This is a genomic window from Streptomyces capoamus, from assembly GCF_014654935.1.
Taxonomy (GTDB): Bacteria; Actinomycetota; Actinomycetes; order Streptomycetales; family Streptomycetaceae; genus Streptomyces; species Streptomyces capoamus.
This window is the reverse complement of record NZ_BNBF01000013.1, coordinates 115,058-172,554: the sequence shown is the minus strand read 5'-3', so window position 1 is coordinate 172,554 and position 57,497 is coordinate 115,058. Positions and strand designations below refer to the sequence as shown.

48 protein-coding genes, 1 pseudogene and 1 riboswitch (1 of these 50 cut by a window edge) are annotated in these 57,497 nt (G+C 71.8%); of the genes and pseudogenes, 19 read left to right on the top strand and 30 right to left on the bottom strand.

Features of this window, described 5'->3' with window-relative positions; translation table 11 throughout:
• The 4 genes in view from IE312_RS21450 to IE312_RS21435 are tightly spaced (at most 30 nt apart) and all read left to right on the top strand, a layout consistent with a single transcriptional unit that may run on beyond the window.
• A protein-coding gene (locus tag IE312_RS21450) for a DNA methyltransferase family protein (protein ID WP_189983973.1) crosses the window boundary here: on the top strand, positions 1-1,023 show its final stretch. The gene continues 1,125 nt to the left of window position 1, outside the view; the window shows 1,023 of its 2,148 coding nt (coding positions 1,126-2,148); its start codon lies off the left edge, out of view; the stop codon is at positions 1,021-1,023.
• A gap of 30 nt (positions 1,024-1,053) precedes the next feature.
• On the top strand, positions 1,054-2,649 hold the full coding sequence (locus IE312_RS21445; RefSeq protein ID WP_189983972.1) for a type I restriction-modification system subunit M: 1,596 nt from the start codon (positions 1,054-1,056) through the stop codon (positions 2,647-2,649).
• Positions 2,642-3,874, top strand: coding sequence for a restriction endonuclease subunit S (locus IE312_RS21440; protein WP_189983971.1), 1,233 nt, complete (start codon positions 2,642-2,644; stop codon positions 3,872-3,874). Before IE312_RS21445 ends, IE312_RS21440 begins: the two co-directional genes overlap by 8 nt.
• The gene (locus IE312_RS21435; protein WP_189983970.1) at positions 3,871-6,984 is read left to right on the top strand and encodes a type I restriction endonuclease subunit R; all 3,114 of its coding nucleotides are present in this window, start codon (positions 3,871-3,873) and stop codon (positions 6,982-6,984) included. The genes IE312_RS21440 and IE312_RS21435 overlap by 4 nt, the downstream gene beginning before the upstream one ends.
• Positions 6,985-7,528: 544 nt before the next feature.
• On the opposite strand, the gene IE312_RS21430 is transcribed toward IE312_RS21435, so the two are convergent.
• Together IE312_RS21430 and IE312_RS21425 are read right to left on the bottom strand one after the other, a co-directional pair.
• Positions 7,529-8,857, bottom strand: coding sequence for a class I SAM-dependent RNA methyltransferase (locus IE312_RS21430; RefSeq protein ID WP_189983969.1), 1,329 nt, complete (start codon positions 8,855-8,857; stop codon positions 7,529-7,531).
• Between the two features lie 87 nt (positions 8,858-8,944).
• On the bottom strand, positions 8,945-10,993 hold the full coding sequence (locus IE312_RS21425; protein WP_189983968.1) for an APC family permease: 2,049 nt from the start codon (positions 10,991-10,993) through the stop codon (positions 8,945-8,947).
• Positions 10,994-11,364: 371 nt separating this feature from the next.
• On the opposite strand from IE312_RS21425, the gene IE312_RS21420 reads away from it, so the two are divergent.
• Both IE312_RS21420 and IE312_RS21415 read left to right on the top strand, forming a co-directional pair.
• Positions 11,365-12,036 (top strand): potassium channel family protein, encoded by a 672-nt coding sequence (locus IE312_RS21420; protein ID WP_189983967.1) that lies wholly within the window; start codon positions 11,365-11,367, stop codon positions 12,034-12,036.
• Complete coding sequence (locus tag IE312_RS21415) at positions 12,036-12,704, top strand: potassium channel family protein (RefSeq protein ID WP_030342996.1); 669 nt, start codon at positions 12,036-12,038, stop codon at positions 12,702-12,704. Before IE312_RS21420 ends, IE312_RS21415 begins: the two co-directional genes overlap by 1 nt.
• Before the next feature lie 274 nt (positions 12,705-12,978).
• Here the strand turns inward: IE312_RS21415 and IE312_RS21410 are convergent, their stop codons facing one another.
• The 7 genes from IE312_RS21410 to IE312_RS21380 all read right to left on the bottom strand — a co-directional run bounded on the left by IE312_RS21410 (position 12,979) and on the right by IE312_RS21380 (position 19,870).
• Positions 12,979-13,746 carry a DUF3159 domain-containing protein gene (locus tag IE312_RS21410; RefSeq protein ID WP_189983966.1) on the bottom strand — a complete coding sequence of 256 codons (768 nt, stop codon included), beginning with the start codon at positions 13,744-13,746 and terminating at the stop codon, positions 12,979-12,981.
• 3 nt (positions 13,747-13,749) lie between these two features.
• Positions 13,750-14,148, bottom strand: coding sequence for an OB-fold nucleic acid binding domain-containing protein (locus IE312_RS21405; RefSeq protein ID WP_189983965.1), 399 nt, complete (start codon positions 14,146-14,148; stop codon positions 13,750-13,752).
• A 62-nt stretch (positions 14,149-14,210) separates the two neighbouring features.
• Positions 14,211-14,930, bottom strand: a complete 720-nt coding sequence (locus tag IE312_RS21400) for a response regulator (protein WP_189983964.1) — start codon at positions 14,928-14,930, stop codon at positions 14,211-14,213.
• Positions 14,924-17,482 carry an ATP-binding protein gene (locus IE312_RS21395; RefSeq protein WP_189983963.1) on the bottom strand — a complete coding sequence of 853 codons (2,559 nt, stop codon included), beginning with the start codon at positions 17,480-17,482 and terminating at the stop codon, positions 14,924-14,926. The genes IE312_RS21400 and IE312_RS21395 overlap by 7 nt, the downstream gene beginning before the upstream one ends.
• Positions 17,483-17,971: 489 nt before the next feature.
• Positions 17,972-18,736 (bottom strand): DUF3710 domain-containing protein, encoded by a 765-nt coding sequence (locus tag IE312_RS21390; protein WP_189983962.1) that lies wholly within the window; start codon positions 18,734-18,736, stop codon positions 17,972-17,974.
• Between the two features lies 1 nt (position 18,737).
• Positions 18,738-19,289, bottom strand: a complete 552-nt coding sequence (gene dut / locus IE312_RS21385; RefSeq protein WP_189983961.1) for a dUTP diphosphatase — start codon at positions 19,287-19,289, stop codon at positions 18,738-18,740.
• Complete coding sequence (locus IE312_RS21380) at positions 19,286-19,870, bottom strand: PaaI family thioesterase (RefSeq protein ID WP_189983960.1); 585 nt, start codon at positions 19,868-19,870, stop codon at positions 19,286-19,288. Before IE312_RS21380 ends, dut begins: the two co-directional genes overlap by 4 nt.
• Before the next feature lie 112 nt (positions 19,871-19,982).
• Between IE312_RS21380 and IE312_RS21375 the strand changes: the two genes are divergently transcribed.
• Positions 19,983-20,447: a DUF3093 domain-containing protein gene (locus tag IE312_RS21375; protein WP_189983959.1), complete on the top strand. Its 465-nt coding sequence runs from the start codon at positions 19,983-19,985 to the stop codon at positions 20,445-20,447.
• Between the two features lie 66 nt (positions 20,448-20,513).
• On the opposite strand, the gene IE312_RS21370 is transcribed toward IE312_RS21375, so the two are convergent.
• The 4 genes from IE312_RS21370 to IE312_RS21355 all read right to left on the bottom strand — a co-directional run bounded on the left by IE312_RS21370 (position 20,514) and on the right by IE312_RS21355 (position 24,036).
• Positions 20,514-21,416, bottom strand: coding sequence for a hypothetical protein (locus tag IE312_RS21370; RefSeq protein ID WP_189983958.1), 903 nt, complete (start codon positions 21,414-21,416; stop codon positions 20,514-20,516).
• Positions 21,417-21,429: 13 nt separating this feature from the next.
• Positions 21,430-21,726: a DUF4193 domain-containing protein gene (locus tag IE312_RS21365; protein ID WP_003997302.1), complete on the bottom strand. Its 297-nt coding sequence runs from the start codon at positions 21,724-21,726 to the stop codon at positions 21,430-21,432.
• A 393-nt stretch (positions 21,727-22,119) separates the two neighbouring features.
• Positions 22,120-23,376 carry a sensor histidine kinase gene (locus tag IE312_RS21360; protein WP_189983957.1) on the bottom strand — a complete coding sequence of 419 codons (1,257 nt, stop codon included), beginning with the start codon at positions 23,374-23,376 and terminating at the stop codon, positions 22,120-22,122.
• A 6-nt stretch (positions 23,377-23,382) separates the two neighbouring features.
• The gene (locus IE312_RS21355; protein WP_007387794.1) at positions 23,383-24,036 is read right to left on the bottom strand and encodes a response regulator transcription factor; all 654 of its coding nucleotides are present in this window, start codon (positions 24,034-24,036) and stop codon (positions 23,383-23,385) included.
• Between the two features lie 412 nt (positions 24,037-24,448).
• On the opposite strand from IE312_RS21355, the gene IE312_RS21350 reads away from it, so the two are divergent.
• A complete protein-coding gene (locus tag IE312_RS21350) occupies positions 24,449-24,622 on the top strand; it encodes a hypothetical protein (RefSeq protein ID WP_189983956.1) in 174 nt (57 codons plus the stop codon).
• Between the two features lie 109 nt (positions 24,623-24,731).
• Here the strand turns inward: IE312_RS21350 and IE312_RS21345 are convergent, their stop codons facing one another.
• A complete protein-coding gene (locus IE312_RS21345) occupies positions 24,732-25,547 on the bottom strand; it encodes an inositol monophosphatase family protein (protein WP_189983955.1) in 816 nt (271 codons plus the stop codon).
• An 8-nt stretch (positions 25,548-25,555) separates the two neighbouring features.
• Positions 25,556-26,683: a ferrochelatase gene (locus IE312_RS21340; RefSeq protein WP_189983954.1), complete on the bottom strand. Its 1,128-nt coding sequence runs from the start codon at positions 26,681-26,683 to the stop codon at positions 25,556-25,558.
• 171 nt (positions 26,684-26,854) lie between these two features.
• On the opposite strand from IE312_RS21340, the gene IE312_RS21335 reads away from it, so the two are divergent.
• The 3 genes from IE312_RS21335 to sepH all read left to right on the top strand — a co-directional run bounded on the left by IE312_RS21335 (position 26,855) and on the right by sepH (position 30,829).
• Positions 26,855-28,093 carry an MFS transporter gene (locus IE312_RS21335; RefSeq protein ID WP_189983953.1) on the top strand — a complete coding sequence of 413 codons (1,239 nt, stop codon included), beginning with the start codon at positions 26,855-26,857 and terminating at the stop codon, positions 28,091-28,093.
• Entirely contained in the window at positions 28,053-29,372 is a 1,320-nt protein-coding gene (locus IE312_RS21330) for a D-arabinono-1,4-lactone oxidase (protein WP_189983952.1), read from the top strand. Before IE312_RS21335 ends, IE312_RS21330 begins: the two co-directional genes overlap by 41 nt.
• Positions 29,373-29,788: 416 nt before the next feature.
• A complete protein-coding gene (gene sepH, locus IE312_RS21325) occupies positions 29,789-30,829 on the top strand; it encodes a septation protein SepH (RefSeq protein ID WP_189983951.1) in 1,041 nt (346 codons plus the stop codon).
• Positions 30,830-30,895: 66 nt separating this feature from the next.
• Here the strand turns inward: sepH and IE312_RS21320 are convergent, their stop codons facing one another.
• Positions 30,896-31,747, bottom strand: a complete 852-nt coding sequence (locus IE312_RS21320) for a sulfurtransferase (protein ID WP_189983950.1) — start codon at positions 31,745-31,747, stop codon at positions 30,896-30,898.
• A gap of 309 nt (positions 31,748-32,056) precedes the next feature.
• On the opposite strand from IE312_RS21320, the gene IE312_RS21315 reads away from it, so the two are divergent.
• A complete protein-coding gene (locus IE312_RS21315) occupies positions 32,057-32,848 on the top strand; it encodes a VOC family protein (protein WP_189983949.1) in 792 nt (263 codons plus the stop codon).
• Positions 32,849-32,984: 136 nt separating this feature from the next.
• Here the strand turns inward: IE312_RS21315 and IE312_RS21310 are convergent, their stop codons facing one another.
• The 5 genes from IE312_RS21310 to IE312_RS21290 are packed head-to-tail and all read right to left on the bottom strand — an operon-like array spanning position 32,985 to position 38,745.
• Positions 32,985-33,635 (bottom strand): thymidine kinase, encoded by a 651-nt coding sequence (locus tag IE312_RS21310; protein ID WP_030342964.1) that lies wholly within the window; start codon positions 33,633-33,635, stop codon positions 32,985-32,987.
• Between the two features lie 59 nt (positions 33,636-33,694).
• The gene (locus IE312_RS21305) at positions 33,695-34,891 is read right to left on the bottom strand and encodes an alkaline phosphatase family protein (protein WP_189983948.1); all 1,197 of its coding nucleotides are present in this window, start codon (positions 34,889-34,891) and stop codon (positions 33,695-33,697) included.
• On the bottom strand, positions 34,891-35,487 hold the full coding sequence (locus IE312_RS21300) for a DUF5998 family protein (protein WP_189983947.1): 597 nt from the start codon (positions 35,485-35,487) through the stop codon (positions 34,891-34,893). Before IE312_RS21300 ends, IE312_RS21305 begins: the two co-directional genes overlap by 1 nt.
• A 1-nt stretch (position 35,488) precedes the next feature.
• Positions 35,489-35,902 (bottom strand): hypothetical protein, encoded by a 414-nt coding sequence (locus IE312_RS21295; protein ID WP_189983946.1) that lies wholly within the window; start codon positions 35,900-35,902, stop codon positions 35,489-35,491.
• Between the two features lie 23 nt (positions 35,903-35,925).
• A complete protein-coding gene (locus IE312_RS21290; protein ID WP_189983945.1) occupies positions 35,926-38,745 on the bottom strand; it encodes a bifunctional acetate--CoA ligase family protein/GNAT family N-acetyltransferase in 2,820 nt (939 codons plus the stop codon).
• A gap of 179 nt (positions 38,746-38,924) precedes the next feature.
• On the opposite strand from IE312_RS21290, the gene IE312_RS21285 reads away from it, so the two are divergent.
• Positions 38,925-39,206: an HPr family phosphocarrier protein gene (locus IE312_RS21285; RefSeq protein WP_030342958.1), complete on the top strand. Its 282-nt coding sequence runs from the start codon at positions 38,925-38,927 to the stop codon at positions 39,204-39,206.
• 269 nt (positions 39,207-39,475) lie between these two features.
• Here IE312_RS21285 and IE312_RS21280 read toward each other — a convergent pair whose 3' ends face one another.
• The 4 genes from IE312_RS21280 to IE312_RS21265 all read right to left on the bottom strand — a co-directional run bounded on the left by IE312_RS21280 (position 39,476) and on the right by IE312_RS21265 (position 44,283).
• A complete protein-coding gene (locus IE312_RS21280; RefSeq protein WP_189983944.1) occupies positions 39,476-40,162 on the bottom strand; it encodes a GntR family transcriptional regulator in 687 nt (228 codons plus the stop codon).
• A gap of 196 nt (positions 40,163-40,358) precedes the next feature.
• Positions 40,359-41,114: a M23 family metallopeptidase gene (locus IE312_RS21275; RefSeq protein WP_189983943.1), complete on the bottom strand. Its 756-nt coding sequence runs from the start codon at positions 41,112-41,114 to the stop codon at positions 40,359-40,361.
• Between the two features lie 12 nt (positions 41,115-41,126).
• Positions 41,127-41,286: riboswitch (cyclic di-AMP (ydaO/yuaA leader) on the bottom strand.
• Between the two features lie 208 nt (positions 41,287-41,494).
• Positions 41,495-42,883: a M16 family metallopeptidase gene (locus IE312_RS21270; protein ID WP_189983942.1), complete on the bottom strand. Its 1,389-nt coding sequence runs from the start codon at positions 42,881-42,883 to the stop codon at positions 41,495-41,497.
• Positions 42,880-44,283 (bottom strand): M16 family metallopeptidase, encoded by a 1,404-nt coding sequence (locus IE312_RS21265; protein WP_189983941.1) that lies wholly within the window; start codon positions 44,281-44,283, stop codon positions 42,880-42,882. Before IE312_RS21265 ends, IE312_RS21270 begins: the two co-directional genes overlap by 4 nt.
• Positions 44,284-44,580: 297 nt before the next feature.
• Here IE312_RS21265 and IE312_RS21260 point away from each other — a divergent pair, with 297 nt between their 5' ends.
• Positions 44,581-47,040, top strand: a complete 2,460-nt coding sequence (locus IE312_RS21260; protein ID WP_189983940.1) for a DNA gyrase/topoisomerase IV subunit A — start codon at positions 44,581-44,583, stop codon at positions 47,038-47,040.
• A gap of 100 nt (positions 47,041-47,140) precedes the next feature.
• On the opposite strand, the gene IE312_RS21255 is transcribed toward IE312_RS21260, so the two are convergent.
• Positions 47,141-48,295 (bottom strand): CobW family GTP-binding protein, encoded by a 1,155-nt coding sequence (locus IE312_RS21255; RefSeq protein WP_189983939.1) that lies wholly within the window; start codon positions 48,293-48,295, stop codon positions 47,141-47,143.
• Between the two features lie 146 nt (positions 48,296-48,441).
• Positions 48,442-49,608, bottom strand: a complete 1,167-nt coding sequence (locus IE312_RS21250; protein ID WP_189983938.1) for a citrate synthase/methylcitrate synthase — start codon at positions 49,606-49,608, stop codon at positions 48,442-48,444.
• 112 nt (positions 49,609-49,720) lie between these two features.
• On the opposite strand from IE312_RS21250, the gene IE312_RS21245 reads away from it, so the two are divergent.
• From IE312_RS21245 to IE312_RS21230, 4 genes are all read left to right on the top strand, one after another.
• Positions 49,721-50,977: a citrate synthase gene (locus IE312_RS21245; protein ID WP_189983937.1), complete on the top strand. Its 1,257-nt coding sequence runs from the start codon at positions 49,721-49,723 to the stop codon at positions 50,975-50,977.
• Between the two features lie 53 nt (positions 50,978-51,030).
• On the top strand, positions 51,031-51,972 hold the full coding sequence (locus tag IE312_RS21240) for a ferredoxin family protein (RefSeq protein ID WP_189983936.1): 942 nt from the start codon (positions 51,031-51,033) through the stop codon (positions 51,970-51,972).
• Positions 51,973-52,084: 112 nt separating this feature from the next.
• Positions 52,085-53,764 carry an ATP-binding protein gene (locus IE312_RS21235; RefSeq protein ID WP_189983935.1) on the top strand — a complete coding sequence of 560 codons (1,680 nt, stop codon included), beginning with the start codon at positions 52,085-52,087 and terminating at the stop codon, positions 53,762-53,764.
• Complete coding sequence (locus IE312_RS21230; RefSeq protein WP_189983934.1) at positions 53,761-54,441, top strand: response regulator; 681 nt, start codon at positions 53,761-53,763, stop codon at positions 54,439-54,441. The genes IE312_RS21235 and IE312_RS21230 overlap by 4 nt, the downstream gene beginning before the upstream one ends.
• Positions 54,442-54,459: 18 nt before the next feature.
• Here the strand turns inward: IE312_RS21230 and IE312_RS21225 are convergent, their stop codons facing one another.
• The 3 genes from IE312_RS21225 to IE312_RS21215 form a co-directional block, all read right to left on the bottom strand.
• Positions 54,460-55,512: an ABC transporter substrate-binding protein gene (locus IE312_RS21225; RefSeq protein WP_189983933.1), complete on the bottom strand. Its 1,053-nt coding sequence runs from the start codon at positions 55,510-55,512 to the stop codon at positions 54,460-54,462.
• 64 nt (positions 55,513-55,576) lie between these two features.
• Positions 55,577-56,440, bottom strand: coding sequence for an ABC transporter permease (locus IE312_RS21220; protein ID WP_189983932.1), 864 nt, complete (start codon positions 56,438-56,440; stop codon positions 55,577-55,579).
• Positions 56,430-57,245, bottom strand: a complete 816-nt coding sequence (locus IE312_RS21215; RefSeq protein WP_189983931.1) for an ABC transporter ATP-binding protein — start codon at positions 57,243-57,245, stop codon at positions 56,430-56,432. The genes IE312_RS21220 and IE312_RS21215 overlap by 11 nt, the downstream gene beginning before the upstream one ends.
• Before the next feature lie 157 nt (positions 57,246-57,402).
• On the opposite strand from IE312_RS21215, the pseudogene IE312_RS41175 reads away from it, so the two are divergent.
• Positions 57,403-57,497 (top strand): annotated as a pseudogene (locus IE312_RS41175) (two-component system response regulator); the annotation flags it as partial.

Genomic DNA, 57,497 nt, shown 5'->3' with positions numbered 1-57,497 from the left:
GCTCTGCCTGGTGGGATGATGCCGTACCGGCCGGGGTACCGCACCGCGCTCTGGGTGCTGGCTCGTACACCGGAGCAGGAGAAGCGGGGCCGAGTCCTCCTCGCCGACTTGTCGGGCCAAGAGATGACCGAGCGGACTCTCACCGGGATCACCGAGGACATCCGACGGTGGCGAGCCGGTGGCTGGGGCAAGGACGGTCTCCCCGCGCTCCACCACGGCGTGATCGTGTCCGTCGAGAGGCTCAACAGCCGTGCCGGTGCCGCGCTCACGGCCCGGACGCGCGCTACTACGGGGGCTCGGGACAGGGTCCTTCGCATGGCCGATCTGGAACTTGGGCTGAAGGAGCTCGGCGAGCGGGCCCATCGCGAGTCCGGTGCGGGTGGCCAACTGACGGCCCATGCCTCACTCCGCCCGGAGAGCAGCACCCCACCGTCCACCACCATCGCGCAGCTGCGCAAGGAGCGTCGCGTGCGTATGCTCCCGGGGCACAGGATCGCCACCGAGTACCTGCTGGACCGCGGTGACCACAACGTCCTGACCCCCGCCGAGGTCCTTGGCAGGAAACCGGTCGGCACCCACCGCATCGACCGGGCCCTGCTGATGACGGCATACCGGCACGTCGCCTTTACCGAACCCGGTGATCTTGTGATCACGGCTCAGCCAGAATTCGGCGCGTACATCGACGCGGGCGGCTTCTCCGTCGTCGCCTATCCCGCCCGCGTGCTGAGGGTCCGGTCGGAGGCCGCGCGCCCTGTGCGGCCCCGGGTTCTGGCCGCGTTCCTGTCCATGGCAGCCGCGGAGTACCGGCGCACCCGGGGCTCCGTACACTCCGCGCTGACGCTCGAAGAGCTGGAATTTCCCGATGTCGGTCCGGTGGAAGCCGATCGTCTCGATGCCCTGCTCGAGGACATCGAACGGCGGTCATCGGTACTGCGGCAGCAGATCGGGGCTCTCGACGAGCTGGGGAGCCTCGCCACCGCCGGGATGGCCGACGGCACCCTTACCCTGCATGCCGACCAGTGATCCGCCGCTCAAGGAAGAGGAAGCGCTGCCATGCCGTCGCGGATGAACCGAGCCGACGTCCGAACCGAGCTGTCCGGCGTACCGGGCTCCGGTGAGATCCAGCACGTCTTGTGGACAGCCGCGGACAAGCTGCGTGGCTCGATGGACATTGCCCGGTACAAGGAGTTCCTCCTCGGCCTGGTCTTTCTGAAGTACCTATCCGACGCCTTCGACGAGCGCCGCGCCAAGCTCGACGAGGAGCTCGCCGAGGAAGGCATGAACGCGGCACAACGGGCCGTCTTCCTGGAGGACAAGGACGAGTACATCGGCTACGGCGCCTGCTGGGTGCCGGAGTCCGCCCGCTGGAACGCCATCGCTGCCCGCACGGGGAGCGAGGACATCGGCCGGTACCTCGATGACGCGATCGACGCCGTCATGCGAGAGAACCCACCGCTCGCCGATGTCCTGCCAAAAATTTACGGTCAGGAAGACATCAGCTGGCGTCGTCTCGCCGAGCTGGTCGCCCTCATGGACGACGCGCGGTTCACGGGCCCCGGAGGCAGGCCGGCACGGGACGTCCTGAGCGCGGTGTACGCGGACTTCCTCGACAGGTTCTCCCGGGCGGAAGGGAAACGAGGCGGTGACTTCCACCCCCCGGGGAGCGTGGCCCGGCTGCTGGTGGAGATGTTGGAGCCGTACGCGGGCCGGATCTACGACCCGGTCTGCGGCACGGCCGGGCTGCTCGTCCGGGCAGGAAATTTCGCTGCCGGACGCGAGACCACGGCACACACATACGGCTTGGCGGTGCACGGTCAAGAGCGGGATGAACGCACGTGGCGGCTGGCGAGGATGAACCTCGCGCTGCACGGTGTCGAAGGCGACCTGGCGTGGGGGGATTCCCTCGGCGAGGACCGGTACCCCGGTCTGGAAGCCGACTTCGTCCTGTCCATTCCCCCCTTCAACCTCAAGGAATGGCCACGAAACCCGGAGGACCCGCGTTGGCGGTTCGGTGTGCCGCCGCAAGCCAACGCGAACTTCGCATGGTTGCAGCACATCATCGCCAAGCTCGGAGACAAGGGCACCGCCGGCGTCGTTCTGGCCGGTGCCTCGGTCACTCGCGGCCGGGGCCGCGAAGACGAGATCCGCCGAGCGTTGGTCGAGGAAGATCTGGTGGCCTGCATGGTCGCACTACCGCCGCTCCTTTTCCGCGGCACCGGCGTTCCCGTATATCTGTGGCTCCTGGACAAGGACAAGTCCTCCCGGGGAACCAAGAACCTGGAAGACCGGCGTGGCCGCATACTGTTCATCGACGCCGGGGCCATGGGCGAGACAGCGGGCCGAGGAGAGCGCACCCTCTCCGACGGGGACCTCGCGAAGATCGTCAGCACGTATCGCGCATGGCGGGGCACGGCCTCGGCCGGGGGCAAGCGGTACAAGAACGTTGCCGGATTCTGTTTCTCTGCGGATGTGGCGGACGTCCGGCGCGAAGGCCATGTGCTGTCGCCGAACCGGTACATCGCCGAGGTCGGTGTCGAGTCGGCTGCCGAACGCATCGGGCGCCTGACGAAGGAGCTCGATGGGCTCTTCGGCTTGGCGGACGACCTGACGGAGGCGGTGCGGGCGCAGTTGCGGAGGGTCGATGGCTGACTGGAAGTTCGTCGAGTACCAGTCGCTGGCCGCGCCCGAAGACCGTTCGGCCTTCGCCATGGGCCCGTTCGGATCACGGATCACGAAGGAAGATTACGTTCGGGACGGAGTACCCGTCATCCGCGGGACGAATTTGGCACGGGGAATTCTCGACGGTGAATTCGTCTACATCACGGAGGAGAAGGCGGACGAGGTGCTGTCGGCGAACGTCTTCCCGGGAGACGTCGTGTTCACCCACCGGGGTGCCATCGGCCAGGTGTCCGTGGTACCTCGCAGGCTGGGATACAGCCGGTACGTCATCGATTCGTCCCAGCTGCGGTCCCGGCTGGATCCGGCGAGAGCACTGCCCGAGTTCTACCACTACTGGTTCCGGTCGGAGGCGGGACGGCGTTCGCTTCTGACCCACACGTCGGCTGTGGGCGGGTCGGGCATGGCCGCTCCCCTGACGTCGATCCGCACCCTTCCGGTCCCGCACCCTCCGATGGCCGAGCAGGAGGGGGTGGTCGCCGTTCTCGGCGCGTTGGACGACAAGATCGCCGCAAACAGCCGCATCCTGGCCGCCACCCGCGAGCTGGCACTGGCACATTACGACCGGGCCGTCGAGTCGGCAGACGCTGTCCGGGTCGCCGTGGGGTCCGTCACGAGTGCGCTGCACCGGGGCGTCACACACCGGTACACGGACGCCCCTGATGGGGTGATCTTGCTCGACCAGGAGTGCGTCCGAGAAGGCCGGGTGATCACCGAGTCCGCGCGCCGGGCGCTCAGGGAGGAGGTGGACGCCGCCAGAATACTGCAGCGCCACGACGTGCTGGTCACCTCGTACGGCGCCGGCACACTCGGCCGTGTCGCCCGCTGGACCGCGGACGCGAATGCGGTGCCGGGCGCCCGTCTGCTGACGGTCCGCTTCGCGCCTGAACTGACCGACCCGCTTTGCGCGGGGTTCGCGATGCTGCGTGCACAGCCCCGCATCGAGGCCATGGCCGAGGGGACGCCCCGGCAGACCTTACTTCGGGAGACCCACCTGGCAGCCCTGGAGCTCCTCCTGCCCGCCGACGCCCACCGACCCGCGCTACGGGCTACGCTCGATGCGCTGGAGAACCGGGCCGACCACGGACAGGCTGAGTCGGCCACCCTGGCCGAGCTCCGCGACAGCCTTCTTCCCCAGCTGATGACGGGCCGCCTGCGGGTAAGAGACGCCGAAGCAGTCGTGGAGGACGCTACGTGACCAGCCTGCCCATCGAGGCCGAGTTGGCGCAGCTCACGGTGACCGAGCTGACGCGGCTCGGCTGGGAGGCGTGTCCCGGAAACCGGCTCGCGCCCGGGTCCGGCCACCGCCGCGACTGGGACGGTCTGATCCTCCACGACCAGCTCCGCGAGGCGATCACCCGCCTCAACCCTGGCCTGCCTCCGGAGGCGGTGAGCCAAGCCGTGTCCGTCGCGGCCGGTCCTGTATCCCAGGACGCGTACACCGAAAACAGGCAGACGCACGCGTATATGACCCATGGGATTCGATCCGTCGTCTACACGGACGAGTTCGGCGCACGGCACAACCCCCCGATCCGACTGATCGATCTGAGGAACGCGGACGCCAACAGGTACATCGTGTCGACCGACACCGCACTCGCCGGCGGGGACGGGCAGCGTCGCCGCTTGGATCTCGTCCTCTACGTCAACGGGCTGCCGGTGGCCGTGATCGAGACGAAGCGGGCCCAGGACGGGGACGGGGCGCTGCGAGGGGCGCACCGCACGATTCAGCGGTGTGCGGAGGACTTCCCCGCCGCTTTCCGCTACAACGCCGTCACTCTGCTCTCATCTGGGACAGAAGCCGTATACGGGACGCCCTTCACTCCGTACGAGCAATATGCTGCCTGGAACGTAGACGAGTCGGGCCGGCCTGTGCGACCGGACCAAGCCGGTGAGGGAGACGCGACAGCGGAACAGCTGGCCCTGCGTGGCCTGTTCGACCGGACCCGACTGCTGCGCTTCGTCGATGGGTTCATCGACTTCACGTCCACCGGGAAGCGCATCGCCAGACCGCACCAGTATTACGCAGCAACCAAGGCCACACGAAGCGTGGTCGACGCCTACCGCACCGACGGGCGGGCAGGTGTCGTGGCGCACGCCGCCGGAAGCGGCAAGTCCTGGACCATGGTGTTGACTTCCGGCGCCATCGCTCGCGACCCGGCACTGAACTGGCCTACGCTCGTCGTTGTCACGGACAATACCGAGCGCGACCACCAACTGTTCGCGACTTTCCAGGAGCACGGGCCTCCGCTGGAGCCCCTGTACCACGCGGACTCCCGTGAGGAATTGCGTGGGCTGCTGTCCGACATGCGTGCCGGCGGCACCGTCTTCACCACCTTGCAGAAATTCGGCCTCACCTCACGTGAGCACACGTCAGGGTCCGGACACCCCACGCTGTCCGAACGGCGGAACATCGTCGTCATCGTCGACGAAGCCCACCGATCGCACCGTTCCCTGCACGCCCGCCATCTCCGCGGGGCCCTGCCGAATGCAACCCTGCTCGCCTTCACCTCCGTACCGCTCTCGTCAGCCGACCGGACGATCCGCCAGGTGTTCGGACGCTCCATCGACACCTATGACCTCGAGCGGGCCACCTGCGATGGGGTAACGGTCCCCGTCCACTACGAGGACCGGACCCTCGAACTCGCCGGGGAATCCTGGCCGGATCTTCCAGAGTTCGACGAGGAGTCCGGACTGACTGCAGGATCCGGACGCCGTCGCACCGAGCGGACCGTCGCCGATCTGAACACCACACACGGCAGCCCGGCTCGGGTCCACGCCCTAGCCTCCGACCTGGTGGAGCACTGGGAGCAGCGTCGCGCGCACATGACGCCGTTCATCGGCACACCCGGCAAGGCCATGGTCGTCTGTGCCACACGTGAGATGTGCGTGCGGATGTTCGAGGCCATCCGGGAACTACGGCCCGGGTGGGCCCATCAGGCGGTTGACCACGGCACGATGAAGATTGTCTTCTCGGGCTTGGGCATGGATCCGGATCGGCTGCGTTCCCATGCTCTGACTCCAGCGGAGCGCTCGACGGTAGTCAGACGGGCCCAGGATCCTGACGACGAGCTCGAACTGCTCATCGTGCACAGCATGCTGCTCACCGGCTTCGACGCGCCGCCGGTCCACACCATGTATCTGGACCGCTCCCTCAAGGGCAACCTGCTGATGCAGGCCATGGTTCGGGTCAACCGTCGCTTCCGCGGCAAGCCGGACGGTCTCCTCGTCGGCTACGTGCCTCTTGCCGACAACCTCCGGCAGATGCTTGCCGAACGCTCCGACACCGGCCAGGCCGTCCGATACGCGGCCGCGGACATCGACACGGCACTGGATGAGCTGCGCAAGGAGTACGACGCCTTGTGCGGCATCCTCGCGGACATCGACTGGCGCGCGCTGCTCGCAAGACCAGGTCCCCGGTCACACCTGGAAGCCGTACTAAAGACCTTGAATCATCTGCGCGACCCCCGCACTCCCGGAAACGACACTGCCGACCCGGCCCGCAATCTCGGGCAGCGCTATCGCGAGCACGCCTATCGCCTGGAGCGCTTCCATGCACTGACCTTCGCCAGCACCAAGATCGCGGAACGGTTTCCAGATGCTCCGGACTGGCGATCCGACCTGAAGTTCATGACGCAGGTCCGTACCTGGATGGCCAGATTCGACGCCGCAGACCGCGAGGCAATCGGCCCGGATGAATCCCAAAATATGGCGCACATGGTGCACCAGCTGGCGCAGACCACCGGACCGGAGGCGCCCGCCACAGGACTCCAGGCGTCCGAAACCCCGCACTTGGCCACCGAGGCCATGCGGCGGCTGGTCGAGCGGTCCGTACACGAAGTCACCCAGCACAATGTCGTACGGCGCGGCGTCCTGTCGGCACGATTGCGGGACCTGACGAGCGAATACGAACGGCAGCGGCTCACCAGCGGGGAGATCATCGCCGAGCTGACCGAGATGGTGCACGAGATAGCCTCGGACACCCACCGCGGTGAGCGGTTCGACCCGCCGCTGAGCCAGGACGAACTCGCCTTCTACGACGCGATCGCCAGCCACGGCAAGGCCCGCGACCTCATCGGTGACGCAGCGCTTGCCGACATCGCCCGCGGGCTGGTGACGGCTGTGCGTCGGCAACTGACACCCGACTGGGTCTCCCACGAACCGGTCCGCGCCAGACTGCGCAGCACCATCAAACGGCTACTCGCCCGGCACGGATACCCACCCGCCGAGGTCTTGGACGCGGTCGAGCTCATCACCAAGCAGCTGGAGTATTTCGCCCGAGAGTGGACGCGAGAGGAATTCAAGGACTGACGGCTTTGACAAGCAACAGTCCACACTACGCGGCGATGACAACCTTGACACCGGACGGCGAACACGGTGGACCTCGTGCCGCAGGCAAGTGTGGTTCGAAAACCGGGTGCAGCGCATGCAGCCGATATCCTCAGACTCGACGGCGAAGACGGTTCGCTCCTCGTCTCCGTGCCGGAGCAGGAACCAGTCCATGAGTCAGGTCAGTCGGTACCGGTGACGCCCGCCCTCGGTACGGCAGACGCGTCACCGTCATCGAGGCACCGCAGGTTGGTGAAAACGGAAGGTTCCGCAAAAGCCCAACACATCGATTGACCCGCGCTATCTGATCCAGGACGACCACCTCACGCCCCGTCAGAAGCAGCGTCAAGAACATTTCCCGAACCCGTCCCTTACGGAGTTGAGGCCGAGCGTTCTCGACTCACGCCTGCTGCGAAACCGCAGGTGAGACGCATGGCGGGAACCTACAGCATGCTCCACGCGGTGAACCTACGGAAACATGTCGGCACAATCCGCCCGCAACCTGGGGAATCAGAGGATCAGCAGGTCAGCGGCCCTTTACTGCGGGCTCAAGAATTGCCACACACTCCACGTGCGAGGTCATCGGGAACAGGTCGAACGCCCTCAGCGTCCGCACGCGGTAGCCGCCCTCGCGGAAGTAGCCCAGGTCGCGGGCCAGCGCGGCGGGGTCGCAGGCGACGTAGGCGATGCGGCGGGCGCCCAGGGACGCGAGGTGCGCGACCGTCTTGCGGCCGGCGCCCGCGCGGGGCGGGTCGAGGACGATGAGGTCGACCTCGGTGATGCCGGTGCGCGGCAGGACCGACTCGACCTTGCCCTGCTCGATGCGGACCCGCGGGAAGTCGGCCAGGTTGTGCCGGGCGTCCTCGACGGCCCGCTTGCCGGACTCGATGCCGAGGACCGCGCCCTGCTCGCCGAGGCGGTCGGCGAGGGCGCCGGCGAAGAGGCCGGCGCCGCAGTAGAGGTCGAGGGCCATCTCGCCCTTGCGGGGCAGCAGCCCCTGCATCACCGCCGTGACGAGGGTGTCGGCCGCCTTCGGGTGGACCTGCCAGAAGCCGCCGCTGCCGACCCGGTAGGTGTGGTCGTCGGCCCGCTCGCGCACGAACGCCCGGCCGTGGACGCGGTGGATCCCGCCGTCGCGCTCGTCGACGCGCATGACGGAGACGGGCCTGTCGAGCTCGACTAGCGGCAGCCGGGCGCCGGGACGCGGCTCCAGGATGACCATGCGGTCCTGGGACCCCGTCGCGGCGATCGCGTCGACGGAGGCCATGCCGGTCCAGTCCCGCTTCTCGATGCCCAGCTCGCTCACGCCCGCCGCCGCGATCATGCAGTGGTCGATGCGCTCGACCTCGTGCGAGCGGTGCCGGCGCAGACCGGCGTGGCCCTCGGCGTCGACGGCGTACTGCACACGGGTGCGCCACTGGGGAACCTGGCCGGCGGGCAGCTTGTCGCCCTCGGCCGGGACCACCGTGCCGTCCCAGCCGGCCTCCTCGGGCGTGAGGCCGGCGAGCCGCTGGAGCTGCTCGGCGATGACGTCGGCCTTCAGCCGGCGCTGGGCGCCCGGCTTGGCGTGCTGCCAGTCGCAACCGCCGCAGCGGCCGGGGCCGGCGAAGGGGCAGGGAGCCTCGACACGGTCCTTGGACGCCTCCAGGATCCGTACGGCGTCCGCGCGCAGGAAGCGGGCCCCTTCCTCGCCCTCGGTCACCCGGACCACGACCCGCTCACCGGGCAGCGCGTGCCGGACGAACAGCACCTGTCCCCCGGTCGTGCGGGCGATGCAGTGACCGCCGTGGGCGACGGGGCCGATCTCGACCTCGTACTCCTCCCCCACCAGCGACTTCTTCGGTTCTGCGGGCATGGTGGGGAGACTCCAGATCGACAGCGGGGCGGCCCGCACCGGCGGGCCCGACAACAGCCCACCAGTCTACGGCCTCCCCACCGCGCCTCAGTCCTTGGCCGACGGCTCCTTCGGCCGCTCCACGGCCGGGCCCCGCCGGACCGCGCCCGGTGCGTTCCACTCCTGCCGCTTGCGGGCGCGGGCCCGGGCCGCCTCGGAGGACTGCAGCTGGTACGGCACCGAGGTCACCATGACGCCCGGCGTGAACAGCAGGCGGCCCTTCAGGCGCAGGGCGCTCTGGTTGTGCAGCAGGTGCTCGTACCAGTGGCCGACCACGTACTCGGGAATGATCACGGAGACGGCGTCGCGCGGGGACTCCTTGCGCAGGCCCTTGACGTACTCGATGACCGGCCGGGTGATCTCGCGGTAGGGCGAGTCCAAAACCTTCAGCGGTACGTCGATCCCGCGCCGCTCCCACTCCTCGCGCAGCGCCTTGGTCTCCGCCGGGTCGACGTTGACGGTCAGCGCCTCCAGGGTGTCCGAGCGCATCAGTTTGGCGTAGGCCAGGGCGCGCAGCGTGGGGCGGTGGATCTTGGAGATCAGGACGACCGAGTGCACGCGGGACGGACGGACCATGTCGTCGCTCGGGCCCTCGGGCGCGGCGATCTCCTCGGCGACCCGGTCGTAGTGCTTCCGGATCGCGGTCATCGTCGCGTAGAAGATGCACATGCCGAGCAGGGCCACCCACGCGCCGTGCGTGAACTTGGTGACCAGGACGACGACGAGCACGAGGCCGGTGAAGAAGGCGCCGAAGGCGTTGATCGCGCGGGAGCGGATCATGTGGCTGCGCTTGGCCGGGTCCTTCTCGACCGCGAGGTGGCGGTTCCAGTGCCGGACCATGCCGGTCTGGCTGAGCGTGAAGGACACGAACACGCCGACGATGTACAGCTGGATCAGGCGGGTGGAGTCCGCGCCATAGATGAACACCAGCAGCATCGCGGCGCCCGCGAGGAGCACGATGCCGTTGGAGAAGGCGAGCCGGTCGCCGCGGGTGTGCAGCTGGCGCGGCAGGTAGCGGTCCTGGGCGAGGATCGAGCCGAGCAGCGGGAAGCCGTTGTACGCCGTGTTGGCGGCCAGGAACAGCACCAGCGCGGTGGCGGCGGCGAGCAGGATGAACAGGAAGCTGCCCTTGCCGAAGACCGCCTCGGCGACCTGGGAGATCACCGGGTTCTGGACGTAGTCGGAGCCGATCGGGACGCCGCCGCGCAGCAGGTCGGTGGCCGGGTGCTCGGCCATGCGGACCTTGGTGACCATGGCGAGCGCGATGATGCCGCAGAACATGGTGACGGCCAGCAGGCCCATCATGGCCAGGGTGGTCGCCGCGTTCTTGGACTTGGGTTTGCGGAAGGCCGGGACGCCGTTGGAGATCGCCTCGACGCCGGTGAGGGCCGCACAGCCGGAGGAGAAGGCGCGCAGCAGCAGGAAGACCAGCGCGAAGCCGGCGAGGCCCTGGTGCTCGGCCTTGATGTGGTAGTCGGCCGTCGGGGCGCGCATGGTGTCGCCGAGGACCAGCCCACGGAAGGCGCCCCAGGCGATCATGACGAAGACGCCGCCGACGAAGACGAACGTCGGGATCGCGAAGAGCTTGCCCGACTCCTTCACGCCGCGCAGGTTCATCAGCGTCAGCAGCACGATGACGGCGGCCGCGCAGAGCACCTTGTGCTGGACCACGAAGGGGATCGCGGAGCCGAGGTTCTCGATGCCGGAGGCGATGGAGACGGCGACGGTCAGGACGTAGTCGACGAGCAGCGCGCTGGCCACGGTGAGGCCGGCCTTGGGGCCGAGGTTGGTGGTGGCGACCTCGTAGTCGCCGCCGCCGCTCGGGTAGGCGTGCACGTTCTGCCGGTAGGAGGCGACCACGGTGAACATCAGCACGACGACCGCGACGGCGATCCAGGGGCTGAAGCGGTACGCCGACACGCCCGCGATGGACAGGACCAGCAGGACCTCCCCCGGCGCGTAGGCGACGGAGGACAGAGGGTCGGAGGCGAAGACGGGGAGGGCGATGCGCTTCGGCAGGAGCGTTTCGCCCAGCCGGTCACTGCGCAGTGCGCGCCCGATCAGGATCCGTTTGGGCACGTCGGTCAGTTTGGACACGAGAGAGGATCGTAAGCCTTCGAACTGGCACCCGCCCACCCGGCGTGCTGGATATGCCTCCCGAGTGAAAACAAGGGCGCACTGAACTGCGGAATCCGTGGTCCTTGTGCCCCGCGTGCCTAGATGGCAAACCCCGCCCGTCATCGCACTTCGGAGGTTCCATGCCCGCGACCGCGGAGCTGATCGGGGGGCTGCTCGCCCTCGGCGGCCTCGGAATCCTGACCCTGTGCAGCGTGCGCAGCATCACTCGTCGGCGCCTGAGACCGGTGCCGGCACGGGGGTGCCCGCCGCGTGGCGCCCGTGTGTAGCTTTGGGCGTCGGTCTGAGACCCTGATGCTCAGCAGTAGCTTTTGGACACCGGAAGGACGGTCGTGCACATCGTCATCATGGGCTGCGGGAGAGTGGGTTCCGCTCTCGCCCAGACCCTGGAGCAACAGGGACACACGGTCGCCGTGATCGACCAGGACCCCACCGCCTTCCGCCGGCTGGGCCCGGGATTCGGGGGCCGCCGGGTCACCGGGGTCGGCTTCGACCAGGACACCCTGCGCGAGGCGGGCATCGAGGAGGCCGGCGCGTTCGCCGCGGTCTCCAGCGGTGACAACTCCAACATCATCTCCGCGCGCGTGGCGCGCGAGATGTTCGGCGTGGAGAACGTGGCAGCCCGCATCTACGACCCCCGCCGCGCCGAGGTCTACCAGCGCCTGGGCATCCCGACGGTGGCCACGGTCCGCTGGACCGCCGACCAGATGCTGCGCCGGCTGCTGCCCTCGGGGGCCGAGCCGCTGTGGCGCGACCCCACCGGCGGGGTGCAGCTCGCCGAGGTGCACGCCTCCCCCAAGTGGGTCGGGCACAAGATCAGCAAGCTGCAGGACGAGACGGGCGTCCGGGTGGCGTTCCTGACCCGCCTGGGCGAGGCGATCCTGCCCACCTCGCAGACGGTGCTGCAGGAGGGCGACCTCGTGCACGTGATGATGCGGACGGACGACGTGGACAAGGTCGAGGCGGCGTTCGCCGGTGGCCCGGAAGAGGAGGGCGGTCACTGATGAGGGTCGCCATTGCCGGGGCCGGCGCGGTCGGCCGCTCGATCGCGGGCGAGCTGCTGGAGAACGGCCACGAGGTCCTGCTGATCGACAAGGCGCCGACCGCCATCTCGGTCGAGCGCGTGCCGCAGGCGGAGTGGCTGCTCGCCGACGCCTGCGAGATCACCTCCCTGGACGAGGCGGCGCTGCAGCGCTGCAACGTCGTGATCGCCGCGACCGGCGACGACAAGGTGAACCTGGTCGTCTCGCTGCTCGCCAAGACGGAGTACGGCGTCCCGCGCGTCGTCGCCCGCGTCAACAACCCCAAGAACGAGTGGCTGTTCAACGAGGCCTGGGGCGTGGACGTCGCCGTCTCCACTCCGCGCCTGATGTCCGCCCTGGTCGAGGAGGCGGTGAGCGTGGGCGACCTGGTCCGGCTGCTCCGCTTCAGCCACGGCGACGCCAACCTGGTCGAGCTGACCCTGCCGGAGGAGTCGGCCCTGGCCGGCACCCAGGTCGGCGACGTGGAGTGGCCCCAGGACACCTCCCTGGTCACGATCATCCGCGGCACCCGGGTGCTGACCCCGTCCAAGGAGGACTCCTTGGAGCCGGGCGACGAGCTGCTGTTCGTGGCCGCGCAGGCCCGGGAGGAGCAGCTGGAGGACCTGCTGTCGGTGCGGCGCGAGGACTGACCCGACCACACGGAGAAAGGGCGCCCCCGCTGCTGGGGGCGCCCTTTCCGTGTCGTACCGGGGAGCGCGTCGTGCCATGGAGCGCGTCGTGCCATGGAGCGCGTTGCACGGCGGACCGCGCCGTACGGCGGGATCGCGTCGTACGGCGGACCGAGTCGTGCCACATACCGGCGTCGTGCCCGTCGTGCCACGGACCGCGCCACACCGCCCTGTCGCGGAGCGCGTCGCACGGCCGACCGCGTCATACGGCGAACCGCGCCGCACAGCGGACCGCTCACGCCTCCCGGCGGTGCCGTCCCCCGGTGGCCTCGCCGCTCTCCGCGGTCTGCGCGGCCCTGCGCTCCTGCTCGGCCTTCTCCTCGGCCTCCAGCTCCGCGAACACGTCGATCGGCGCGGGCGCCTTGGCGAGGAAGACCCAGGTCAGCCAGACCGCCAGCAGGAACGGCGGGATCTTCAGGGTGACCAGGACCCAGCCGAGCTGCGCGGTGTCGGCCCACCAGTACAGCGGGAAGAGGATCGCGCACTTGGCGAGCAGGATCAGACCCCAGGCCCAGCTGGCCTTGGCGTAGGCCTTCTTGCGGCCGGGGTTGCGGGTGCGCCAGGAGAGGTTCTCCTTGAAGATCGGGCCGAGGATGAGGCCGATCAGGGGGACGCCCGCCAGGGTCGTGACGATGTAGGCCAGCGCCATGCCCAGGGTGTAGAGCATGCCGGGGAGGTAGAAGTCCTTGGCGTTGCCGGTGAACATCGCGAACACCACGCCGAAGACCACGCCGAAGACGCCGCTGAAGGCGTGCTTGACGGTGTCCTTCATGGCCAGCCGGACGACGACCAGGACCAGAGAGACCGCCAGCGCGGCGATCGCGGACAGGTGCAGGTCCTTGTCGATCGTGAAGATCGTGACGAAGAGCAGTCCCGGCAGGACCGTCTCGACCATGCCGCGGACTCCGCCGAAGGCCTCGAACAGTGCCGCCTCGGTCACCGCGCGGGCGTCGCCGGGCCGGGTCTGGTCGGTGTCTTCGGTCGGCTTGTCGAGGGACGTCACCGGCTACTCCCGTCCGAGGGGTCGCAGTTCATATTTCGGGTTGAAGAGCACCCGGCGGCCCCGGCTCATCGAGATCCGGCCCGATGCGATCAGCTTGCGCCCCGGTTCTATGCCGACGATGGAGCGCCTGCCGAGCCACACCACGTCCAGCGCGGCGGAGCCGTCGAACAGCTCGGCCTCCAGGGCGGGTACTCCGGCACGCGGGCGCAGGGTGACCGTGCGCAAGGTACCAGTAACGGTGACGATCTGCCGGTCCTGGCAGTCGCCGATCTTCGTACAGCCTGCCGTCTCTGCGTCTTCGCGCAGCTCCTCGGACTCCAGGTCCTCCTGCGACGAGGAGAGCCGGTCGAGCATGCGCCGGAACCGGCCGGCCGGCTTTTCGGAACGAGGAACAGCACTCATATCTGAAGCGTACCGGGCACCACCGACGCGACCGTAAGCCCGCCGGTCCCCGGCCGCCTCGCCTACTTCTCGAACCGGTAGCCCATCCCCGGCTCGGTGATGAAGTGCCGCGGGTGCGAGGGGTCCGACTCCAGCTTGCGCCGCAGCTGGGCCATGTAGACCCGCAGGTAGTTGGTCTCGGTCCCGTACGACGGCCCCCACACCTCGCGCAGCAGCTGCTTCTGGCCGACCAGCCGGCCGGTGTTGCGGACCAGCACCTCCAGCAGGTGCCACTCGGTCGGCGTGAGCCGTACGTCCTTGCCGTCGCGATCGACCTTCTTCGCGGCGAGGTCGACGGTGAAACCCGCGGTCTCCACGGTCGTCGGCTCGTCCTCGCCCGGTCCGGCCGGCTCGGCGCGGCGTACGGCGGCCCGCAGCCGGGCCAGCAGCTCGTCCATGCCGAACGGCTTGGTCACGTAGTCGTCGGCGCCCGCGTCCAGCGCCTGGACCTTCTCGTCGGAGGAGTGGCGGGCGGACAGCACCAGGATCGGTACCCGGGTCCAGCCGCGCAGGCCCTTGATCACCTCCACGCCGTCCATGTCGGGCAGCCCCAGGTCGAGGACGACGACGTCCGGGTGGCGCGAGGCGGCGAGTTCGAGGGCGGTCCTGCCGTCGGGGGCCGCGTCGACCTCGTATGCGCGTGCCTTGAGGTTGATCACGAGGGCGCGCACGATCTGGGGCTCGTCCTCGACCACGAGCACCCTCGTGGAGGTGCGGGGAGTCCCCCCGTCCGGGCTCAGCACAGGCTCTGCCTTCCTGGTTCTGCGGTCCCCGCCCCGGCGGGGAGGGGCTCGGTACGTGATCCGGCCGCGCGGAGGGTGAGCACCATGGTGAGTCCGCCCCCCGGCGTGTCCTCGGCGGTGAGGGTCCCGCCCATGGCCTCGGCGAAGCCCCGGGCGACGGCGAGGCCGAGCCCGACGCCGGCACCGCGCGGAGCGTCGCCGTACCGCTGGAAGGGCTCGAAGATACGATCCTTCGCCTCGTCCGGCACGCCCGGGCCACGGTCGACGACGCGCACCTCCACCCGGTCGCCGAGGGCGCTCGCGGACACCAGGACGCGCCGCCCGGGCGGGCTGTACTTGACGGCGTTCTCCACGAGGTTGGCCACCGACCGCTCCAGCAGGCCCGGGTCGACGGCGACCATCGGCAGCGTCTCCGGTACGTCCAGTCCGACGCTGCCCTCGGGCACGCCGCCCAGCGCCATTGGTACGACCTCGTCCACGTCGATCTCCCGGATCAGCGGCGTGACCGTACCCGTCTGCAGGCGGGACATGTCGAGCAGGTTGCCGACGAGGTGGTCGAGCCGGTCGGCACCCTGCTCGATGCCCTCCAGCAGCTCCGCCTGGTCCTCCTCGGACCAGGCGACGTCGTCCGAGCGCAGGGACGACACGGCGGCCTTGATGCCGGCCAGCGGGGTGCGCAGGTCGTGGCTGACGGCGGCCAGCAGGGCGGTGCGGATGCGGTTGCCCTCGGCGAGCGCGCGGGCCCGGTCGGCCTCCTCCCGGAGTCTCCTGCGGTCCAGTACGACGACGGCCTGGGCGGCGAAGGCGGCCAGCACCCGGCGGTCCTCGGCGGGCAGCACCCGGCCGGTGAGCGCGAGCGCCATGTGGTCGCCGACCGGCACGTCCACGTCGGCGTCCTCCGGGCGTTCCAGCGGCGGTCCGAGTCCGGCCCGGCCCGCGCAGGTCCACGGCGCCATGTCGTCCTCGCGTTCCAGCAGGGCGGCCGACTCCATGCCGAAGGTCTCGCGGACCCGTTCCAGCAGCTCCTCCAGGCTCGTCTCACCGCGCAGCACGTTCCCGGCGAGGAAGGACAGGATCCCGGACTCGGCGCGCAGCCGGGCGGCCTGGTGGGTGCGCCGGGCGGCGAGGTCGACCACCGAGGCGACCGACATGCCGACCCCGAAGAAGATCGCGATGGCGACGATGTTCCTGGGGTCCGCGACGGTCAGCCGGTGCAGCGGCGGGGTGTAGAAGTAGTTCAGCAGCAGCGAGCCGAGGGCGGCCGAGGCCAGCGCGGGCAGCAGACCGCCGAGCAGGGCCGCGGCGACCGTGCCGGCCAGGAACAGCAGCATGTCGTTGGCGAGGCCCAGGCCGGCGCCGTTCAGCAGCACCGCGAGGACGACGGGACCGGCCACGCCGACCGCCCAGCCCCAGACGATCCGGGCCCGCCCGAGCCGGGCGCCGCGGGCCACGGGCAGCCCCCGCCCCCTGGCGACCTCCTCGTGGGTGACGATGTGCACGTCCAGGTCGGGGCCGGAGTCCCGGGCCACCGTGGCGCCGACGCCGGGCCCGAAGACGTACTGCCAGGCCTTGCGGCGCGAGGAACCGAGCACGATCTGGGTGGCGTTCACCCCGCGCGCGAAGTCCAGCAGGGCGGCCGGGATGTCGTCGCCGACCACGTGGTGGAAGGTGCCGCCGAGGTCCTCGACCAGGGTGCGCTGGACGGCCAGCTCCTTCGGGGAGGCCGAGGTCAGCCCGTCGCTGCGGGCGATGTAGACGGCGAGGACCTCGCCGCCGGCGCCCTTCTCCGCCAGGCGGGCGGCGCGCCGGATCAGGGTGCGTCCCTCGGGGCCGCCGGTCAGGCCGACCACGATCCGCTCCCGGGAGCCCCATATCCGCGACACCCGGTGCTCGCTGCGGTAGGCGTTCAGGTACTCGTCGACCCGGTCGGCCACCCACAGCAGCGCCAGCTCGCGCAGGGCGGTGAGGTTGCCGGGGCGGAAGTAGTTGGACAGGGCCGCGTCGACCTTGTCCGGCTGGTAGATGTTGCCGTGCGCCATGCGGCGGCGCAGGGCCTGCGGGGACATGTCGACCAGCTCGATCTGGTCGGCCCGGCGGACGACCTCGTCGGGCACGGTCTCCCGCTGACGGACCCCGGTGATCGACTCCACGACGTCGCCGAGTGACTCCAGGTGCTGGATGTTGACCGTGGAGACCACGTCGACGCCGGCGGCGAGCAGTTCCTCGACGTCCTGCCAGCGCTTGGCGTTGCGGGAGCCGGGGGTGTTGGTGTGGGCCAGCTCGTCCACGAGGGCGACGGCGGGGGCACGCCGTAGGACGGCTTCCACGTCCATCTCGGTGAAGACGCTGTCCCGGTACGTGATCTCCCTGCGCGGCACCTGCTCCAGCCCGTCCAGCAGGACCTCGGTGCGCGGCCGGCCGTGGTGCTCCACGAACGCGACGACGCAGTCGGTGCCCCGCTCGACCCGGCGGTGCGCCTCGGCGAGCATGGCGTAGGTCTTGCCCACGCCCGGCGCCGCGCCGAGGTAGATCCGAAGCTTGCCGCGTGCCATGGCTCCATTGTCTTCCCGTGCCTGTCGCCTGCGCAGGGCCGACTCTACGGCCGGCGATCACGGCGCGCGGGGCGGGGAGGGCGAGCAGCGGACGACTTTGACGCAACCCTGACGGGCAGCGCCCGTGGGGGGCGCGGGGAACGGCGCGACCGGCCCGGAACGACCCGCACCCGGCAACGACGTCTCCCCGGACGACCCACACCCGGCGACGGCCCGTAAACGGCACCCCGAGCCGCGACCCCCACCTGGCAATGCCCCGTCAACGGCACCCCGAGCCGCGACCCCACCCGGCAACGCCCCGTCAACCACACCCCGAGCCGCGACCCCCACCCGGCAACGCCCCGGCGACGGCCCGTCCCGACGCCGCGACCCCACCCGGCGACGAGGCTCCCGACAGCGTCAGCACGCCCGACAGCGTCACCACGCGAAAAGGCGGGCCGCGCCAGGAGGCACGGCCCGCCGGGACGAACGGCGGAACCAGCGGAGCGTCTAGCGGACTTCCGTGATCTCGGGACCCCGCTGCAGCTGCCCCATCCCGCCGGAGAAGCGCGAGCCCTCCTCCTGCTGCTGGACCCCCTCGGGGACCATCTGCGCGTCGTTGGGCAGCTTCAGGACGATGGGGTCGCGCGGGGCCATCGGGCCCTCGCCGCGGACCACGACGGTGTCCCGGAAGATCTGCTCCAGCAGTCCGGCCGCCTGCGGCTGCACCGCGCCCTGCCCGGAGATCACACCCCGCAGGAACCAGCGGGGACCGTCCACGCCGACGAACCGCACGACCTGGAAGCCGCCGGTGCCGTCGGGCAGCTGCACCGGCACCTGGGCGCGCAGCTCCCATCCGAGCGGGCCCTCGACCTCGTCGATGACGCCACCCTGCTGGGTGATGCCGGACGCGATCTCCTCGCGGACCTCGCCCCAGATGCCCTCGCGCTTGGGCGCGGCGAACGCCTGGAGCTGGATGGCGCTGTCACGCAGCACGACGGTCGCGGCGACGATGGCGTCACCGGCGACCTCGACCCGCAGTTCCATGCCGTCGACGCCCGGCACGAACAGACCGCCGAGGTCCACGCGGCCCTCGGCCGGGTCGCGCACCTCGCTGCTGTCCCACGGCCCGTCGGGCCGGGGCCCGGGCTCCAGCCGGACGCGCTCGCGCCCGGCCTCCACCTCGTCCGCCTCGGTGTCGACGCTGTCGACGACCTGCTCGGCCTCGCCGGCCGCGTCCTCGGCGGCACCCTTCTTCTTGCGACGTCCGAACACGTCACTGTCCTTCCCGGTCGGATACGACCGAAGCGTATCGATTCCCACCCGTCGGACCGCCCTCGGCGGCCTGACCGCTTGTGCCGCTCTCGCCGCCCACCGCGGCATGGCCGCCGGTGGACCCGAAGCCCCCTTCGGCCCGCGCCGAGCCGGGAAGTTCCGCGACCTCCTGGAAGCGGACCCTCTCGACCTGCTGGACGACCAGTTGGGCAATCCGGTCGAAGCGCTCGAACCGCACGCGCTCGCGCGGGTCGAGGTTCACCACGATCACCTTGATCTCCCCACGGTACCCGGCATCAACCGTCCCCGGGGCATTCACGAGGGCGACACCGCAGCGGGCGGCGAGGCCGGAACGCGGATGCACGAAGGCCGCGTACCCCTCGGGCAGCGCGATGGACACCCCCGTGGGCAGGACGGCCCGTTCGCCCGGCTCCAGCACGCACGCCTCGGTGGTGCGCAGGTCGGCTCCGGCGTCCCCGGGGTGCTCGTACGCCGGGAGCGGTACGTCCGGGTCGACGCGGCGGATCAGCACGTTCAGCGGGTCACGGCTCACGGGTTCACCTCGAAGGCGCGGGAGCGCCGGATCCGGTCGGGGTCGTTCATGACGGCCTGGATCTCTTCCTCGCGGCCGTGGTCGATGAAGTGGTCCACCTTGACCTCGATGAAGAGCGCGTCGGCGCGCACGGCCACCGGTCCGTCGGGGCCGTCGAGGCGTCCGGTGGCGGTGGAGTAGATCTTCCGCCCGGCGACGGCGGTGACCTCGGCCTCCAGGTGCAGCGTTGTGCCCACGGGCACGGGCCGCACGAAGTCCGTCTCCAGCCGCCCGGTGACGGCGATGGTCCGCAGCAGCCAGTTCAGCGAACCGAGGGTCTCGTCCAGCGCCGTGGCCAGTACTCCCCCGTGCGCGAGGCCGGGGGCACCCTGGTGGGCCACCTGCACGGTGAACTCGGCGGTCAGCGAGACGCCCTCGCCGGCCCGGGCCTCCAGGTGGAGTCCGTGCGGCTGCCCGGGGCCGCACCCGAAACAGTGTTCGTAGTGGGCACCGAGAAGTTCCCCGGGCGCGGGCGCGTCGGGGTGCCGTACCGGTTTCCCCGCGTCGGCGGGGGGCTGAAGAGCTGCGGAACTACCACTCACAGCCGCAGACCTTACCCGCCCGCCCGGCACCCACGGCCGCCCTCCCCGACAGCGCTCCGCGCGCAGCGCCCCGGCTCCGGCGGTGTGCCGATCCCGTGCCAAGCTTGGCTCCATGCAGCTCTCCGCCACCCCCTACGAAGAACGCCTCACCGCCCCCCGCTCGTGGTGGCTGGTCAGCTTCCTGGTCGGCGTCTCGTTCGCCCTGATCCTGCTGCCCTTCGGCACCCTGCCGCTGCTCGGCGGCCTGGTCGGCGGTACGGCGGCCGCCGCCGTGGTGGCGAGCGCGTACGGCTCCCCGCGCATCCGGGTCGTGGGCGGCTTCCTGATCGCGGGCGAGGCGAAGGTGCCGGTGACGGCGCTGGGCGCGGCCGAGGTGCTGGACGCGGAGGAGGCCCGCGCCTGGCGGACGTACAAGGCCGACACCCGCGCCTTCCTGCTGCTGCGCGCCTACATCCCGACGGCGCTGAAGGTGGAGGTCACCGACCCGCAGGACCCGACGCCGTACCTGTACCTGTCGACGCGGGAACCGGAGCGGCTGGCCGCGGCCATCGAGGCGGCCCGGACAGCACACCCCTAGGGCGGCCCGGCCCCCGTCGCCCGCCTGCAGCCGGCCCGGCCCGCCCGTGGCCGGGCAGCGGTGCGCCTACAGCCGGCCCGGGTCGACGGGATCGGCCGGCTCCTCCAGGGGTGGCAGCTCCGGCAGCGCGTCCCAGGGAACCTGGATCTTGCGCAGGTCGTCCCGGACGCGGGCGGCGATTCTCCTGGTGTCCCGGCGGTTCATGACCGCCCCGACCGCGGCTCCCACCATGAACGGCATCAGGTTGGGCAGGTCACGGATCATCCGCTTCATGATCTGCTGGCGCAGCCGGCGCTTCATCCGGCCGCCCAGGGCCGTGTCGTACGTCGACGGCTTCAGCACGTCGATCCCGCGCTCCTCCGACCAGGAGGACAGATACGCGGCGGTGCGGGTCTTGAGGCTGCCCGGCGGGCGGACCCCGTAGACCTCGTGCAGCTCGGCGATGAGTTTCAGCTCGATCGCGGCGACCCCGGTGATCTCGGCGGCCAGTTCGGTCGGCATGGCCGGCGGCACCGGCAGCATCGCCGCCGCCCCGATCCCGGCCCCGACGGTGGAGGTGCCGGCCGCCGCGCCCGCCACCAGTCTGTCGGCGAGTTCCTCGGGTCCGAGGCCGGGGAACTGCCGCCGCAGGGTCGCGAGGTCGCGTACGGGGATGCGCGGGGCGATCTCGATGAGGCGGTCGGCGAGGTACGCCAGTCCCGCGCGGGCCCGGCTGCCGCCCCGCTGGGCGCCTTCCCGGGTCAGTTCCCTGGCCCTGTCCCGGATCGCCGCCGCCCGGCGCCGGGCGGCGGGAGCGGGGTGCTGTGCCGGCGCCGACAGGTCGTCCCGGTCGGGCGCCGGCCCGAGCGAGGCTCCCGCTCCAAATGAGCCCCGCTCGTCGTCACGCGCGTCGTGCGGGCCGTCGACCGGCCCTTGGTCCGCTTTCCGGAGGGAGAAGCGGCGCTTCCGGGGAGGGGTCGAGCCAGACATGGCCGACCCGTCCTCAGTCGCAGTCGCGGCAGATCGGCTGACCGTTCTTCTCCCGGGCCAGCTGGCTGCGGTGGTGCACCAGGAAGCAGCTCATGCAGGTGAACTCGTCCTGCTGCTTGGGCAGCACCCGGACGGCCAGCTCCTCGTTGGAAAGGTCGGCTCCGGGCAGTTCGAGGCCCTCGGCGGCCTCGAACTCGTCGACGTCCACCGATGAGGTGGACTTGTCGTTCCGCCTGGCCTTCAGTTCCTCAAGGCTGTCCGAGTCGACGTCGTCGTCGGTCTTGCGTGGAGTGTCGTAATCGGTTGCCATATCGCTCTCCCCCTCTGGGTGTCTGCGGTGTCTCCAGCGCACGTAACGCGTGAGAGGCCGGACTTGTGCCCGACCTGAGGCGGAGATTTTGCCTCACATCAAGGTCTGTTACTCAATCGACACCCAACCCGACCTCTCAAGAGTGATCGGCTTGGCTGGCGGTGAGGACCGTACACGGTTCGAATGCCGCACCTCAAAGGCGCCTCACCGTGTACTTCCCGTGATCAAGAGCCCTGAAAACCAGGACTTTCCCGGCTTTCCACCCTGTGTCATGATCACTGTGGGTACATGGCCGGAATTCCGCCCATGTGATCGATCACACAAGAAGAACCCCGACCGGCGGTCGAAAAATTCCGCGTGCAGCGAACAACGTCCGCGTGTGTCGCTATGCAGTCATACCGGGAAGGTGACGCGCATCACCAGACCACCGCCCTCACGGGGTTGGGCCAGGATGTGCCCGCCGTGCGCCCGGGCCACCGACCGGACGATCGACAGACCCAGACCCACCCCCTTGTCGCTGCCGGTGCGCTCGGTACGCAGCCGCCGGAACGGCTCGAAGAGGTTGTCGATCTCGTACGCCGGCACCACCGGCCCGGTGTTCGTGACCGTGAGCACCGCCTGCCCGTGCCGGACCTCGGTGGTGACCTCGACCCAGCCCTTCTCAGGAACGTTGTACCGCACGGCGTTCTGCACGAGGTTCAGCGCGATCCGCTCCAGCAGCACGCCGTTGCCCTGCACCACGGCCGGCTTGCGCTCACCGCGGATCGAGACGCCCTTGGTCTCGGCCTCCGCGTGCACCTGGTCGACGGCCTGCGTGGCGACCTCGGCCAGGTCGACCGGCTTGCGCTCGACGATCTGGTTGTCGCTGCGGGCGAGCAGCAGCAGGCCCTCGACGAGCTGCTCGCTGCGCTCGTTGGTGGCCAACAGTGTCTTGCCGAGCTGCTGAAGCTCCACCGGCGCGTTCGGATCCGACAGGTGCACCTCGAGGAGCGTCCTGTTGATCGCGAGGGGGGTGCGCAGCTCGTGCGAGGCGTTGCCGACGAAGCGCTGCTGGGCGGTGAAGGCCCGCTGCAGCCGCTCCAGCATGTCGTCGAAGGTGTCCGCCAGCTCCTTCAGCTCGTCGTCCGGGCCGTCCAGCTCGATGCGGCGGGACAGGTCCGAGCCGGCCACCTGGCGGGCGGTGCGGGTGATCCGGCCGAGCGGGGACAGCACGCGGCCGGCCATCGCGTAGCCGAACGCGAAGGCGATCACGGCCAGGCCGAGCAGGGCCAGCAGCGAGCGGCTGAGCAGGTTGTCCAGGGCCCCCTGGCGCTGCTGGTCCACGCAGTGGGCGATCGCGTCATTGAAGTCCGGCAGCGGCACCGGGCCGTTGTTGATCGCCGTGACCGCGGGGCAGTTGTCGCTGGTGACCTTGATCGCCGAACCGCTGACGATCTTGAACAGCGGTTGGTTGCCGGTGCTGATCGCCTGGGCGGCGAGCAGGTAGATGATCGACAGCAGCAGGATGCCGGCGATCAGGAACATGCCGCCGTACAGCAGCGTCAGCCGTATGCGGATGGTCGGGCGCAGCCAGGGGAAGGGCGGCTGCGGCCTCCTGGGGTCCCAGGTGGGCTTCGGGGGTGCCTGGGGCGGCGCGGGTGTCGTGGCCACGGGGGATCAGATCCGGTAGCCGGAGCCGGGCACGGTGACGATGACGGGGGGCTCGCCCAGCTTGCGGCGCAGCGTCATCACCGTCACCCGCACCACGTTGGTGAACGGGTCGGTGTTCTCGTCCCAGGCCTTCTCCAGCAGCTGTTCCGCCGAGACCACCGCCCCCTCGCTGCGCATGAGCACCTCCAGCACCGCGAATTCCTTGGGCGCGAGCTGGACCTCCTTGCCGTCCCGGAAGACCTCGCGGCGGTTGGGGTCGAGCTTGATGCCGGCGCGCTCCAGGACCGGCGGCAGGGGCACGCTGGTGCGGCGGCCGAGGGCGCGCACGCGCGCGATGAGCTCGCTGAAGGCGAACGGCTTGGGCAGGTAGTCGTCGGCTCCGATCTCCAGGCCCTCGACGCGGTCGCTGACGTCGCCGGACGCGGTGAGCATGAGCACGCGCGTGGGCATGCCCAGTTCGACGATCCTGCGGCAGACGTCGTCGCCGTGCACGAGCGGGAGGTCGCGGTCGAGGACGACCACGTCGTAGTCGTTGACGCCGATGCGCTCCAGGGCGGCGGCACCGTCGTACACGACGTCGACGGCCATGGCCTCCCGGCGCAGTCCGGTGGCCACCGCATCGGCGAGCAATTGCTCGTCCTCGACGACGAGTACGCGCACGTCGCTTGTCCTTCCTCATGTCCACCCGCGTAGCGCGCCGTGGGCGCGCGCGGGCAGGGATGTCCGTGGGTGTGACCCCCATCCTGCCCTTTTCGGCCATAAGTCGGCTGTAAGGCGGGGTCCGGGCCGCCGGCACGGGATTTCGGGGGCGGGAATACGCGAAATACTCCGCCGGTTGAGGTTTCCGCGGGAGGGAGCTGGGGGAGGACGGCTTTACACCCCGCGATCACGCTCTGCATGTGCCGCAGCACCATGCGGCACCTTGCCCTCCGCTTCGCAGAGCGGGCGTGGGTGTCCGGCACCGTCGCCGCCCGGCCGGGCAGCGCTGGGCACCCGCGAGAGACGTGATCGCCCCTTCCCTACGGCACACCCCCGTGCCACCGACCCACGACCCTGGACGAGGGGGCGCAGCATGGACGCTTTCACCGCAGGACTTCTGCAGCGCATAAGAGCGACCGAGTCCCACCTGTCGCGGGCTCGTGACGAGGGCGACGACTTCCTCGTAGAGGTGGAGCAGGCAGAGCTCGACGACCTGCGACGCCTCGCCGCCGAACACGGTGTGGAGGTCGGCGCGTCACGCGTCTGATCGGCCCGAAGCACGCGGAGGGACCCCGGCGAATCCAGCGCCGGGGTCCCTTCGCGCGCGAGGGCGGTCCGGTGCCGGCGGCCCTCCGCGGCCGGCCCCGGCGTCCCGGTCAGTCGTGCCACGCCCCGAAGTCCTCCAGCAGCCGCTGGAGGGGCTCGAAGACCCCCGGCGTCCCCGCCACGGTCAGGTCCCCCGAGGGGCGCTCCCCGGGCCGCCCACCGGTCAGCGCGCCCGCCTCCCGGGCGATGAGGTCCCCGGCCGCGACGTCCCACGGGTGCAGACCCCGCTCGTAGTACCCGTCGAGCCGGCCGCAGGCCACGTCGCACAGGTCGACGGCTGCCGAGCCCCCGCGCCGGATGTCCCGCAGCAGCGGGAGCAGCCGGGCGGCCACCTCGGCCTGGTGGGTGCGGACCTCGGTGACGTAGTTGAACCCGGTGGAGACCAGGGCCTGGTCCAGCGGGGGCGCGGGACGACAGGCGAGCGCCCGCTCGCCCTCCCACGCGCCGGTCGCCCACGCGCCACCGCCGCGCACGGCGTGGTAGGTCTCGCCGCGCATCGGAGCGGCGACCACGCCGACGACGGTCTCGCCGTCCTGTTCGGCCGCGACCGACACCGCCCAGGTCGGCAGTCCGTACAGGTAGTTGACGGTGCCGTCGAGCGGGTCGATCACCCAGCGGACGCCGCTCGTGCCCCCGACCGAGGCCCCCTCCTCGCCGAGGAAGCCGTCGTCCGGGCGTTGCCCGGAGATCAGGTCGGTGATCAGCTTCTCCGCCGCGATGTCCATCTCCGTGACGACGTCGACGGGACTGGACTTCGTCCGGGCCACGGCCAGGTCGGCGGGGCGGCCGTCGCGCAGCAGCTCGCCGGCGCGGCGGGCGGCCTCCCGGGCGAGGGCGAGCAGGTCCCGGTGGAGGGCGTCGGTCACGGCTCTCCTCACGCGTAGGGGCTGTCGGCGCCGGCGGCGGCCGGGCGGGGCGCACGGGCGGGGCAGCAGCCGACCGGGCAGAGGTGGTGGCTCGGGCCCAGGGCGCCCAGGGCGCACGGGGTGACCTCCTCGCCGCGCTCGACGGCGGCGCGCTCTGCGATCAGGTCGCGGACGGCGGCGGCGAACCGCGGGTCGGCGCCGACGGTGGCCGAGCGGCGCACCGGCAGGCCCAGCTCCTCGGCCTTGGCCTTCGCCTCGGTGTCGAGGTCGTAGAGGACCTCCATGTGGTCGGAGACGAAGCCGATGGGCGCCATGACCACGGCGGGGACGCCGGCCGCGTGCCGCTCCTCCAGGTGGTCGCAGATGTCCGGCTCCAGCCACGGGATGTGCGGGGCGCCGGAGCGGGACTGGTAGACGAGCCGCCAGGGGTGGTCCACGCCGGTGCGCTCGCGGACGGCGTCGGCGATCAGCCGGGCCACGTCCAGGTGCTGCCGGACGTAGGCCCCGCCCTCGCCGTGCGCCTCGGCCGGGCCGGAGGTGTCGGCGGCCGCGGTGGGGATGGAGTGGGTGGTGAAGGCGAGGTGGGCGCCCGCGCGGACGTCCTCGGGGAGGTCCTCCAGGGCGCGCAGGACGCCGTCGGTCATGGGCTCGACGAACCCGGGGTGATTGAAGTAGTGCCGCAGCTTGTCGATCCTGGGCGGCTCCAGGCCTTCGGCCTCCAGGGCGGCCAGCGCGTCGGCGAGGTTCTCCCGGTACTGGCGGCAGCCCGAGTAGGAGGCGTAGGCACTGGTGGCGAGGACGAGGATGCGGCGGCGGCCGTCGGCGGCCATCTCGCGCAGGGTGTCGGTCAGGTACGGCGCCCAGTTGCGGTTGCCCCAGTAGACCGGCAGGTCCAGGCCGTGTTCGGCGAAGTCCTCGCGCAGGGCGTCCAGCAGCGCCCGGTTCTGGTCGTTGATGGGGCTGACCCCGCCGAACAGGAAGTAGTGCTGCCCGACTTCCTTCAGGCGTTCCTTGGGGATGCCGCGCCCGCGCGTGACGTTCTCCAGGAACGGGACCACGCCGTCCGGGCCTTCGGGGCCGCCGAAGGAGAGCAGGAGCAGGGCGTCGTACGGGGTGGCATCGAGCGCGTCTGGCATGGGTCGATCCTGCCACCCGGCACCGACAGCGAGGAAACAGCGCGGCGGGGAGTCGGATCCGGCCGGGCCGGGGTGGTTTCCCGGTGCGTTCCGCCCGGTGCCGCCGGGGCGTTCCGGCTCGTAAGCTGTATCAGCCGCCATCGCGCCTTACCGAGCCGTCCCGGAGACCACGTGCCCAGCCCCTACAGAGCCCTCTTTGCCGAGCCCGGCACCAAGGCCTTCTCCGCCGCGGGCCTCATCGGCCGGATGCCGCTGTCGATGATGGGCATCGGCGTGGTCACGATGGTCTCCCAGCTCACCGGGCGGTACGGCCTCGCGGGCGCCCTGTCGGCCGCCATGGCGCTGTCGGCCGCCGCGGTGGGCCCGCAGATCTCCCGGCTGGTGGACCGGCACGGGCAGCGCCGCGTGCTGCGCCCGGCGACCCTGGTGGCGCTGGCCGCGACGGCCGGGCTGCTGCTCACCGCCCACCTGAGGGGGCCGGACTGGGTGCTGTTCGTCTGCGCGGCCGGGATCGGGACGGTGCCGAGCCTGGGGGCGATGGTCCGGTCCCGCTGGGCGGCGCTGTACCGGGGCACCCCCATGCTGCACACCGCCTACTCGTTCGAGTCGGTCGTGGACGAGGTCTGCTTCATCTTCGGGCCGATCGTCTCCATCGGCCTGTCCACGGCCTGGTTCCCGGAGGCGGGTCCCCTGCTGGCCGCCTGCTTCCTGGCGGCCGGCGTCCTCTGGCTGACCGCCCAGCGCGCCACCGAACCGGAACCGCACCCGCGCGAGCGCCACGGCGGCGGCAGCGCCCTGCGCGCGCGGGGGCTGCAGGTGCTGGTGGCGACCTTCGTGGCGACCGGCGCGATCTTCGGCGCCGTGGACGTGGTGACCGTCGCCTTCGCCGACGAGCGCGGCCACAAGAGCACCGCGAGCCTGGTCCTGGCGCTGTACGCGGCCGGATCCTGCGTGGCGGGCGTGGTCTTCGGGCTGCTGCGCTTCCGCGGTGCGCCGGAACGCCGCTGGCTGCTGGGCGTGGCGGGGATGGCCGTGAGTATGATCCCCCTCCTACTGGTCGGAAACCTGCCGCTTCTGGCCGTGGCGCTGTTCGTTGCGGGCCTGTCCATCGCACCGACGATGATCACGACGATGTCCCTCATCGAAGAGCACGTACCGCGCGCGCAGCTCACCGAGGGCATGACCTGGGTGAGCACCGGCCTCGCCGTCGGCATCGCGGTCGGCTCCTCCGTGGCCGGCTGGGTGATCGACGCGGCCGGGGCGCGGGCCGGGTACGGGGTTCCGGCCGTGTCCGGGGCCGTCGCGGTCGTGGTCGGTTTCCTCGGGTACCGCCGGCTGCGCAGGCCGGCCACGGGTCGGGGAGGCACCGTTGAGCAGCACAGCGAGCGGGAAGAACGGCACGTGGCGTAACTGGGGCGGGAACGTCTCCGCCCGGCCCGCCCGGCAGGTCGCGCCGGCCTCGGTGGAGGAGCTGGCCGCGGCGGTGCGCCGGGCGCGGGAGGACGGCCTGAAGGTGAAGGCGGTAGGGACCGGGCACTCCTTCACCTCGATCGCCGCCACCGACGGTGTGTTGATACGTCCTCACCTGCTGACCGGTATACGCACCATCGACCGGGCCGCCATGACGGTCACGGCGGAGGCGGGCACCCCACTCAAGCGACTGAACGCCGCTCTCGCGCGCGAGGGCCTCTCGCTCACCAACATGGGCGACATCATGGAGCAGACCGTCTCGGGGGCCACCAGCACCGGCACCCACGGCACGGGCCGCGCGTCGGCGTCCATCGCCGCGCAGATCAAGGGCCTGGAACTCGTCACGGCCGACGGCTCGGTGCTCACCTGTTCCGAGAAGGAGAACCCGGAGGTCTTCGCCGCGGCCCGCATCGGCCTCGGCGCGCTGGGCGTCGTCACCGCGATCACCTTCGCCGTGGAGCCCCTCTTCCTGCTCACCGCGCGCGAGGAGCCCATGCCCTTCGAGCGCGTCCTCGCCGAGTTCGACCAACTGTGGGCCGAGAACGAACACTTCGAGTTCTACTGGTTCCCGCACACCGGCAACACCAACACCAAGCGCAACAACCGCAGCGCCGGCCCCGAACAGCCGGTGGGGCGGCTGGCCGGGTGGTTCGAGGACGAGTTCCTCTCCAACGGCGTCTTCCAGGTGGCCCAGTGGGTCGGCCGCGCGGCCCCCGCGACCGTCCCTGCGATCGCGCGGGTCTCCAGCCGGGCCCTGTCCGCGCGCACGTACACGGACATCCCCTACAAGGTCTTCACCTCCCCGCGCCGGGTGCGCTTCGTGGAGATGGAGTACGCCGTCCCGCGCGCGGCCCTGGTGCCGGCGCTGCGTGAGCTGAAGGCCATGGTCGACCGCTCCGGGCTGCGGATCGGCTTCCCGGTCGAGGTGCGCACCGCGCCGGCCGACGACATCACCCTGTCCACCGCTTCCGGCCGGGACAGCGCCTACATCGCCGTGCACATGTTCCGGGGCGCGCCCTACCAGGCGTACTTCACCGCCGCCGAACGCATCTTCACCGCGCACGAGGGCCGCCCGCACTGGGGCAAGGTGCACACGCGGGACGCCGGGTACTTCTCCCGGGTGTACCCGCGCTTCGGCGAGTTCACCGCGCTGCGCGACCGCCTCGACCCCGACCAGCTGTTCCAGAACAACTACCTGCGCAGGGTGCTGGGGGCGTAGCCGGGCCGAAACCATCGGTTCCGCTTCCGGCGGGGAACGTGACGTTCGCCACGGGCATGATCAAGGAAAACCGGTTGCGGAGGGCCAAGTCGCATTCCTTGCCAGAAGTTGGGCGGCGCGCCGATCCACGCAGGTGGTCCGAATGGAGTACTGTTGCGAGCCCTGGGTCCGGTCTCCCACCTGGGTGTCCGGGGCCTTGCCAGGACCGCCGGGAGGGGGGCTAGTTGCACAGGGTGACGGAGTTGGTCACTTAGCGTTGCGAACAGGTAACCGTGCCATAACGGCGGTCCCGGGCCCGTGCCCGACACGCCGGGCAACTCGGCAAGGTTGTGGCAGGCTGCACCCGGGCAGGCCACACTCGACTAGCGGAAGCAGCGACGCACGTGACGTCGGCAGGCACCACCCGGGAGGTCCCCATGCCCGAACTGCGTGTCGTGGCCGTCTCCAATGACGGCACACGGCTGGTGCTCAAGGCTGCCGACTCCACGGAGTACACGCTACCGATCGACGAACGCCTGCGCGCCGCCGTGCGCGGTGACCGTCCCCGCCTCGGCCAGATCGAGATCGAGGTCGAGAGCCATCTGCGCCCGCGTGACATCCAGGCGCGGATACGCGCTGGGGCCACCGCGGAAGAGGTCGCCCAGCTCGCCGGCATCCCCGTCGACCGGGTCCGGCGCTTCGAGGGCCCGGTGCTCGCCGAGCGCGCCTTCATGGCCGAGCGGGCCCGCAAGACCCCCGTCCGCCGCCCCGGCGAGAACTCCGGCCCGCTGCTCGGCGAGGCCGTGCAGGAGCGGCTGTTGCTGCGCGGCGCCGAGAAGGACACCGTGCAGTGGGACTCCTGGCGCCGCGACGACGGCACCTGGGAGGTGCTCCTCGTCTACCGGGTCGCGGGCGAACCGCACTCGGCGAGCTGGACGTACGACCCGCCCCGGCGGCTCGTGCAGGCCGTCGACGGGGAGGCGCGCTCGCTGATCGGCGAGTCCGACGACCTCGCCGTGCCCGAGCCGAGCTTCCCGTTCGTCCCGCGCATCGCCCGGCTGCCGCGCGAGCGCTCGATGGACCGCGCGCTCGAACGGCTCGACCGCGATCGGCCCGGCCTGCCCGCGCAGGTCCCGGAGCCGGACGAGGAGAGCACGGGCGAGCGCGACTCACTGACCAGCCTGCTGGAGGCGGTCCCGAGCTTCCGGGGCGACCTGGTGGTCCCGGAACTCCCGGCGGAGCCCACGGAGGAACCCGACGACGAACCCGCCGCCGAGGAGCCGCCGGCACCCGCCGCGTCCGCCGGTTCCGCCTACGCGGACGTCCTCATGCCGCGTTCCGTCGGCAGCCACCGCGACCGGCTCGTCGGCGCCACCGACCGGCAGGCCGAGGCCGACGGCGTCCGCCCCGGCCGCCGCGCCGCCGTGCCGAGCTGGGACGAGATCGTCTTCGGCACCCGCCGCAAGAAGCAGGAGTAGGCCGCCCGCAGGGCCGTGGGAGGGGGCACGCGCGTGCCCCCTCTTCGGGTTGCCCGCCGCTGCCTGCTACTGCGGGTCCGCCCCCACCGCCACCGGCCGCGCCGGGTCCGAGGACCACTCCGACCACGAACCCGCGTACAGGGCCGCCTCGATGCCCGCCACCGCCAGGGCGAGGACCTCGTGGGCGCCGGAGACACCCGAGCCGCAGTACACGCCCACCTCGGTGTCCTCGGACACGCCCAGGGCCTTGAAGCGGTCCTTCAGCTCCGCCGCGGGCAGGAAGCGGCCGTCGGGGCCCACGTTCTCCGTCGTCGGCGCCGACACCGCGCCCGGGATGTGCCCGCCGACCCGGTCGATCGGCTCCACCTCGCCGCGGTAGCGCTCCCCCGCGCGCGCGTCCAGCAGCACACCCGTACGGGCCAGGGCCGCGGCCCCGTCCGCGTCCAGCAGCCCCGCGGCGGCCGGCACCGGGGTGAAGTCGCCCCCGGCCGGATCCGGCACCTCGGTGGACAGCTCGCCCCGCCAGGACGGCAACCCGCCGTCGAGCACCCGCACGTCCGGGTGACCCGTCCAGCGCAGCAGCCACCACGCGCGCGCGGCGGCCCAGCCCTGTCCGCCGTCGTACACGACGACCGGCCGCCGCGCCGACACGCCCGCACGGCGCATCGCGGCACCGAACTCCGCGAGGTCGGGCAGCGGATGCCGGCCCCGCGCGCCGGGCGCGGCGGCCAGCTCCCGGTCCAGGTCGACGAAGACCGCGCCGGGGATGTGGCCGGCCGCGTACTCGGCCCGGCCGTCGAAGGTCGGCGCGCCCGCCGCCTTCGCCAGGCTGAGCTGCCAGCGCACGTCCAGCAGCGTCGGCGGGGTCTCCCCGGCCAGCTCGTCCGCGAGATGGGATGCGGTGATGATGACTGTCATGGCGTCCATCCATACGCCAGGGGTGGCCGCGGCGTCCAGGTCCGGCTACTCTGCTCGGCCGGACAGGCTCGATCACCGGGTGTACTGGATCGAGCACGGGCTGTACAGCCGACGGACATCCGCCGGCCCTCGTCAGGAAGCGGCGAAAGACGGCAGAACGGGCATCCTCCCGGGGTGACGGCCGAGCGGAGCTGCGGCGCCGCCGGAGGATGCGGTACCGGCACGGGCATACGCGCCAGCGGCGCGGACACCCCTTCCGGGGAGCGGAAGCGACACGGCCACCGCGAGGGGCCGGGGAGAGAGTGATCGATGACCGAGGCACGGGATCCGGCCGGTCCGCACGCGCGGCGCGTGCCCGGCACGCCCTGCTGGGTGAGCCTGATGGCGCACGGGCTGGACGCCACCGAGGAGTTCTACGGTGAGCTGTTCGGCTGGGAGTTCCGGCCGGGCCCGCAGCAGCTGGGCCCGTACGTGCGGGCGCTGCTGGACGGGCGTGAGGTGGCGGGCATGGGACACCTGCCGCCCGACAGCCGGCTGCCGGTCGCCTGGACGCCGTACTTCGCCTCGGTCGACGTGGACCGGACCGCCGATACGGTACGGCTGCGCGGCGGCACGGTGGCCGTCGGGCCGCTGGACGCCGCCGAGGCCGGGCGGATGGCGATCGCCGCCGACCCCTCCGGGGCGGTGTTCGGGATCTGGCAGGGCTCCGCGTACTTCGGTACGGCGATCAGCGGGGTGCCCGGCACGCCTGTCTGGAACGAACTGGTCACCTACGACACGGAAGGCGTCGGGAAGTTCTACAAGAGCGTCTTCGGTTACGAGGAGGAGCCGGTGGCCTCCGCCGGCTTCGACTACCTGACCCTGCGCCTGGACGGCCGGCCGGTGGCCGGGCTGCACGGCGTGGGCCAGGCCCTCCCCCGGGACCGGGGGCCGTACTGGCAGACGTACTTCGAGGTCGCCGACATCGGCGCGACACTGCGGCAGGTGTCCGGGCTGGGCGGGCGGGTCCTCCGGCCGGCCCACGACAGCCCGCACGGGCGGGTGGCGACGGTGGCGGACCCGGAGGGCGCCGAGTTCTCGGTGGTCCAGGACCCGCGGTGAGCGAGCCGTGCGGGCCGGTGCCCGCACGGGAGGCCGTGGAAGGCCACGGAAGGCCACGCCGGTCGCCGGGAACCCACGGAAGTCACCAGGACACCAAGGGAGTCGCCGGGAGCCGCCGGGAGTCCTCAGGGGCGCCTCAGGGCGCCGGGACGGGCAGGACGTCCGGGGACAGGGCCGCCGCGCGGGCCGACGCGGCGGTCATCCGGCGCCGGTGGTGGCGGCGGCACAGCACCTCGTAGCCGACCTCGCCCGCGGACTGGTTGACGTCGCCGACGACCACCTGGGCGCCCTCGACCACCATCTCGCCGCCCACCGTGCGGGCGTTGTGCGTGGCCCGGGCGCCGCACCAGCACAGCGCCTCCACCTGGAGCACCTCGATCCGGTCGGCCAGCTCTACCAGCCGCTGCGAGCCGGGGAACAGCTTGGAACGGAAGTCGGTGGTGATGCCGAAGGCGAAGACGTCCAGGCCGAGGTCGTCCACCACGCGCGCGAGCTGGTCGATCTGCTCGGGCGCGAGGAACTGCGCCTCGTCCGCGATCACGTAGTCGGCCCGGCCGCCCTGGGAGAGGTGGTCCACGAGGTAGGCGTACAGGTCCTGGCCGTCCTCGACCTCCACCGCGTCGGTGACCAGGCCCAGCCGGGAGGAGAGCTTGCCCTCGCCCGCGCGGTCGTCCCGGGTGAAGATCATGCCCGCCAGTCCGCGCGCGGAACGGTTGTGCTCGATCTGCAGAGCCAGCGTCGACTTCCCGCAGTCCATCGTTCCGGAGAAGAACACCAGCTCGGGCATGAGGGGTTGGGCACCTTTCGGTGAGTCGTCGGGAGGGGCGGCCGGGAGTGCGGAGTGCTTCAGGAACGTACTTCGAGCAACGGGACCAGTTGCTCGGCAGGGGTCATCGAACCGTGGTTGCCGACCAGCGCCGACTCCTTGGGCTCCCGCTCGGAGGCGATGATCAGGACGTCGTCGTGCGCGGCGGCGATCACATCGCCGATCCGCGGGTACACGCGCTCGTCGCACTCGCCGGGCCGCCCGAACCAGCCGGCCGCGATCGCCTCGTCCCGCGAGGCCACCCAGAACTGCCCGCCGAGCACCTCGCGCCAGACGGTCAGGACGTCGTTCGCGGCGCCCGGCACCGCGTACACGTGCCGGGCCCGGCCCTCGCCGCCCAGCAGGGCCACGCCCGCGCGCAGCTCCCAGTCCTCGTCGAAGTCGATGCGGTGCTGCTCGTCGAACGGGATGTCGACCATCCCGTGGTCGGCGGTGACATAGAGGGCGCTGCGCGGGGGCAGCTGCTCCGCGAGGCGCTGGACGAGCCGGTCGACGTACATGAGCTGGCCGCGCCAGGTGTCGGAGGCGATGCCGTAGCGGTGCCCGGCGCCGTCCAGCTCGGAGTAGTACGTGTAGACCAGCGCGCGGTCCCCGGCGGCCAGTTGTGCGGCGGCCAGGTCCATGCGGTCCTCGCCGCTGAGCCGGCCGTGGAAGCTGCCGCCGCTGAGCGCGACCTTGGTGAGCGGGGTCTGCGCGAAGGCGGGCGAGGACACCTGGGCGGCGTGCACCCCGGCCTCGTGGGCCCGCTGGAAGACGGTGGGGTACGGCTGCCAGGCGCGCGGTTCCGTGTACGGCTGCCAGCGCAGCTGGTTCATCAGCGCGCCGGTGCCCGGGTCGCGCACGGTGTACCCGGGCAGGCCGTGCAGGCCGGGCGGCAGCCCGGTGCCGACGGAGGCGAGGGAGGTGGCGGTGGTCGCCGGGTAGCCGGCGGTGAGCGGGCGGCCGGTGCCGCCGCGCGAGCTGCCGAGCAGGGAGGTCAGGAAAGGGGCCTCGTCCGGGTGCGCCCTGAGCTGCTCCCAGCCGAGCCCGTCGATCAGGAAGACGCAGACCCGGTCGGCGGCGGTCAGTTCCGCGATCGTGGCGGTCATGCCGGGCACGCCCATGCCGGCGGCCAGGGTGGGCAGCAGGTCGGCCAGCGAGCCGGTGCCGTACTCGGGCAGCGGAGCGGTGTCCAGGGCGAGGGGCTCCGGGTGGTCCCAGGCGGAGAGCTGGGACATCAGCGCGCGAGGTCCGCGGTCGCCTCCGAGATGGCCTGCGCGAAGACGAGCGCCTGGCGCACCGTCTCCGGACCGTCCCCGGCCTCGCTGACCCGCAGGCTGAGGTCGTCCGCCGTGGAGCTGCCGGTGTAGCCGTGGTCGGCGTCGCAGTTGGGGTCGCCGCAGGCGGCGGGCTCCAGGTCGATGCGGCTGACCGCGCCCCAGCCGATGGTCAGCACGACCTCGCGCGGCAGCGTGCCCGGCGTGTACTGCTCCGGGTTGGCGACCACCCGGCTCACCACGACCGAGGAGATCCGGTCGAGTTTCACGGACTCGGTGGAGGTGGTGGCGTACGGCGTCGGGGAGGTGCTGTCGGCGGCCTGCTCGTCGGTGTGGCTGACGATGAAGCGGTTGCCGGTGAGGACCAGCACGGTCACGTGCCGGCGGACCTCGTTCTGGTCGAACGTCGTCTCCTGGTGGACCAGGTACGACCGGACGGGTTCGCCGCCCACCGCGGCCTCCACCGCCTCGGCCACGAGGGCCGGGTAGTAGCCGCTGCGCTCGATCGCCGCGCGCAGCCCCTGGGTCGTCGTACTGGTCTTGGCCATGGCGTCCATCCTAATCCGTGGGCAGGGGCGGTCCGGGCCAGTCGCGCGGACCGGGAAGAGCCTGCGCCCCCGCGCGCGGGTCTCTCGACCAGCGCCCCGGCCGGATGACCAACCCCTCGGCGGCGACCAGGCAGGAGACGGCCTCCCGGCCGCCGGCGTCCGCCTCGAACGCGACGACCAGGGGCGCGGCCTCCCCCAGGACCCGCGCGAGACGCGCCGTCTCCGCGGGTGCGGGCGGACGGAAGACGGGGTCCCGGAAGGCCGGCGGGCAGGAGACGAACAGCGGATCGGTGAAGATCACTTCGAGACCGTGGTGGTAGGTCACGTCGTACCCGGCGGCCAGGCGCAGCCGCCCCGCGTCGCAGGCGGTGATCTCCCAGTCCCACCAACTGCCCTCGGGCAGCTTCCGGCCGGCGATCTCCATGCGCTCCCCCTCCCCCGGCCCGCTCAGTAGGCCGGCAGGGTCCGCGGGCCCAGGTCGTCGCGGGCGGGCGGGGGCGCGAGCCGTACGGTGGCACCGAGGACGCTGACGCCGTGCGGGGCGACGACGACCGGTTCCAGGGTGACCGCCACCACCTCCGGGTGGTCGTCGACCAGCCGGGACACCCGCAGCAGCAGTTCCTCCAGCGCCGGGGTGTCCACCGGGGTGGAGCCGCGCCAGCCGAACAGCAGGGGGGCCGTCCGGATCGAGCGCACCAGCGAGGCCGCCTCCCGGTCGGTGACCGGGACCAGCCGGTGGGCCATGTCGCCGAGCAGCTGGGAGGCGGCACCGGCCAGGCCGAAGGACAGCACGGCGCCGGCCGCCGGGTCGATCACCGCGCGGACGACCGTGTCGACCCCGCGCGGTGCCATGCCCTGCACCACCGGACGCAGCTCCTCCGGTTTCCCGAACAGGTCGGTCAACTCGGTGTAGGCGCGGAGCAGTTGGTCCTCGTCGGCGAGGTCCAGGCGGACTCCGCCCAGGTCGGCGCGGTGCCTGAGGTGCGGGGCGGTGGCCTTGAGGGCGACCGGGTAGCCGAGCGCGCGGGCGGCCTCGACGGCGGCCCCGGGGGTGAGCGCGGGCAGGGCGCGGCGCACGGGCACGCCGTACCTGCCGAGCAGTTCGCACGTCTCCGCGTCGGGGATGGTGAGCCCTTCCCCGCGCGTGAGCAGCTCGCCGATCAGCCGGGCGGCCCCCTTCTCGTCGATGTCGTCGTACTCGGGCACCTTGCCGGGGTCGGCCGCCTCCCGCCGCCACCCGGCGTACTTCACGGCCTCGGCGAGGGCCCGTACGGCGCGTTCGGCGGCCGGGTAGGCGGGGATGAGGTGGGTGCCTTCGGGAGGGGCTGTGAGGGCGGCGGGGGTTGCCTGTGCGGCCCGTTCCGCGAGGCCGGGTGCCCTGTCCCCGGCGCCCGGCGCGGTGCTCGCCGCGGCGGACAGGGCCTCGGCCAGCCCGCCGAGCTCCACGTGCACCACCAGCACCGGCTTCCCCGGCACGGCGGCCGCGGCCGAGCGCAGCGCCTCCGCCAGCTCGGCGTCCCCCGGCGAGGCCTCCCCGATCGCGGGGATCGCCGTGACGACGACGGCGTCGTTCGTGCCGTCGGCCAGCGCCGCGGCGAGCGCCCGGTGGAAGTCCTGCGCGCTCGCCCCGGTCGTCAGGTCCACGGGCCGGGCGGGCCGCAGCCCCTCGGCCAGACACCGGTCGTACGTCAGGACGCCCAGCGACTCGGAGTTGCCGAGGATGGCCACGCGGGGGCCCGCGGGCAGCGGCTGGCGCGCGAGCAGCAGCCCGGCGTCGACCAGCTCGGTGATCGTGTCGACCCGGATCACGCCGGCCTGCCGCAGCAGCGCGGAGACGGTCGCGTACGGCAGCCGCGTGGCCCGCACCGCGTGGCCCTGCGGTGCCGTACCGGTCCCCTGGACCACCACCAGGGGCTTGGCGGCCGCCGTCCGCCGGGCGAGGCGGTTGAACTTGCGGGGGTTGCCGATGGATTCCAGGTACATGAGGACGACGTCGGTCTCCGGGTCGTCGTACCAGTACTGCAGGACGTCGTTGCCGGAGACGTCGGCGCGGTTGCCCGCGGAGACGAAGGTGGAGACGCCGGTGACGCCGGTGACGCCTCCGCCGCGCCGGTGCAGCCGGGACAGCAGGGCGATGCCGATGGCGCCGGACTGGGCGAACATCCCGATGCGGCCGGGGCGGGGCATCTCGGGGGCCAGCGAGGCGTTCAGCCGGACGTCCGGGGCGGTGTTGATGATCCCGAAGGCGTTGGGGCCGATGATGCGCATGCCGTACGCGCGCGCGGCGCGGACGAGGGCCCGCTGCCGTTCGCGCCCCTCGGGGCCGCTCTCGGCGTACCCGGCGGACAGCACGACCAGCCCCTGCACCCCGTGTTCGCCGCACTCGGCGACCACGGCGGGCACCTGCTCGGCCGGTACGGCGACGACGGCGAGGTCCACCGGCCCGCCGATGTCCCGCACCGAGCGGTGCGCGGGCACCCCGTCGACCTCCCCGAGATCCTCCGGGAAGACCGTGTTCACGGCGTACAGAGCGCCGGCGTAGCCCGCGTCCCGGATGTTGCCGAGGACGCTGCGGCCCACTCCGCCGGGGGCGCGGCCGACGCCGACGACCGCGACGGAGCCGGGTGCGAGGAGCCGTCGTACCGAGCGGGCCTCGGCGCGCTGCTCCCGCGCGCGCTGCACGGCGAGGGACCGGTCGGTGGGTTCGAGGTCGAACTCCAGGCGGACGACCCCGTCCTCGAAGCTGCGCTTCTGCGTGTAGCCGGCGTCCGTGAACACTTTGATCATCTTGGTGTTGGCGGGCAGCACCTCGGCGGCGAAGCGGCGGATGCCCCGCTCGCGTGCGACGGCCGCGATGTGTTCCAGCAGGGCGGACGCCACCCCGCGGCCCTGGTGGGCGTCCTGCACCAGGAAGGCGACCTCGGCCTCGTCGGCGGGCGCGGAGGCGGGCATGCCGTCGGCGCCGATGCGGTCGTAGCGTACGGTGGCGATGAACTCGCCGCCGATGGTGGCCGCGAGTCCCACCCGGTCCACGAAGTCGTGGTGCGTGAAGCGGTGGACGTCCTTGGCGGAGAGTCGTGGGTACGGCGCGAAGAAGCGGTAGTACTTCGACTCGTCCGAGACCTGCTCGTAGAAACTGACCAGGCGGTCGGCGTCATCAACGGTGATGGGCCGGATGCGTGCGGTGCCCCCGTCACGCAGCACCACGTCCGCCTCCCAGTGGGCGGGGTACTGGTGCCGGTCCTGCCGGTCCGCCGAGGTCTGCATGGGCCCCAGAGTACGGCTCGCGTACGACAGTGGCGCGAGGCAGTCTGTGGAGGACGGGAAGCCGGACCGAGGCCGCGGTCCGGCGCCACGGCGGAGGGGGACGCACGTCCCCCTCCGGGCACGCTTCACGATATGGGAAACTGGTCTAGACAACCCTGAACACCGAAGGGCAGCAACACATGGCTGAGCGCCGCGTCAACGTCGGCTGGGCCGAGGGCCTCCACGCCCGCCCCGCCTCCATCTTCGTCCGAGCCGCCACGGCCACAGGCGTCCCGGTGACGATCGCCAAGGCCGGGGGCAACCCCGTCAACGCGGCCTCCATGCTCGCCGTCCTGGGCCTCGGTGCCCAGGGCGGCGAGGAGATCGTCCTCGCCTCCGACGCCGAGGGTGCGGACGCCGCACTCGACCGGCTGGCCAAGCTGGTCTCCGAGGGCCTGGAGGAGCTGCCCGAGACCGTCTGAGCGAGCACCGCGCATGACACCGGAGCCGCGTTCGCCTTCCGGGGCGGCGCGGCTCCGCCGTACCCGCGCCCTCCGCCGCCCCGCCGCGACCGTCGATTCACCGGACGCCCGGGAAACCGCGTGACGCCCCTCCCGGAAACCGCGTGACCACACTTCCGGAAACCGCATGACGACTCTCCGGGAAACCGCGTGAATTACCGCACCCGGATTTCGGGCAGCAGAAAAGACGCTCGCCCGGGAATTGCTCCCCTTTGTATACGGCGCCCGTGTTAATGCCGCTGGCCCGACATGTTGACGGCACGTTGCGAAGTCCTCACACGCTCCGCGGCACCGGAAAAACGCAGCCGGTGCGCACCCGCGGCGCGTTCGGCGTGCAGGGTGGTCAGCGCCCGCGCGCGCTCGGCGTCCCCGCGCGCCACCGCGTCCACGATGGCGCCGTGCTCCGCCCAGGACTGCACCGGGCCGGCCGGCGCCTCCACCGTGTACATCCAGGCGATCTTGTGCCGCAACTGGGTGAGCATCGAGGTCAGCGAGGGGCTGCCGGAGGCCTGGGCGAGGGTCTCGTGGAACCAGCCGTCCAGTGAGCGCAGGTCCTCGCCGCCGTCCCGCCGGGCCCGCTCCTGGCCCATCCGGACCAGGCCGCGCAGTACCTTCAGATGGGCCTCCGTGCGCCGCTGGGCGGCCCGGGCGGCGCCCAGCGGCTCCAGCAGCACCCGCATCTCCAGCAGGTCGGCGGCGTCCTGCTCGGTCGGTTCGGCCACGCACGCGCCCGCGTGCCGGCGCGTCACCACGAAGCCCTCGGCCTCCAGGGTGCGCAGGGCCTCGCGCACGGGGACGCGCGAGACGCCGTAGCGACGGGCCAGGACTTCCTCGGTGAGACGGCTGCCGCGTTCGTAGACACCCGCGACGATGTCGTCCCGGACAGCGGTGCACACCGAGTGCGCCGGAATACGCATGACCGACCTCCGCCTTAATCCCCGTGAAACGCCGACGATGGACGTGTGTCCGGTGACTCTATTGCAATGAGCCGGAATTTCCGACGGCGGGCCCTCGATAATGGATATTTTTTGGTCAGCGGATCCGGCGGATGCCCCGAAAACGGCGAAAGCCCCGACTCGGTGAGCCGGGGCCTCGGGCGGTCGTGCGCGGGCGTCAGATGTGCACGCCGTGGTTGCGGAGGTAGGCGACCGGGTCGACGTCCGAGCCGTACTCGGGGCCGGTCCGCGCCTCGAAGTGCAGGTGCGGTCCGGTGACGTTGCCGGTGGCGCCGGACAGGCCGATCTGCTGGCCCGGGACCACCTTCTGGCCCACCGTGACCCCGATGGACGACAGGTGCCCGTACTGGGTGTACATGCCGTCCGCCATGCGGATCACGATCTGGTTGCCGTACGCGCCGCCCCAGCCGGTGGAGACGACCGTGCCGGAGCCCACCGCGTGCACGGCGGTGCCGCTGGCCGCGTGGAAGTCGATACCGGTGTGCGAGCCGGAGGACCACAGGGAGCTGCTGGCCTGGTAGCCCGTGGAGACGTACGAGTGCACGATGGGGGCCACGAAGCTGTTCAGCAGCTTGCGCTCCGCCTCGCGGGCGGCACGCGCCTTGGCCGCGCGCACCTCCTCGGCCCGCTTCGCGGCGGCCTTCGCCGCGGCCTCCTGGGCCGCCTTCAGCTCGGCGGCCTGCTGCTGGGCGGTGGCCTGCGCGTCGATCTGCTCGGGGACGTCCTCGGTCACGGCCACGACGGGGACGAGGCCGGTCTGCTCCGAGGGGTTCTCGGCGGCGAGCGCCGGAGAGGCGGCGAGGGTGCCGATCACGCCGGTGGTGGTGAGGGCCGCGACGCCGGCCGCCTGGGCGGTGGTCCGCTTGACCCGGCCGGGCTTGCGGTGCTTCCCGGTGGCGCACATGAACGCCATGAAGTGGCTGGTCCTTTCCTTCCCTCTCGCCTACCGGGTTAGCTGACGGGTTCGGAGCAGGAAGGTCTCCTACGAGCCCCCTCGCGGTCGCGCGGGCGCCCGATTCACCCCAGGGACGTGGGTCCCCGGCTCCCCTGGCTCGCGCCGTACGGGGACTCGGCGATGACTGTCCGGTGCCGCGGGTGCGGCGCACTGCCTGACGAACAGCCCGGACGACGCTACGGCGGCACGCTTTCAATCCTCAAACGCAGCCGGGTTTTTGTAGCGCATCCCACAGGGCAGACAGGCAACCTCCGCCCCAAAACGGGCATCTGAGGGGTCGAGTGGAACAGCGGGGCCCTGACGACCCGTAGGTCGCCAGGGCCCTCGCGCGCGTGCCGTTACTCGGCCGCCACCACGGTCACTTCACCGATGCCCAGCGCCTCCACCGGCGCCTTGATCCGCGCCGCGTCACCGACGAGGACGGTCACCAGGCGGTCCACCGGGAAGGCGTTCACGACGGCCGCGGTGGCCTCCACCGTGCCCGTGGCGGCCAGCTGCCGGTACAGCGTGGCCTGGAAGTCGTCGGGCAGGTGCTGCTCGACCTGGTCGGCCAGCGTGCTCGCGACGGCCGCCGCGGTCTCGTACTTCAGCGGCGCCACACCGACGAGGTTCTGCACGGCGACGTCCCGTTCGGCGTCGGTCAGGCCCTCCTCCGCGAGGGTCCGCAGCACCTTCCACAGGTCCTCCAGGGCCGGGCCGGTGTTCGGCGTGTCCACGGAGCCGCTGATGGCGAGCATCGACGCGCCCGTGCCGTCCGGCGCGGACCTGAGGACCTGGCCGAAGGAGCGCACGCCGTAGGTGTAGCCCTTCTCCTCGCGCAGCACGCGGTCCAGGCGCGAGGTGAGGGTCCCGCCGAGGCAGTACGTGCCGAGCACCTGGGCGGGCCACACCCGGTCGTGCCGGTCGGGGCCGATGCGGCCGATGAGCAGCTGCGTCTGGACGGCGCCGGGCCGGTCCACGATGACCACGCGTCCGGTGTCGTCCGCGGTCACCGGGGGCACCGGCCGGGGCTCGCCCGGGGTGCCGGTCCAGGCGCCCAGGGTGTCGTCGAGCAGCGCGTCCAGGTCGGTGCCGGTCAGGTCGCCGACGACGACCACGGTGGCCGTGGCGGGCCGCACGTGGCGGTCGTAGAAGGCGCGTACGGCCCCGGCGTCGATCTTCTCGACCGTCTCCTCGGTGCCCTGGCGCGGCCGGGACATGCGCGAGGTCGCCGGGAACAGCTCCTTGGAGAGTTCCTTGGCGGCCCGGCGGGAGGGGTTGGCCAGCTCGTGCGGGATCTCGTCCAGGCGGTTGCGGACGAGGCGCTCGACCTCGCTCTCGGCGAAGGCGGGCGCGCGCAGGGCGTCGGAGAGCAGCCCGAGGCCCTTGGCCAGCCGCGAGGCGGGGACCTCCAGGCTGAGCCGGACGCCGGGGTGGTCGGCGTGCGCGTCCAGGGTGGCGCCCGCGCGCTCCAGTTCGGCGGCGAACTCCTCGGCGGAGTGCTTGTCGGTGCCCTCGGAGAAGGCCCGCGCCATGATCGTGGCCACGCCGTCCAGGCCGGCCGGCTCGGCGTCCAGCGGCGCGTCCAGCAGCACCTCCACGGCGACGACCTGCTGGCCGGGGCGGTGGCAGCGCAGCACGGTCAGGCCGTTGCCGAGGGTGCCGCGCTCCGGGGCCGGGAACGCCCAGGGCCGCGCCTCGCCGGGCTGCGGCTGGGGGTGGAAGTCCATGGTGGCGAGCTCGGTCACTTGGCCGTCTCCTCGGTCTCGGTCTCGTTGCGGCCCGCCTCTACGGTGGCTTCCTGCTCCGGGTCCTCGGGGACGCCGGCGTCCTCGACGGTCTGCGGGGACTTCGGCTCGTAGACGAGGACCGCGCGGTTGTCGGGCCGCAGGCGGGCTGCCGCGACCTCCTGGACCTCCTCCGGGGTCACCTCCAGGACCCGCTGGACGGCGGTCAGGGCCAGCTGCGGGTCGCCGAACAGGACCGCGAACCGGCACAGTTCGTCTGCGCGGCCGGCGACCGTGCCGAGCCGGTCCAGCCATTCGCGCTCCAGCTGGGCCTGGGCCCGCTCCATCTCCTCGGGCGTGGGGCCCTCCGCGGCGAACCGGGCGAGTTCCTCGTCGATGGCGGTCTCGATGACCGGCACCTCGACGTCACCGGAGGTCTTCACGTCCAGCCAGCCCATGGAGGGCGCGTCGGCCAGGCGCAGCAGGCCGAAGCCGGCCGCGACCGCCGTGCGGTCCCGGCGCACCAGCCGGTTGTACAGGCGGGAGGACTCGCCGCCGCCGAGGACGGTCAGGGCGAGGTCGGCCGCGTCGCACGCGCGCGTGCCGTCGTGCGGGAGCCGGTAGGCGGCCATCAGCGCGCGCGCCGGGACCTCCTCCACGACGACCTCGCGCTTCTGCTCGCCGATGACGTCCGGCAGGGAACCGTCGCGGGGCGCGGGCTTGCCGTCGTGGGACGTGATGGAGCCGAAGTACTTCTCGACCCAGGCGAGGGTCTGCTCGGAGTCGATGTCACCGACCACGGAGAGCACCGCGTTGTTCGGCGCGTAGTAGGTGCGGAAGAACTGGCGGGCGTCCTCCAGGGTGGCCGCGTCCAGGTCCGCCATCGAACCGATCGGCGTGTGGTGGTAGGGGTGGCCCTCCGGGTAGGAGAGCGCGGTCAGCTTCTCGAAGGCGGTGCCGTACGGCACGTTGTCGTAGCGCTGGCGGCGCTCGTTCTTGACGACGTCCCGCTGGTTCTCCATGGACTCCTCGTCCAGGGCGGCCAGCAGCGAGCCCATGCGGTCGGCCTCCAGCCAGAGCGCCAGCTCCAGCTGGTGGGCGGGCATCGTCTCGAAGTAGTTCGTGCGCTCGAAACTGGTCGTCCCGTTGAGCGAGCCGCCGGCGCCCTGCACCAGCTCGAAGTGGCCGTTGCCCTTGACCTGCGCGGAACCCTGGAACATCAGGTGCTCGAAGAGGTGCGCCAGGCCCGTACGGCCCTTGACCTCGTGGCGCGAGCCGACGTCGTACCAGAGGCAGACCGCCGCCACCGGGGTCAGGTGGTCCTCGGAGAGCACCACGCGCAGACCGTTGGCCAGGCGGTGCTCGGTCGCTGTCAGGCCCCCGGAGCCTGCCTCGGCTGTGGTCGTGTGACCCATGGGCATGTACGTCCCTTCGCGAGCGGAGGCGGTTGATGGAAACCGCGGTTTTCCTGCCGTTCCTGCCACTGTATGCAAAGCGTGCGGGGCCTCGGCGAAGTTCCCGCGCGACGTACGCCCACAGCGGATCGCGTAGCCTGCGTCGGACTCCGCCCCGCCGGTCCGGGCGAGCCCGACCGGAGCGGGCGGTGGCACGGGCTGTCAGTGCCTGGGTCCACAATGGTCCGCGTCAGATCCGTCAAACGCTTCAGCAGCACGAGCGCCCCGTAGGCGAGCGACCAGATCAGAAGGAGCCAGGCAGCGATGGCCCGCCGCAGCACGAAGACCCCGCCGCCCGACGATTCGTTCGAGGAGAGGATCCTCGACATCGACGTCGTGGACGAGATGCGTGGCTCCTACCTCGAATACGCGTACTCGGTCATCTACTCACGCGCCCTGCCGGACGCCCGTGACGGTCTCAAGCCGGTGCACCGCCGGATCGTCTACCAGATGAACGAGATGGGCCTGCGCCCCGAGCGCGGCTACGTGAAGTGCGCGCGTGTCGTCGGCGAGGTCATGGGCAAGCTGCACCCGCACGGCGACGCCTCGATCTACGACGCCCTGGTGCGCATGGCGCAGCCCTTCTCGATGCGCGTGCCCCTGGTCGACGGCCACGGCAACTTCGGTTCGCTGGGCAACGACGACCCGCCGGCCGCCATGCGGTACACCGAGTGCCGGATGGCCGAGGCGACGAGCCTGATGACCGAGTCGATCGACGAGGACACGGTCGACTTCGCGCCGAACTACGACGGCCAGGAGCAGGAGCCGGTGGCGCTGCCCGCCGCCTTCCCGAACCTGCTGGTCAACGGCTCCTCGGGCATCGCGGTCGGCATGGCGACGAACATGCCGCCGCACAACCTGCGCGAGGTCGTCGCCGCCGCCCGCCACCTGATCCGCAACCCGAACGCCGACCTGGACGCGCTGATGAAGCACGTCCCCGGCCCGGACCTGCCCACCGGCGGCCGGATCGTCGGCCTGGACGGCATCCGGGACGCGTACGCCACCGGCCGCGGCACCTTCAAGATGCGCGCCACCGTGACGGTCGAGACCGTCACCGCCCGCCGCAAGGGCCTGGTGGTCACCGAACTGCCGTTCACGGTCGGCCCCGAGAAGGTGATCGCGAAGATCAAGGACCTGGTCAACGCGAAGAGGATCCAGGGCATCGCCGACGTCAAGGACCTCACCGACCGCGAGCACGGCCTGCGCCTCGTCATCGAGATCAAGAACGGCTTCGTGCCGGAGGCCGTCCTGGAGCAGCTGTACAAGCTGACCCCGATGGAGGAGTCCTTCGGCATCAACAACGTCGCCCTGGTCGACGGCCAGCCGCTCACCCTGGGCCTGAAGGAGCTGCTGGAGGTCTACCTCGACCACCGCTTCGACGTGGTCCGGCGCCGCAGCGAGTTCCGCCGCAGCAAGAAGCGCGACCGGCTGCACCTGGTCGAGGGCCTGCTGACCGCGCTGGTCGACATCGACGAGGTCATCAGGATCATCCGGTCCAGCGAGAACTCCGCGCAGGCCAAGGAGCGCCTGATGGAGCGCTTCTCGCTGAGCGAGGTGCAGACGCAGTACATCCTCGACACGCCGCTGCGCCGGCTCACCAAGTACGACCGGATCGAGCTGGAGGCGGAGAAGGAGCGGCTCACCGCGGAGATCGAGGAGCTGACCCGGATCCTGGAGTCGGACGCGGAGCTGCGCAAGCTGGTCTCGGCCGAGCTGGCCGCCGTCGCCAAGAAGTTCGGCACCGACCGGCGCACGGTCCTGCTGGAGTCCGCGGGCACCGTGGCGGCCACGGTGCCGCTGCAGGTGGCCGACGACCCGTGCCGGGTGCTGCTGTCCTCGACGGGGCTGCTGGCCCGTACGGCGACCGCGGAGCCGTTCCCGGAGGCGGCGGGCGCCAAGCGCGTCAAGCACGACGTGATCGTCTCGGCGGTGCCGGCGACCGCGCGCGGAGTGATCGGCGCGGTGACCTCGGCGGGCCGGCTGCTGCGGATCAACGTGGTCGACCTGCCGCAGCTGCCCGAGCCGCTGCCCGCCCCGAACCTCTCCGGCGGGGCCCCGCTGGCGGAGTTCGTGTCCCTGGAGGACGACGAGACGGTGGTCTGCCTGACCACGCTGGACGAGTCGTCCCCGGGTCTCGCGCTCGGCACGGAACAGGGTGTCGTCAAGCGGGTGGTGCCCGACTATCCGTCCAACAAGGACGAGTTGGAGGTCATCACGCTCAAGGAGGGCGACCGGATCGTCGGCGCGGTGGAGCTGCGCACCGGCGACGAGGACCTGGTGTTCATCACGGACGACGCGCAGCTGCTGCGCTTCCAGGCCTCGATCGTCCGGCCGCAGGGCCGTCCGGCGGGCGGCATGGCGGGCATCAAGCTCGCCGAGGGCGCGAAGGTGATCGCCTTCTCGGCGGTCGACCCGGCGGCCGACGCGGTGGTGTTCACGGTGGCGGGCTCGCGCGGCACGCTGGACGACTCGGTGCAGACGACGGCCAAACTGACCCCCTTCGACCAGTACCCGCGCAAGGGCCGGGCCACGGGCGGCGTGCGCTGCCAGCGGTTCCTCAAGGGCGAGGACTGCCTGTCGCTGGGCTGGGCGGGCCCGCTGCCCGCGCGCGCGGCGCAGAAGAACGGCACCCCGGTGACGCTGCCGGAGGTGGATCCGCGCCGGGACGGCTCGGGCGTCTCGCTGCCCAAGACGGTGGCCGTGGTGGCGGGGCCGGTGCTCTGAGGCGGCAGGGACGGGCGGCGCGGCTCGGGCTGTGCCGGTCAGGCCGTGCGGCTCGGGCCCGGTAGCTCGGGCCGCGCGGCTCCGGCCGTACGGCACGGGTTCAGGCGGGTGGAGCCAGGGCGGGCGGATCCTCCAGGTCCGCTTCCGTCTCGTCGTGCGTCACGTCGTCCGTGTCGCTGTCCGTCTCGCCGCCCGGGTCGTCCGGGCCCTGTACGTAGCGCAGGACGCCCCACATGCCGTGCTGGTCGGCGTGCGGGGCGTCGTTCTTGCATCCCTGCAGTTCCTTGCCGAGAGCGCCCGCGTCGATGCCGGAGCCGATCAGCACCAGCTGGGTGCGACGGTCCTCACCGGGCACCCAGGGCTCCGGGTAGAAGCGCAGGAACCGGCCGACGGCGTGCACGGCGTACCGGTTGACCGGGTCGTACGGCCCGAAGTCGACGTAGCCCTTGATCCGGTACAGCCCCTCGGGCCGGCTGTCCAGGAACCGCATGAGCCGGCGGGGCTCCAGCGGCACGTCCGAGGTGAAGGACAGGCTGTCGTAACCGGTGTGCAGGTGTCCGTGGTCGCCGGCGCCGTGGTCGGGGTCGTCGTGATCGTGCAGGTCGTCGAAGGACAGCTGCCCGACGCGCTCCTCGCTGGGCCGGCAGTCGAAGAGGAACTCGGGGTCGATGCGGCCGTAGGTGGCGGGGACGACGGCGGCGCGGTCGGTGAGCGAGCGGACGAGCCGCAGCACCCGGTCCGCATCGCCGGTCCGGTCGAGCTTGTTGACGACGGCCAGGTCGGCGAGGGCGAGGTGCCGGTCGATCTCGGGGTGCCTCGCGCGCGTGTCGTCGAACTCGGCGGCGTCGACCACTTCGACCAGACCGCCGTAGACGATGCCGGGATGCTCGCTGGCAAGCACCATCCGCACGAGTTCCTGGGGCTCGGCCAGACCGCTGGCCTCGATGACGATCACGTCGATGCCGGTGGCGGGCGCGGCGAGCCGGTCCAGGTAGAGGTCGAGTTCGCTCGCGTCGACGGCACAGCACAGGCAGCCGTTGCCGAGGGAGACGGTCGAGTCGCCGAGGGCTCCCGCGACGGCCATGGCGTCGATCTCGATGGCCCCGAAGTCGTTGACGATGGCCCCGATCCGGCTGCCCCCGCTGCGGTGCAGCAGATGGTTGAGGAGCGTGGTCTTCCCGGAGCCCAGGAAACCGGCGAGCACGACGACCGGGATCTGCTGCGGGCTGCCGCTGTCTGCCGGGCTGTTCCCCAACGGGCGACCTCTCTGACGTATCAGCGCGCACCGGCTCGCGGCCCGGCGCGCGGAAGGGCGTGGACTGGTCGTCCAGCATACGAGCGGTGGGGACCCGTCCCGGCGCCCGCCGGCCGCCGGGGCTCCCCGCCCGGGTGGCCGGCGCGTCAGCGGCCGGAGGCCACCGGCACCTGGGGCTTTGGGCCCACGTACCGCGCCACCGGGCGGATGATCTTCGGGTCGGCGGCCTGTTCCAGGATGTTGGCGCTCCAGCCGACCACGCGTGCCGCCGCGAAGGTCGGGGTGAACATCTCCCGGGGCAGGCCGCACAGTTCCATGACGACACCGGCGTAGAACTCGACGTTCGTGTGGAGTTCGCGGCCGGGCTTCAGCTCGGCGAGGAGGGCCTCCACCCGGCGCTCGACCTCCACCGCGAAGTCGACCCGGGGGCCGCCGAAGCCGAGGGCGATCTCGCGCAGCATCCGCGAACGGGGGTCCTCCGTGCGGTAGACGGCGTGACCGAAGCCCATGATCCGGTCGCCGGCGAGCACCCGTGCGCGGATCCAGGCGTCGATCCGGTCGGGGGTGCCGATCGCGTCCAGCGTGTCCAGGGCCCTGCTGGGCGCCCCTCCGTGCAGCGGGCCGGAGAGGGCGCCGACGGCCCCGGTGAGGCAGGCCGTGACGTCGGCACCGGTGGACGCGATGACGCGCGCGGTGAAGGTTGACGCATTGAACCCGTGATCAATGGTGGAGATCAAGTATTGCTCGACCGCACGGACCCGACGCGGATCCGGCTCCGAACCGGTCAACATGTACAGGTAGTTGGCCGCGTAGGAGAGGTCCTCGCGCGGCTCCACGGGGTCGAGGCCGCGGCCGAGCCGGTACAGCGCGGTCAGCAGGGTGGGTACGGCCGCACAGGCGGCCACGGCGTCGGCCCGCCGCTGGTCCGGGTCGATGTCGTACACCGGCCGGAAGCCGCGGGCGGCGCCCAGCAGGGACAGGGCGGTGCGCAGCCCGGCCAGCGGCCCGGCGAGCCGGCCGGCCTCGGCGATCGCGGGCAGCGCCGCACGCACCTCGGCGGGCAGGCGGCGCAGTGCGGCGGTCTCGGCGGCGAAGGCGGCGCCGCGGCGCGCGTCAGGGAGCGCGCCGTGGACCAGGAGGTGCCAGACGTCCTCGAAGCCGCGGGTACGGGCGAGGTCGACGGCCGGGTACTGGCGGTAGTGGTAGAAGCCCTCCCGGCCCCGGACGTCGCCGATCTCGGTCTCGGCGACGACGACGCCCGCGAGGCCGCGCGGGGTTTCTATGAGCGGGGTGTCGGTCCTGTTGGTGGCCATGGTTTCCTCCTTCGACTTGATCAGACTGTCCATGCTTGACTTACCAACTGTCAATATTGACCTGATCAATGTGTAGTCATCAACGTGTGCAGACACGGCTACGGTGGCGTCCATGCGCGATCACGACACCGCTCCCCGACGCTCCGGGCACCGGCTGACCACCAGGGAGACCGCCGAGTTCCTCGGCGTGAAGCCCGAGACGGTCTACGCGTACGTGAGCCGCGGCCTGCTCAGCAGCAGACGCGAGCCCGGCGGCCGGGCCAGCACCTTCGACGCCAAGGAGGTGGAGGCCCTCGCCCGCCGCAACCGGCGCGAGGCGGCCGGGAGTCCGGGCTCGGGCGGGGACCTGTCGGTCCGCACGCGGATCACGCTGATCGAGCAGGGCCGGTACTTCTATCGCGGCGCGGACGCCGTCGAGCTGGCCGCCCGCCACTCCTACGAGGAGGTCGCGGAGTGGCTGTGGACGGGCCGGACGAGCCCGGGGGCGGCCTTCCGGGCACCCGGGGCCACCGTGGAGGTCGCCCGCCGCGCGGTGGACGCCCTGTCCGAGCACGCTTCCCCCGTCGACCGGCTGCGGGTCGCAGCGGTCGCCGCGGCGGCGGAGGACCCGCTGCGCTTCGACCTGTCGGAGGAGGCCGTGCTGAGCACCGCGCGCATCCTCGTCCCCACCCTGGTCGCCGCGCTCCCGCCGGCCGGGTACGAACGCAAGGACGACGGTCCGCTGGCCCACCGCCTGTGGACCCGGCTGACCGGCCGCCCGGCCGACGAGGCCTCCCTGCGCGTCCTGGACACCGCGCTGGCGCTGCTCGCCGACCACGACCTGGCCGCGTCGACGCTCGCGGTCCGCGTCGCCGCCTCGGCCCGCGCGCACGCGTACGCGGCGGTCTCGGCGGGGCTCGGCGTTCTGGAGGGACCGCTGCACGGCGCCGCCAGCGGTCTGGCCCACCGGATGCTGCTGGACGTGCTCGACCAGGGCACGGCGGTCCCGGTGATCGCCGCCGAACTGCGCGCGGGCCGCCGCGTCCCCGGCCTCGGTCACCGGCTGTACGCGGGCGAGGATCCGCGCGCGCGGGCGCTCTTCGGCCTCCTGGAGGAGCTGCCCGGCGCGGAGTCCGCGCTGCTCGCGGCCCGCGACATCGTCACCACGACCGCCCGGCACACCCCGCTGCACGCCAACGTGGACCTGGCGCTCGCGGTGTTCACCGCGTCCAGCGGCATGCAGGCCACGGCCGGCGAGACGATCTTCGCCGTGGCCCGCACCGCGGGCTGGATCGCCCACGCCCTGGAGGAGTACGGCGAGCGCCCGCTGCGCATGCGCCCCAGCGGCCACTACGTCGGTCCGCGCCCGCCGCAGCCCCTCCCGGAGTAGGACACGGCACCACCGGAAGTGCCGCCGGGACGAGTCAGGTTAGGCTCACCTGTGTGAGTAGGTGTGCGACCGTCTCCCGGAGCCTCGACGAGCCCGTTTCCGGCACGGCGGCCACGGCGACGACGTGGCTGCTGCTGGAACAGCCCGGTCCGTGGGGCGACAAAGCGCTCACCTCCAGCCACCTGGACCCCGCGCTGGGCCGGGCGCTGGAGGCCGCCGCCGAGGGAACGGGCGTGCGCGTCGCCCTGATCCGGCGCCCCGGGCGCCACGCGGACCCCGGCACGCCCGCGATCCGGCGGGTGTACGCCGCCCACACCGTCCCGGGGAACGTGTGGCTGCACAGCGCCACCACCCGCGATCCGGAACGACTGCTCGACCTGGACCTCGCCGGCCTCGGAGCCGGCGACCACCGTTCCTTCGGCGCGGTCCTCGGCGGGCAGCCGCACCGCGGTGACCCGCTCGCGCTCGTGTGCACCAACGGCAAGCGCGACCGCTGCTGCGCCCTCCTGGGCCGTCCCCTCGCCACGGAGCTGGTCGCCTCCGGGGTGCGCGGCGTCTGGGAGGTCACCCATCTGGGTGGCCATCGGTTCGCGCCCACGGTGCTCGTCCTGCCCTACGGCTACGCCTACGGCCGTGCCGAGGCGCACACCGTCAAGGAGGCCCTGCTCGGCGTCCAGGAGGGGCGCGTGGTCGTCGAGGGCTGCCGGGGGTGCACCGCGTGGGAGCGGCCCGGGCAGGCGGCGGAGCTGGCCGTCCGGTCGTTCGCGGGCGAGTACCGGACCGGTGTGCTGAGCGTCGTACGGACGGCCGGCACGGCTGCGCGCCGCGAGGTCACCGTCGTGCACGCGGACGGCCGCCGGTGGCGGGTCACCATGGTCCAGGGGGCGTCGCTGCCGCCCCGCCCGGAGAGCTGTGGCGCCGCGGTGTTCGGTACGCCGGCGCGGATGGACGTGGTCGAGGTGCGCGAGCTGGGGCCGACGGCACTGGCGAGCTAGCGTCGTACCGCTGCCGACCCGCTCGCCGTCAACCATGGATCAACAGGTTGACCCGGAGATCCACACCACACCCCCTGGGGTGCTCCCGGCCGCCCCACGTACCGTCGTGGGCATGAGCCCGACTCCCCCCGCCCGTCGTCTGCGCCTCGGACTGCCCCGGCGGATGTTCTCCCAGGTGCTGCTGATGCAGGTGGCGATCGCCGCGGGAGTCGCGGTGCTCGCGACCGGGCTCTTCCTGGCGCCGCTCAGCAAACAGCTGGACCAGGAGGCGATGCGCCGCGCGCTGGCCATCGCCGAGACCACCGCCCAGGACCCGCACATCGCGGAGGGCGTCCTGACCACGCCCCCGGCCCGGAACGGCCCGGTGCAGCGGGAGGCCGAGCGGATCCGGCGGGCCACGCACGCCGAGTACATCGTGGTGCTGAACCGGGACGGGGTGCGCTGGTCGCACCCCACGCCCTCGGAGATCGGCCGGCACGTCTCCACCGACCCCTCCGACGCCCTGCGGGGCGAGGAGGTCATGGAGATCGACAAGGGCACCCTCGGACGCTCGGCGCGCGGCAAGGTGCCGCTGTACGACGCCCGGCACCGCATCGTCGGCGCGGTCTCGGTCGGCATCGCCTACGACAGCGTGCGGGCGCGGCTGATCAGCGCGATCCCGGGGTTGTTCGCGTACGCCGGCGGTGCGCTCGCGGTGGGCGCGCTGGCCGCCTGGCTGATCTCCCGCCGGGTCCAGCGGCAGACCCGGGACCTGGCCTTCTCCGACATCTCGGCGCTGCTCGCGGAGCGCGAGGCGATGCTGCACGGCATCCGGGAGGGCGTCGTCGCCCTCGACCGGGACGGCCGTGTCCGCCTGCTCAACGACGAGGCGCGACGACTGCTGGGCATCGGTGACGAGGCCGTCGGACGGACCCCCGACGAGGCGCTGGGCGCGGGTCGCGCGACGGACGTGCTGACCGGCCGGGTGACCGGTACCGATCTGCTCACCGTGCGCGGCCGGCGCGTCCTGGTCGCCAACCGCATGCCCACCGGCGACGGCGGCGCCGTGGCCACCCTGCGCGACCGCACCGAACTGGAGCAGCTCGGGCGTGAACTCGACTCCACGCGCGGGCTGATCGACGCCCTGCGCGCGCAGGACCACGAACACGCCAACCGCATGCACACCCTGCTGGGACTGCTGGAGCTGGAGATGTACGAGGACGCCGTGGAGTTCGTCGGGGAGGTGGTCGGGGACCACAGGGTCACCGCCGAGCAGGTCACGGAGAAGATCGGGGATCCGCTCCTGGCCGCGCTGCTGGTGGGCAAGGCGACCGTGGCGGCCGAGCGCGGAGTCGCCCTGTGGGTGTCCGAGCGCACCCGGCTCCCGGACCGGTTGATCGATCCCCGGGGCGTGGTCACGGTCGTGGGCAACCTCGTGGACAACGCGCTGGACGCGGTCGCGGGCACCGCGCACGCGCGCGTGGAGGTCGAGTTGCGCGCACAGGGCCGTACGGTCGTCCTGACGGTGCACGACACGGGCCCCGGCATCCCCGAGGACCAACGCGAGCTGGTCTTCACGGAGGGCTGGACCACCAAGAAGCCGCCGGCGCACGGCAAGCGGGGGATCGGGCTGTCCCTGGTGCGCCGGCTCGCCGAGCGGCAGGGCGGGAGCGCGACCGTGGGCACGGCCGCCGGAGGCGGCGCGGAATTCACCGTGGTCCTGCCCGAGGCGCTGACCGAACCGGAAGGGCCCCCCGCGGTGCCCGAACGGCCCCTGGGGGCAGCCGCCGTCGCCGAGGAGGAAGCGCGATGATCGAGGTCCTGGTCGTGGACGACGACACCCGCGTAGCCCGGGTCAACGCCGCCTACGTGGAGAAGGTGCCCGGTTTCCATGTGGCCGGCGAGGCGCACAGCGCGGCCGAGGCGTTGCGCCGGGTGGAGACCCTGCCCCGGCTGGACCTGGTGCTGATGGACCACTACCTGCCCGACGACACGGGGCTCTCGGTCGTCCGGGAGATGCGCCGGCGCGGCCACCAGACCGACGTGATCATGGTGACGGCGGCGCGGGACGTGTCGACCGTGCAGGCGGCCATGCGGCAGGGTGCGTTGCAGTACCTCGTGAAGCCGTTCGCGTTCGCCGGGCTGCGGGCGAAGCTGGAAGCGTACGCCGAGCTGCGGCGGACCCTGGACGGCGGCGGCGAGGCCGAGCAGGCGGAGGTGGACCGGATCTTCGGCGCCCTGTCCGCCCCGTCGGAGCCCGGACTGCCCAAGGGCCACTCCCCCACGACGGCCGAGCTGGTGCGCCAGGCTCTGCTGGGCGCGGAACGTCCCCTGTCCGCCCAGGAGATCGCCGAGCGGACGGGGGTGAGCCGGCAGACCGCCCAGCGGTACCTGAAGCTGCTGGAGCGCACGGGCAGGGCCCGGCTGACCCTCAAGTACGGCGACGCGGGCCGCCCGGAACACCGTTACGTGTGGGCGACCCGCGCCTGAGCGCGTGTCAGGCGGCGGTCACTTGACCGCCTTGACGAACTCGGTCGTGTACGTCCTGCTCAAGTCGACCTTCGCGTTCTTGACGTTGGGGTTGAACGCCTTGAGGACCTTCTCGACGGTCTCGGGACCGCCCTGGGGCATCACGCCGTCGTCGGTGAACATCGGCAGCGTGCTCTTGATGGCCTGCGCGTACAGGGCCTTGTCGCCCTGGGAGTAGTCGGCGGGCATCTTCGCCGCGATCTCGTCGGCGCTGTGCGTGGACATCCACTTGAGCGTCTTGACGAATGCATTGGCCAACTTCTGGACGGTGTCCTTGTGTCCGTTCACCCAGTCCGTCTGCATGTACAGACTGGACGAGGGGTACGGCCCGCCGAGCGCCTGCTGCGAGCCCTCGGGGGTGCGCATGTCGATGAGGATCTTCCCGGCCTTCTTGTCCAGGATCGTCGCGACGGTCGGGTCGGTGGTCATGCCGCCGTCGATCGCGCCGTTCTGGAGGGCCGCGATGAACGTCGGCCCCGCTCCCACCGCGACCGGCGTGAACTCGCTGATCCTCACCCCGTTCTTGACCGCCAGGTACTTGGTGAGGAAGTCGGTCGAGGACCCGAGGCCGGTCACGCCCAGCTTGCGGCCCTTGAAATCCTTGGGCGAGGTGAGCTCGCCGGCGGCCTTGCCCGAGACGACCTCGACCTCGCCGGGCGCGTGCGAGAACTGCACGACCGACTCCACCGACTTGCCCTTCACCTGCAGGTCGAGCGTGTGGTCGTAGAAGCCGACCGCGCCCTGCACCTGACCGGAGACGAGCGCGGTCTCGGCCTGGACGCCGGCGGGCTCGCTGAGGAGCTGGACGTTCAGTCCCTCGGCCTGGAAGTAGCCGAGGCGCTGGGTGAGCATCGCCGGCAGGTAGATGACCTTGTCCAGGCCGCCGACCATGATCTTGACGCTCTCGCCCTTGCCGCCACCGCCGCCGGCGTCGGCCGTGGAGCCTGCCGCGTCGTTGGCGCAGCCGGTCAGGGAGGAGAGGGCGAGCAGTCCGGTGACGGCGAGGGAGGCGTATCCGGCGGTCTTGCGCATGCGGTTCACGTCCTTGTGAGTGGGCGGTGCGGGAGGAGGCGCGGGGGGGCGGCGAGGGGACCGGTCAGCCGTCGGAGCCGCTGGGCCGCCAGCGGAAGATGCGGCGCTCGGCGAAGGTGAGCAGCCCTTCGGCGACGAGGGCGACGACGGCGAGGATGACCATCGCGGCGTACACGCCGGCCGCGTTGAAGGTGTTCTGCGACTGCGCGACGAGCAGGCCGATGCCCTTGGTCGCGCCGATGTACTCGCCGACGATCGCGCCGATGAGCGCGAAGCCGAAGCTGACGTGGAGGCTGGTGAAGATCCAGGAGGTGGCCGACGGAACCACCACCTGGAGGGTCACCCTGCGGTCGCCGGCGCCCAGGATGCGGGCGTTGGCCACCAGGTTGCGGTCCACCTCGCGGGCGCCCTGGAAGGCGTTGAAGAACACCGGGAAAAAGACGAGCACCACGGCGGAGGCCACCTTGGAGGACGGACCGAGGCCGAACCAGATCAGGAAGATGGGCGCCAGCACGATCCTGGGAATCGAGTTGAGCACCTTGATGTACGGACCAAGGATCTCGGCGAGCAATCGGATCCGCCCGAGCGCGATACCGAGGAGCACCCCGGCGACCACACCGATGACCCAGCCGAGCAGTGCCTCGTGGAGCGTGTACCAGATCTGCTCGCCCAGTGAACCGAGCGCCGTCCCATGGGTCACCCAGGTGTAGATCTGGTCCCAGATCTTCGAGGGCATCGAGAAGTTGAAAGGATCGATGACCTCGGCGCGGGACAGCGTCTCCCACGCGCCGAGGACGACCACCAGCAGCACCACGCGTGCGACGCCGACCAGGACCTTGCGCCGGCGGGCGGCCTGGGCGCGGGTCTGTGCGCGACCGGGTGTCTTGGCGGTGTCCACGACCGGAGTGCCGAGAACCTCAGGCGACATGAGCGGCACCCCTCTCGCGGGTGATGCGGACCTCTTCGCCGAGGGACTCCCAGATCTCGCGGTAGATCTCGATGAACCGCGGCTCCAGGCGCACCGACTCGACCTTCCGCGGGCGGGGCAGGTCGATGTCGAAGATCTGCTTCACGGTCGCGGGCCCGGCGGTCATCACGACGACCCTGTCGGCCAGCGCGATGGACTCCTCCAGGTCGTGGGTGACGAAGACCACCGAGGCGCCGGTGCCCTCCCACAGTTCCAGCAGCTCGTCCGACATCAGCGCCCGGGTCTGCACGTCGAGCGCCGAGAACGGCTCGTCCATCAGCAGGATCTCGGGGTCGTTGACGAACGTCGCCGCCAGGGCGACGCGCTTGCGCTGACCGCCGGAGAGCTGGTGCGGATACCGGTCCTCGAAGGCGGCGAGACCCACCCGGGCCAGCCACTCGCGCGCCTTCCGCTTGGCCTCCGCCTTGGGTACACCCCGGAAGCGGGGGCCCGCCATCACGTTCGACAGCACCGTCCGCCAGGGGAAGGTGGCGTCCTGCTGGAAGACGAAGCCGACCTTGCCGCCGACCCCGTCGACCGGCTCCCCGGCCACCAGCACCTCGCCCTCGGTGGGCTCCTCCAGCCCGCTGACCAGGGTCAGCGTGGTGGACTTGCCGCAGCCCGTCGGTCCGACGACGGCCACGAACTCGCCGCGCCCCACGGTGAGGTCCAGGCCGCGCACGGCCGTGTGGAGTCCCCCTGACGGGGTCCTGAAGATCTTGCTCGCGCCCCGCAGCTCGATGGCGGGGCTGGTGTGTGCGCTCATGAGCCGGGACGGTAGGTGTGGCCCCCGCCACAGCAGCAGTCTTGTGAGCACAAGCCGTTCTTTTGCTCGCAAGGACCTGTTGTGCTCGTTTTGCTCGCGCTACAACTGCGGAGCCGAACACGGGCTCGATGCTCGCCGGCCTTGGAGGAGAGGCCTGATGATTGACGTCCTGGTGGTGGACGACGACTTCCGCGTCGCCGAGATCAACGCCAAGTACGTGGGAAAGGTTCCCGGCTTCCGGGTGGCCGCCCG

Excerpts from the sequence above, each read along its gene's own strand:
- IE312_RS21405 (WP_189983965.1), bottom strand. The coding sequence starts at position 14,148 with ATGAGTGCTGTTCCTCGTTCCGAAAAGCCGGCCGGCCGGTTCCGGCGC.
- IE312_RS21235 (WP_189983935.1), top strand. The coding sequence starts at position 52,085 with ATGAGCCCGACTCCCCCCGCCCGTCGTCTGCGCCTCGGACTGCCCCGG.
- IE312_RS21225 (WP_189983933.1), bottom strand. The coding sequence starts at position 55,512 with ATGCGCAAGACCGCCGGATACGCCTCCCTCGCCGTCACCGGACTGCTC.
- IE312_RS21395 (WP_189983963.1), bottom strand. The coding sequence starts at position 17,482 with ATGGCACGCGGCAAGCTTCGGATCTACCTCGGCGCGGCGCCGGGCGTG.
- IE312_RS21215 (WP_189983931.1), bottom strand. The coding sequence starts at position 57,245 with ATGAGCGCACACACCAGCCCCGCCATCGAGCTGCGGGGCGCGAGCAAG.
- sepH (WP_189983951.1), top strand. The coding sequence starts at position 29,789 with ATGCCCGAACTGCGTGTCGTGGCCGTCTCCAATGACGGCACACGGCTG.
- IE312_RS21220 (WP_189983932.1), bottom strand. The coding sequence starts at position 56,440 with ATGTCGCCTGAGGTTCTCGGCACTCCGGTCGTGGACACCGCCAAGACA.
- IE312_RS21230 (WP_189983934.1), top strand. The coding sequence starts at position 53,761 with ATGATCGAGGTCCTGGTCGTGGACGACGACACCCGCGTAGCCCGGGTC.
- IE312_RS21365 (WP_003997302.1), bottom strand. The coding sequence starts at position 21,726 with ATGGCAACCGATTACGACACTCCACGCAAGACCGACGACGACGTCGAC.
- IE312_RS21350 (WP_189983956.1), top strand. The coding sequence starts at position 24,449 with ATGGACGCTTTCACCGCAGGACTTCTGCAGCGCATAAGAGCGACCGAG.
- IE312_RS21430 (WP_189983969.1), bottom strand. The coding sequence starts at position 8,857 with ATGCCCGCAGAACCGAAGAAGTCGCTGGTGGGGGAGGAGTACGAGGTC.
- IE312_RS21290 (WP_189983945.1), bottom strand. The coding sequence starts at position 38,745 with ATGCAGACCTCGGCGGACCGGCAGGACCGGCACCAGTACCCCGCCCAC.
- IE312_RS21300 (WP_189983947.1), bottom strand. The coding sequence starts at position 35,487 with ATGGACGCCATGGCCAAGACCAGTACGACGACCCAGGGGCTGCGCGCG.
- IE312_RS21320 (WP_189983950.1), bottom strand. The coding sequence starts at position 31,747 with ATGACAGTCATCATCACCGCATCCCATCTCGCGGACGAGCTGGCCGGG.
- IE312_RS21440 (WP_189983971.1), top strand. The coding sequence starts at position 2,642 with ATGGCTGACTGGAAGTTCGTCGAGTACCAGTCGCTGGCCGCGCCCGAA.
- IE312_RS21375 (WP_189983959.1), top strand. The coding sequence starts at position 19,983 with ATGCAGCTCTCCGCCACCCCCTACGAAGAACGCCTCACCGCCCCCCGC.
- IE312_RS21415 (WP_030342996.1), top strand. The coding sequence starts at position 12,036 with ATGAGGGTCGCCATTGCCGGGGCCGGCGCGGTCGGCCGCTCGATCGCG.
- IE312_RS21265 (WP_189983941.1), bottom strand. The coding sequence starts at position 44,283 with ATGCCCATGGGTCACACGACCACAGCCGAGGCAGGCTCCGGGGGCCTG.
- IE312_RS21370 (WP_189983958.1), bottom strand. The coding sequence starts at position 21,416 with ATGTCTGGCTCGACCCCTCCCCGGAAGCGCCGCTTCTCCCTCCGGAAA.
- IE312_RS21340 (WP_189983954.1), bottom strand. The coding sequence starts at position 26,683 with ATGCCAGACGCGCTCGATGCCACCCCGTACGACGCCCTGCTCCTGCTC.
- IE312_RS21285 (WP_030342958.1), top strand. The coding sequence starts at position 38,925 with ATGGCTGAGCGCCGCGTCAACGTCGGCTGGGCCGAGGGCCTCCACGCC.
- IE312_RS21260 (WP_189983940.1), top strand. The coding sequence starts at position 44,581 with ATGGCCCGCCGCAGCACGAAGACCCCGCCGCCCGACGATTCGTTCGAG.
- IE312_RS21275 (WP_189983943.1), bottom strand. The coding sequence starts at position 41,114 with ATGGCGTTCATGTGCGCCACCGGGAAGCACCGCAAGCCCGGCCGGGTC.
- IE312_RS21445 (WP_189983972.1), top strand. The coding sequence starts at position 1,054 with ATGCCGTCGCGGATGAACCGAGCCGACGTCCGAACCGAGCTGTCCGGC.
- IE312_RS21295 (WP_189983946.1), bottom strand. The coding sequence starts at position 35,902 with ATGGAGATCGCCGGCCGGAAGCTGCCCGAGGGCAGTTGGTGGGACTGG.
- IE312_RS21245 (WP_189983937.1), top strand. The coding sequence starts at position 49,721 with ATGCGCGATCACGACACCGCTCCCCGACGCTCCGGGCACCGGCTGACC.
- IE312_RS21250 (WP_189983938.1), bottom strand. The coding sequence starts at position 49,608 with ATGGCCACCAACAGGACCGACACCCCGCTCATAGAAACCCCGCGCGGC.
- IE312_RS21315 (WP_189983949.1), top strand. The coding sequence starts at position 32,057 with ATGACCGAGGCACGGGATCCGGCCGGTCCGCACGCGCGGCGCGTGCCC.
- IE312_RS21310 (WP_030342964.1), bottom strand. The coding sequence starts at position 33,635 with ATGCCCGAGCTGGTGTTCTTCTCCGGAACGATGGACTGCGGGAAGTCG.
- IE312_RS21280 (WP_189983944.1), bottom strand. The coding sequence starts at position 40,162 with ATGCGTATTCCGGCGCACTCGGTGTGCACCGCTGTCCGGGACGACATC.
- IE312_RS21305 (WP_189983948.1), bottom strand. The coding sequence starts at position 34,891 with ATGTCCCAGCTCTCCGCCTGGGACCACCCGGAGCCCCTCGCCCTGGAC.